Below are 57,671 nucleotides of genomic sequence, written 5' to 3'. Positions count from 1 at the left end.
CGAGCACAACAGCTGATTTTTTTAAAATTTGCATGACATCAACCTCATTATTTATTTGTATTTGTTTAATTAAAAATATTGTATACGCAAATTCAAAATTGAATGTAGCATTTATTTTATGGCTTTAATTTATATAAAAACATTAAGATAAAAAAAGCCACCCTAAGGTGGCTTTTTGTTTGAAATTACTCTTCGTCTTTTTTATCGTCAGCTGGAGGTAAGTCCTTCACAGCTTCAGCAATTAGACCAAACATGTAGTTTCCGTATGCATTAGTTTTATCATAATGGAAACGTAAACGAGGTGTGATACGTGTCTTAATACGACGACTCAGCTCATGGCGCAGAAAACCTGATGCTTTATTTAAAACATCTAGAGTATCTTTATTTGCTGCTTCACTTTGCTCATCACCAAGTTCACGCCCCATGACCGTGACATAAACTTCAGCATAGCCTAAATCTGGGCTCACTTTCACCGCTGAGATGGTCACAAGACCACCTAAGCGTGGATCTTTCAGCTCCTGACGGATGAGTTCAGACAATTCTCGCTGAACCGTGTCCGCCATACGCTTAAGACGTTGACTACCCGCCATTAAAGACTCCGTTTAATTAATTGAACATCATAGACTTCGATTTTATCGAGTACTTTAATGTCTTTATAGCCTTTGACTGCAAGACCACATTCCATACCAGCACGAACTTCTTCAACCACTTCTTTATAACGGCGAAGTGATTCAAGTTCACCTTGGAACACAACCACATCATCACGTAAGACACGAATTGGTTTATTACGGTGTAATAAGCCCTCAAGAACCATACAACCTGCTGCAGCACCAAACTTACTTGAGTGGAATACTTCACGTACTTCAGCCACACCAAGAATTGTTTCACGATGTTCTGGTGCAAGCTTACCACTCATTGCATCTTTCACATCATCAATCAATTGGTAAATGATTGAGTAGTAACGGATGTCGATACCATCTGCGTCAGCTTTTTGGCGCGCTGTATTGTCTGCACGAACGTTAAAACCTAATAAGAATGCTTCTGAAGATTCTGCAAGTGTGACATCAGACTCAGTAATCGCACCAACACCTGAACCAATGACACGCACTTTAACTTCATCAGTTGAAAGTTCAGCCAATGCAACATGAAGCGCTTCCAATGTACCGCGAACATCTGTCTTCAGAACTACATTCACAATCGGCACATCTTTTTTGCCCATTGAAGCCATTAAGTTTTCAAGACGCATTGCAGATTGACGCTCTAAACGTTTTTGACGTTCACGATCCATACGCGCATCAGCCACTTCACGTGCTTTCTTCTCATCATTTACAACAAGAACTTCGTCACCTGCCATTGGCGCTTCTGGAAGACCTAAGATTTCAACTGGAATCGATGGACCTGCAGACTTAATACGTTGACCATTTTCATCAGTCATCGCACGTACACGACCGTAAGATGCACCAGCTAGAACAAGGTCACCTACTTTTAATGTACCATTTTGAACAAGAATCGAAGTAACCGCACCACGGCCTTTATCAACACGTGCTTCGATTACAACACCTTGTGCCGCACCTTCTTCAGAAGCTTTAAGCTCTAGAAGTTCAGATTGAATCAAGATCAAGTCAAGAAGTTCATCAATACCTGCACCGGTGTGCGCAGAAACCATCGCGACAGGGACATCACCACCCCATTGCTCAGGCACGATTTCTTTAGTTGTCAATTCATTCAATACGCGATCTGGATCAGCAGATTCTTTATCCATCTTGTTGATTGCAACAATGATTGGCGTACCTGCTGCACGAGCATGGTCAATCGCTTCCGCTGTTTGTGGCATAACACCATCATCAGCTGCGACCACCAATACAACGATATCAGTTGCTTTCGCACCACGTGAACGCATCGCAGTAAATGCTGCGTGTCCCGGAGTATCCAAGAAAGTGATAATACCTTTATCCGTTGTAACGTGATAAGCACCGATATGCTGTGTAATACCGCCCGCTTCACCTTGCGCTACTTTCGCACGACGAATACGATCAAGAAGCGATGTCTTACCATGGTCAACGTGACCCATGATAGTAACCACTGGTGGACGCGTTGTTTGTGCACCACGTGCTTCTTCAGCCGCTTCAAGCAAGTTATCTTCCGCTTGAGTATCTGATACTAGAACTGGGTTATGACCCATTTCTTCAACCACTAGAACTGCTGTATCTTGGTCGATTGATTGGTTTTGAGTGACAAGCTCACCCATTTTCATGAGTGTTTTAATTACTTCACGAACCTTAATCGCCATTTTTGCAGCAAGGTCAGCAACAACAATAGTTGCACCGATTTCAACATCATAAACTTGCTTTTTAACTGGTTTCTCGAAACCATGTTTATTAGCTTGGCTTGATTTCAAACCACGTTTATGAGAGTTGTCACGGAAAGATTGCTCTTCTTGACCACGACGACCACCTTTCTTAGGAGAACGTGCACCTGGTGTGTTATTACCACGCTTAATGTCACGATCTTCTTTCGCGAATGAATCTTCGTATGCTTGACCAACAAGACCAGCAGCCAATGGAGAATCATCGACCACACGAATCGTTGCAGTTGCATCTTCATTAGAGTACTTAGAAGCCATCTGACGCATTTGTTCAAGCGTACGTTGTTGTGCTTCTTCAGCTGCTTTACGACGTGCTGCTTCTTCAACTGCTTTTAATTTAGCAGCTTCAGCTTCACGTGCTTTTTTCTGTTCTGCAGTTTCAGTTGGTTTAGTTGCTTGTTTAACAATCGGTTTATTTGTTGACTTGCGCTTAACCACAACCGCAGCTTTAGCAACTTCTTGCTTCTCACTCGATTGTTTAGCTGCAGCACGCATTGCATCTAAGTTCGCTTTCGCTTTACTTACTGCAGGTTGCGCCTTCTCTTCAGCTTGAGCTGGTTTAACTTCAACTTTTTGCTGTGCTTTTGCTTCAGTTTCAGCTTTTGCTTTTGCCAATGCTTCAGCTTTAATTTGTTCAGGATCTGGCTTAGTGAACGTATGCTTCTTACGAACTTCTACGTTAATAGTTTTAGCTTTACCTGATGTACTTGCTACTTTTGCAGTACTCGTAGTTTTACGTTTCAACGTGATTTTTCCTGCGCTGCCGCTGTCTTGCCCATGCGCTTTTTTCAAATGAGCGACTAAACGGTCTTGCTGTTCTACTGAGATTGTGTCTTCTGCCTTAGATTGAGGCAACCCAGCATCTCGCACCTGATCTAATAGTTTTTCAACTGGAAGACCTACGCTGACTGCTAACTCTTTAATTGACTTATCCGTCATGTATGACCTCCTCGTTAATTAAACCATGATTCACGTGCTTTCATGATCAATTGACCTGCTTTCTCAGCACCTAAACCTTCGATATCAGAGATATCATCAGTTGCCTGATCTGCTAAATCATCTACTGTGATTACACCGCGAGCCGCTAATGCATAAGCAAGCTCTGAACTCATTCCTTCCATCGCTAGAAGCTCTTCGCTCGGTTCTTGAATATTTTCTTGCTCTTTCAGTGCATCTGCTAATGCAACTTCTTTCGCACGGCTTTGTAAAAGCTCAACCGTTTCTGCATCTAATTCGATTTCATCAAATGTTTCAGCTGGAACGTAAGCAATCTCTTCAAGTGAAGTAAAGCCCATTTCTACCAATGCCATCGCAAGGTCTTCTTCAATATCAAGACGACCTACAAACATATCGAGATATTGCTGTGCTTCATTTTGTTGACGAGCACGGTACTCTTCTTCAAGCATCATATTGAGCTTATAACCAGTTAACTCAGAGGCTAAACGTACGTTTTGACCTTGAGAACCAATTGCACGCGCCAATTGATCGCTTGTAGCAAAAATAATATCTGCTGTACGTTCTTCTTCATCAATCACAATACCAGATACATCTGCTGGCTCTAAAGCACTTGCGATATATTGAGCTGGATCATCTGACCAAACTACAACATCAATACGTTCACCATTCAATTCTTGCTGTACAGCTTGGATACGTGTTCCACGCATACCAATACATGCACCAACTGGATCAATACGATGATCGTTCGTTTTCACTGCAATTTTAGCACGAACACCCGGTTGACGTGCAGCAGCTTTAATTTCGATGATTTCTTCAGAAATTTCTGGAATTTCTTTTTTCATCAATGCCATTAACATTTCTGGCTTAGCACGAGAAAGTTGTAGCTGCGCACCACGACCTTCACGGTTTACGTTAAATAAAATCGCATTTACACGTTGTTTAGGACGTAAAATTTCTTTTGCGATCATTTCTTCACGTGCAAGATATGCTTCCGCATTCTCACCGAGGTCAATGATGAAACCATCTTTAGTTTGTTTCTTTACTTCACCGTAAATTAACTCACCAACTTTAGATTCATATGCATCTGCAATAAGCGCACGTTCAGCTTCACGAATTTTCTGAACAATAACTTGCTTCGCGATTTGAGCTGCAATACGACCAAATTCAATTGATTCTACTTCAAGCTCACGCACATCACCGATTGACCATTTCGCTGGGTCCACATCAGAAATCGCGTCTTGGCATGCAGGCATTTCATGATCTTCATCTGCTACTACAGTCCATTGACGAAAAGTACGGTATTCACCAGTCTTACGATCGATTTCAACGCGCAACTGTGCTTCTTCAGAATTTGTGCCTTCGTAGAATTTTTTCTTCGTTGCAGCAACTAGAGCTTGCTCGAGCGCTTCGAAAATCGCTTCACGACTAACACCTTTTTCATTACTAACCGTCTCAGCAACGGTAAGAATTTCACGGCCCATAAGTCACCTACTATTCAAATTCTTTTAGTTAAGATTAATTTAGTCTTGGTAGATCAAGTTGGCCTTATCGATATTGTGACTATCGATCTCGAGCACTTGTTGCTTTTCAACTTCAACTTGGATCATTTCATTTTCTACATCTACAGCAACCAGTTTCGCTTGGAATTTACGGCGGTTATCCACTGCAGAAATCAAACGTAAAGCAACTTGTTGACCAATATATGCTTGCATCTGTTCAAGTTTAAAGAAAGTGCGATCCCAACCTGGTGATGAAACTTCTAATGCGTATTCACCAGAAATTGGATCATGAACATCGAGGATTGCACCAACTTGTTGGGTAACACGTACACAATCTTGCACACCCACACCACGACCAAGATCAATTTCACCATCTTCCGAAATAACTGGTTCTTTGTTTGGATCTTCAGGCTTGTCAATGTAGATACGTACTAGCGAACGCTTACCCTGAGGTGTAAATTCTAAACCCCATAGTTCAACATCGCACGCCTCAACAGCGGGTGCGATCAGTTCATACAATGCTTGGGTTTTATTTGATAACTTCATTTACTCTCGTCATTTATGTGCGATTCAATCGGCCAACAGACCGACACAGACTAACTATAGTGATAGCATGATTATTTGACCAATTGATGTCCACACTACACGATAGATAACAAAAAAGGGCGCATTCGCCCCCATTATTGCACAGAAAAGCAATGCCCACTGTGCAAAAAGGCCCACCTAGTTGTGAGCCTCTTTAGAAACTTGGTAGCGGGAGCTGGATTTGAACCAACGACCTTCGGGTTATGAGCCCGACGAGCTACCAGACTGCTCCATCCCGCATCAACGTGCAAAATTATATCTAAATTTGAATCATTTTTCAATCAGAAAAACTTTCTAATTAGACTTGATTAAGTTGCACCTTAATCAAAAGTGGTAGCGGGAGCTGGATTTGAACCAACGACCTTCGGGTTATGAGCCCGACGAGCTACCAGACTGCTCCATCCCGCATCAACGTGCAAAAAGTATATCTCAACTCAAACCTTGTTTAAGTTGCCTATCTTAAGTTTGCATCTTAATTATAGGATTGATTGGTAGCGGGAGCTGGATTTGAACCAACGACCTTCGGGTTATGAGCCCGACGAGCTACCAGACTGCTCCATCCCGCATCAACAGATTTTGCTGCAAACACCAACTTAAACTTCTGGATTATAAGTTGGTGCGGAAGGGGGGACTTGAACCCCCACGCCCGAAAGCACTACCACCTCAAGGTAGCGTGTCTACCAATTCCACCACCACCGCAGCTGTGACGCATTCTAGTGGTTTCAATGAAAAATTGAAAGCGAAATATTCAATTATTCAGCTGGTTTTGGTGCAGTTGATGAAGTTTCAGGCGATTTTTGATCAACTTGCTCAGTTGTGTTAATCGTTTTCAAACCATAAGCATCTGTCGTTTGCTGCTTCGCAAAGTAAGCCAAGCTAATACTTGTGATAAAGAATAAAGCAGTAAGTATTCCGGTTAAACGTGTTAAGAAGTTACCAGAACCAGAAGCGCCAAATACAGTCGCTGCACCGCCTCCACCAAAAGACGCACCTGCATCTGCACCTTTACCATGCTGTACTAGAATTAAAATAATCATCAATAACGCTAAAATGATGTGTAGCACCAGTACAAAAGATTGCATGATGAACTCCTAATTATTTTGATTGGGCAAATGCTTGCGCAATTTGAACAAATGATTCTGCATTGAGTGATGCACCGCCTACGAGGGCACCATTGATATCAGGGCATGCTGCCAATTCAACAGCATTCTCAGGTTTTACACTACCACCATAAAGAATTGCTATGTTTTGACCTTCAGGTGTAATTTGACTCAATCCTTCACGAATTTTAGCATGCATTGCTTGTGCATCATCCGGGGAAGCTGTTTTACCAGTTCCAATTGCCCAAATTGGCTCGTAAGCGACGGTAATATGCACCCATTGCTCTGGATTCACAACACCTGCAATGTCACAAATTTGTTGTAACACCACTTGCTCAGCTTGCCCACTTTCACGCTGCTCAAGGCTTTCACCCACACAATAGATGATATGTAAGTTAGCAGCTAAAGCATTTTTTATTTTTTCATTAAGAATCGCAGGCGTGTCATTAAATATTTCACGACGCTCAGAATGCCCAATTAATACATAATCGACCTGGCTATCCTTTAAAAGATCTGCGCTGACTTCACCTGTAAATGCACCAGTACCCGCAATACGCGATACATCTTGAGCGACCACAAACACTTCATGAGCATCTGTTGCAAGTTCATTTTTTACTTGGAGTAAAGCCAATAAAGTTGGCGCAACACCAATTTTACAAACATCATGAGCGATTGAAGCTTGCTCAAGCTGTTGTTTCAAATCAGCTAAAAGCTGTTGCGTGTTAGCCTGCATTGGGTTCATTTTCCAATTGCCTACAACCCACGGAGTAATTGTCGAACCCGACATAGATCTAACCTTCTATCAAAAATGCGCACATTCTACACGGATTTTAAAAAATTAACGTAAAAATTCAATGGATACAGATTCAGCACCTAGAATTCTTTAAAAAAAGACAACATAAGACACAATATCCAACAGAATAAGTGAAAAAATTCAATTTTTTCATAGTTTTCGGATAATATTAATGATTTTAAGTATAGAATTTTCTACTTATAACCGTATAATTTTACTATTCGAATTATAAAATGAATTTAAGGCGTATTGGGGATGACTTTAGATCAAAGTGGGCCAAAATTTTCTGGGTTAAGTCGTCGTTTGGTTGATGAAGGCATTTTGACCTCCCAGCAAATGCAAAATGCTATTATTAATTCAAAAAAATATCATCAAAAATTAGTACCTTACCTCGTTGAACATCTCAAAATACGAGCAAATACGATTGCTGAAATGGTTGCTCAAGAGTTTGGGGAGCCATTGTTCGATTTAGATGCATATAATGTCGAGTTACTACCCAAAGATATCGTTGCAGAAAATCTTGTTACAAAACATGTAATCTTACCTTTATATCAACGAGGTATATCTTTATTTGTAGCGACGAGTGATCCTACAGATATCGAAGCATTGGAAGCAATTCGATTTAATAGTAAATTAAACGTCGTTCCTATTACTGTAGAACATAATAAACTTGAAAAACTGATCGAAAAGCATTTTTCTGAAAATGAGAATTTCAATTTCGGTGATGAAGATCTTGACGTTAACGTCGTCGAGAACGATACACCGCAAAATAATAACGATGATGGTCCTTCAGGTGATGATTCCCCGATTGTTAAGTACATCAACAAGCTTTTGGTTGACGCCATTCGCATTGGTGCATCAGATTTACACTTCGAACCTTATGAAAAAACGTACCGAGTTCGATACCGCGTTGATGGTGTTTTAAGAACTATTGCAAATCCACCATTGCAACTCGCGAATCGATTAGCTTCACGCTTGAAAGTTATGTCTCAAATGGATATTTCAGAAAAGCGTATTCCGCAAGATGGCCGTATTAAGCTTAAATTATCTCGTACTAAAGCGATTGATTTTCGTGTTAACTCATTACCAACCTTATTTGGTGAAAAAATCGTATTACGTATTTTGGATCCTTCTAGTGCAATGCTCGGTATCGATGCATTAGGTTATGAAGAAGATCAGAAAGCTTTATTTCTTGAGGCACTTGAAAAGCCTCAAGGCATGTTACTGATTACGGGCCCAACAGGTTCTGGTAAAACAGTATCGCTTTATACAGGATTGAATATTTTAAATACTGAAAATGCCAACATCTCTACAGCAGAAGATCCCGTAGAAATTAACTTAGAAGGCATTAATCAGGTCAACGTCAATTATAAAGTGGGCTTAAGCTTCTCAGTCGCATTGAAATCATTCCTGCGTCAAGATCCTGATATTATTATGGTCGGGGAGATTCGAGATCTCGAAACAGCTGAAATTGCAATTAAGGCAGCACAAACAGGCCACATGGTGATGTCTACACTTCATACCAATAGTGCTCCTGAAACCTTAACCCGTTTGCGCAATATGGGGGTTCCCTCTTTTAATATTGCAACTTCGGTGAATCTCGTCATTGCTCAACGACTTGCTAGACGACTGTGTGTGCACTGCAAAGTACCTGCTGATATTCCTAAACCAAGTTTGTTAGAAATGGGATTCACAGAACAGGATTTAGCAGATCCAGATTTTAAAATTTATCAACCTGTCGGTTGTCCTGAGTGCCGTGATGGTTATAAAGGACGTGTCGGTATTTATGAAGTCATGAAAGTGACACCTGAAATTTCGAAGATTATTATGGATGATGGCAATGCATTAGAGATTGCAGCTGCATCTGAAAGACTGGGGTTTAAGAATCTTCGACGTTCGGGCTTAATTAAGGTCATGAACGGACTCACTTCTTTACAAGAAGTGAATCGTGTGACCAGTGAATAATTAAAAATAAGGAAATCATTATGGCGGTGAAAAAAGCACAGATGATGCCAACGTTTGTATATGACGGCGTGGATCGCAAGGGAACCAAAGTTAAAGGTGAAATGCCTGCGCGTAATATTCAACTTGCAAAAGTCATGCTCCGCAAACAAGGCATTACGGTGCGTAGTATCCGCGAGAAGCGCAAGAATATTCTTGAAGGCTTAATGAAGAAGAAAGTGTCTACTTTGGACATCACCATCTTTACGCGTCAGCTTGCCACCATGATGAAAGCAGGTGTACCACTTGTTCAAAGCTTTGAAATTGTTGCAGAAGGCTTAGATAATCCTGCAATGCGTGAAGTGGTTTTGGGTATTAAAACTGAGGTCGAAGGTGGTAATACTTTTGCAGGTGCACTACGCAAATATCCTCAGCATTTTGATCAGTTATTCTGCTCATTGGTAGAATCAGGTGAGCAATCAGGTGCGCTTGAAACCATGCTCGATCGAGTTGCGATTTATAAAGAAAAAAGTGAAGTTCTCAAACAAAAAATTAAAAAAGCGATGAAGTATCCAATTGCTGTCATTGTGGTTGCAATTATTGTGACCATTATTTTGATGGTCAAAGTGGTTCCTGTCTTCTCTGAGATGTTTAGCTCATTTGGCGCAGACTTACCTGCGTTCACGCAACTCGTAGTGGCAATGTCTGAGTGGGTGCAAAAATATTGGTTTATTTTAATTATCGGTATCGCGCTGACCATTATCGGCTTTATTGAAGCCAAAAAACGTAGTCAAAAATTTGCGGATGCATTAGATCGCACGGCTTTAAGGCTGCCTATTTTTGGTGATTTGGTTTATAAAGCAATTATCGCACGTTATAGCCGTACACTTTCAACCACATTTGCTGCAGGCGTCCCTTTAATCGATGCACTCCAATCAACAGCTGGTGCAACGAATAACGTGGTATATGAGCAAGCAGTTATGCGTATTCGTGACGACGTTGCGACTGGTCAACAACTTCATTTCGCTATGCGCTCGACCAATTTATTCCCATCTATGGCTGTGCAAATGGTAGCGATTGGTGAAGAATCGGGTTCACTCGATGCTATGCTAGATAAGGTTGCAACCCATTATGAAAGTGAAGTCGACAATGCTGTCGATGGCTTAACCTCCATGATGGAGCCTTTGATTATGGCCATTCTAGGTGTCTTGGTCGGCGGTTTAGTCATCGCAATGTATCTTCCAATCTTCCAAATGGGTTCTGTGGTGTAATGAACGAAATAATTGGGTATTTAATTCAATCGCCTACAGCACTCTATTTAACTGTAGGAATCATCAGCTTATGTGTCGGCAGTTTTTTAAATGTTGTCATTTACCGCACACCTAAAATGATGGAGCAAGAATGGCGTCAAGACTGTCAGATGTTTTTACATCCCGACCAAGCCATAATTGATGAAGATAAGCTCACGCTAAGTAAACCTGCATCGACCTGCCCGAAATGTAAAACACCTATTCGTTGGTATCAAAATATCCCCGTGATAAGTTGGTTATTTTTACGTGGAAAATGTGGTGAATGTGAAAATCCGATTGGCATTCGTTATCCACTGGTAGAAGTTTTGACTGCTGTTTGCTCATTAGTGGTCGTCGCGGTATTTGGTCCAAGCCTACAAATGCTTTTTGGCTTAATTTTAACGTGGACACTGATCGCACTCACATTCATCGACTTCGATACACAACTTTTACCCGATCGATATACTCTCCCCTTGGCTGCACTTGGTTTAGCGGTAAATAGCTATGCACTCTACACCTCACCTACCTCCGCCATTTGGGGTTATTTGATTGGTTTCCTCTGTTTATGGGTGGTGTACTATCTATTTAAAATCGTGACAGGCAAAGAAGGAATGGGATATGGCGACTTCAAATTACTGGCCGCGCTTGGTGCATGGATGGGTCCATTTTTATTACCGCTCATTGTCCTACTTTCATCCTTAGTCGGTGCAATCATCGGCATCATTTTGATGAAAGTCAAAAAAGAAAATCAGCCCTTTGCTTTTGGACCTTATATTGCGATTGCTGGATGGATTGCATTCTTATGGGGTAACGAAATTATGAAGGTTTATTTAGGGGGGTAAGCTAAAATAAGCCCCATTATGATAATTACAAGGTTTTTTACATGCGCTTTATTTTGGGCTTAACAGGTGGTATTGGAAGTGGAAAAACTGCTGCAAGTCAGTGGTTTGAAACACAAGGTATTACTGTTGTTGATGCAGATATCGTAGCACGTGAAGTGGTTGAAATTGGAAAACCTGCACTACAAAAAATTAAAGATCATTTTGGGGATTGGGTGCTATTGGAAGATGGCGCACTCGACCGCAGAGCGTTAAGAGACCATATTTTTAAACATCCTGAAGCTAGAAAGATATTAGAAAATATTACGCATCCTGCAATTCGCCTATCGATTATTGAACAACTACAACGGGCGACCAGTACTTATGCCATTTTAGTTTCCCCACTCTTATTTGAAACCAATCAACACCAACTTACTCAACGTACTTTACTAATCGATGCATCCACAGAATTACAAATCTTGCGTGCTTCGCAACGTGATCATCAAGACATTGAGCAAATTAAAAAAATAATGAGTGCGCAAATGTCTCGTGAAGAAAAATTAAAACGTGCAGACGATGTTGTTATTAATGATGGTGAACTTGATCATCTCTATCAACAACTCGCAGTAAAACACCAATATTATCTTAGTCTTGCACAACAAGCTTAGATTAAAAAAAAGCAGTCTAAGAAGACTGCTTTTTTTGTTGCTCAAGTTTTTGGCTTAGTGCATCTTGGCGACCCAGCCATCGCCATGGTTGTAATGCGCCTATCGCCATACCCAACAACCCAAATAACATCGCAATACTTAAAGGTTCATTTAACAAAGGCACTGCCAAAATTGCAGCTAAAAAAGGTGCTAAATTGGTAATGCTCCCTGCTTTAAAAGCCCCGAGTCTTTTAATCGCTTCCACATAAGTTAAAGTTGCAATAATGACCACAAATATGCCATGAAATATTGTTTGAAACATTAAATGCTGAGGCTCAGGAGTACTAAGATCTTTGGGTAAAAATAACACGTAAATGGGTACATAAATCACGGCTGACCAGATGGCAACCCCACACATCGCCTGCCATGCACTCAGTTGGAATTTACGCAGTAATACGGTAAATATTGCCCAAAAAATGGCGCTCAAGAAGAATAATCCATCACCAGCACCAAAAGGAATGCCAGATTCACGATACATCAGGAGACTCATAATACCGAGCACGGTGATCATAATGATCAAACTTGCCCATGTATGACGATCAAAAGCCTGCTTCATCAATATAAAAGCCACGATGGCAGTACAAATAGGAATACAACCATTGAGAAAAATTGCAGCATGCGCAGTCGGTGCATAGTGAAATGCGCTATAAGCCAACAAACAATAGATCACACCACCAATCATTGCCAAGATAAATGGTTCTTTTTTAAGTAAAAAAGAGGCTTCTCTACGATAAAGTAAAATCGGCATTAAGATCAAAAAAGCCAGTGAAAAACGCAGTGCCACAATGTCCCACGTATTGATATGCCATAGCGCATTTAATCGTGCAGTGAGGGTAAATCCCCCCCAGATGCACATGGTAGTAATAAGAAAAAAATAGCCTTGGGCTCGATCTGAAAGTGCCATCTCAAATTAGGCTTGACGTTGTCTACACGCTTCGTAAAGTGCCATGCCTGTCGCCACACTCACATTCAAACTTTGTAAATTGCCACTCATTGGAATATAAACTTTGTGATCGCATTGCGCCTGAGTAATCGGTCTTAAACCAGTATCTTCAGCACCCATAATCACTGCGACAGGACCAGTCAAATCACATTCGTGAATAGGTAGAGCATGCTCATCTAACATCGTGCCAATCACTCGAACATTAAAATCATCTTTGATTTTAGCTAAAGTACGAGCCAAATTCGTCACTTGGATAAATTTAACTTTCTCTGCACCACCAGCAGCAACCTTACGAGCCGTTGGTGTTAAGCTCGCAGAACGATCACGAGGAACAACAACCGCGTGTACGCCCATGGCTGCCGCAGTTCGAATACACGCACCCAAATTATGCGGGTCCGTCACTTGGTCAAGCGCCAGTAAAAAAACATTGTCTGTACTTTTGATTAATTGCTCAAGATCATTTTCATTCAGCGTTGGATGAGGACGAACTGCAGCAACGACACCTTGATGAAAAGGTTGTCCAGCCAGTTTTTCAAGGCTGTCTCGGCTCGCTTTTTGAATACTAATTCCGAAAGGTTCAGCCAACTCAAAAATACGTTTTAAACGTTGATCTTCACGACCTTTTAGTGCAAATAGAGTCAAAACGCGTTCAGGTTCTAACTCCAACAATGACTCCACAGAATGAACGCCATAATAATATTCGGGTTTAGCCATGAACGACCTCAACTCACTAAGACAATACAATAATATAGAAAAGAAAAATCCCGCAAAGCCAACTTTACAGGATTTTATATAGCGAATAGTTTAACCGATTTGACCATTGAATGTTGGTCAAATTTTTTTTTGGTAATTAACCTTCGAAATGACAAACGTAGTCTAATACGTCATCTGTTTCGATTTTGAAACGGCTCTCACCAGGCACGTAAAACGACTGCCCTGCACGGAAAAGCTCATGTTCTTCATTGTCTGCAATTGTGACACGACATTCACCAGAAATAATTTCCATACGCTCTGGTACATGTGTTTCAAAAGTAAGCGGTTGTTCCGTCGGTAGAATAACCCCAAGTGTTTTTTTCGTACCGTCTTCAAATTGAACAGTGTGGCTAATACACGTCCCGCCAAAATAAACATTTGATTTTTTTACAACAGATACATGATCAAATTGTGATGACATGCGTATTCTCCAAATAATGCGCATTTTATAAATTTTAATTGCCGTAGTTTAATTGCGCTCGAGCAACTAATCAATCAGTGTTTTGCAATGGTTTTTATAAGCAACTTTTGTTCCCTATTGATGAAATTTAAAGATTTTTTTGATTTCTTCTATATATCTTTTGTACACAGGTAAAAGAATATATTCAGTCACTAGTAATCAACCTAATTTCAGTTAAAATGCAAACTAAAAGTTCTCATATTCAAATGTCGTGACTTGAGACTAAAACAAAATTTCTCTATCTTAGAATCCACACTTTCGCAGCTCGGATGCGTTTATGCTGACACACCTTAATCTGATCAACTTTGCTTTAGCCGATAACTTAGCCATTGATATTGATCAAGGTTTCAATGTTCTTACGGGTGAAACTGGTGCAGGTAAATCTTTATTACTCGATGCATTATCAGCGTGTTTAGGCGAGCGTACTGATACGAATTACGTTCGTTATGGTTCAGATAAGGCTGATGTTACAGCCGTATTTAGTTATCAAGATCAAAGTCCTGAAGCTGAATGGTTAAGCACTCATGAGCTGGCAGATGAATCGGGTGAAATTCATCTAAGACGGGTAATCTTTGCTACAGGTCGTAGTAAAGCTTGGATCAATGGACGTCCAAGTAGTCTGTCAGAATTAAAGGAAATAGGCAGACTCTTAGTCCAACTTTACAGCCAGCATAGTCAGCAACAATTGTTAGAACCGCCCTATCCAAAACATTGGTTAGATCGTTACAGCAACTTTGCTCAACATACGCTTGCTGTCAAAGACAGTTATAACGCATGGCAAAAAAATATCCGACAGCATCAAGCTGCGCTTGATGCACAGACCACCCGCCTTCAACGCATTGAGACACTTAATCTTCAATTAGAAGAATTAGAAGAAGTGGTTCGACTTGACTATAAAGAAATTGAACAAGAGTTCGATCGCTTAAGTCATCATGAACACATCATGCAAGATTGTAGTTATGCAATCAACGTTTTAGATGAGTCTGATCAAAATATCACTCAGGAAATTTCAAGTATTATTCGCAAGCTTGAATCTCATGCAGGTCGTAGTGATTTACTCTCTGAAATTTATAACTCATTATTAAATGCGCAAAGTGAAATCGATGATGCCAGTGCGAATTTAAAACAATTCATTGACCGTCAGAGTTTTGATCCTGAACGAATGGAAGAGTTAAACACACAACTGGAAATATTCCATCGTTTAGCGCGCAAATATCGAGTACAGCCCGAAGATTTAAAATCAGAATACGAACATTGGCAGGTAGAGCTAGAACAACTACATCAACTTGAAGATCCAGAGACTTTGGCTGAACAAGTTGAAATTTCACATCAACAGTTTATAGAGAAAGCTCAATATCTAGATGATATTCGTCGTAAAGCAGCAGAGCCCTTAGCTAAACTTTTAACAGAACAAGTCAAACAACTGGCTTTACCAGAAGCTCATTTTGAATTCCGTTTTGATCCTCTGGAGCAGCCTTCATCTGAAGGGTTTAGTTTTATTCAATTGTTGTTCACAGCAAACAAAGGGATCCCACCTCAACCGCTTGCGAAGGTTGCTTCTGGTGGTGAATTGTCACGTATTGCATTGGTCATGCAAGTCATGAATGCAGAGAAAACCGAAGCTGAAGTACTCGTTTTTGACGAAATTGATGTAGGTATCAGTGGTGGAACTGCTGAGATTGTCGGTCGCTTATTGGCTGGATTAGGTCAACATGTTCAAATTCTATGTATTACACATCAAGCCCAAGTTGCAGCGCAATCGGACCAACATTTGTTAGTGAAAAAACTGCAAACAGACCCTGCTAGCAGCACTATCGTTGAGCTTGATGAAGATCAACGGATATTAGAGCTTGCTCGCATGACTGGTGGTGTCGAAATTAGCGAGACCACCCTTCAACATGCAAAACAATTAAGACAATTAAAGTTTCAGACCAGCACATCTTGATTATTTTAAAAGGATTGTTGAAAACCCATAAGTCTAGTATGTTGAAGTAAAGTGATACTCAAACATAGGAGAAGCCATTAGGTGAGTAAACAATTTCTAACGCACCGTTGCCTGATTGCCCCACCTGATTTAGCAGATGATTTCTTCGCAAATAGTGTGGTCTATATCGCTCGTCATGATCATGAAGGTGCGCAGGGAATTATGATCAATCGTCCGGCTGGGATTCAGGTTAAAGAACTCTTAACAGATCTTGATATCGTTGCAGATCATGTTCACCCACATGATGTCTTACAAGGTGGTCCTTTACGACCAGAAGCGGGTTTTGTACTTCATACGGGTCAACCTACTTGGCATGCGTCCATCGCTGTAGGTGAAAATCTCTGTTTAACAACTTCAAAGGATATTCTTGATGCAATCGCACACAATGAAGGTGTTGGTCGCTATCAAATTGCTTTAGGCTATGCAAGTTGGAGTAAAAACCAGTTGGAGCAAGAAATCGCTCGAGGTGACTGGCTCATTTGTGACTCTGATATGGATTTGATTTTTAACTTACCCTATGACGATCGCTGGGACGCTGCCTATAGAAAAATGGGGGTCGATCGTACATGGCTTTCATCTGAGATTGGACATGCCTGATTCAACTACCGCTCAACTCATTATGGCCTTTGACTTTGGCACACAAAAAACAGGAATGGCTGTAGGATCGTCCATTATTGAAAGTGCTACGCCACTTTCACTTTTACCGATGAAAGATGGCATTCCCAATTGGGATGATCTACTCAAAATTGTAAAACAGCATTCTCCAAATCTGTTTTTAGTCGGGCTACCACTGAATATGGATGATAGCGAATCGGAACTATCAACACGAGCACGTAAATTTGCCCGTCGTTTAAGACACCAAACCAATATAGAAACATGGATGGTGGATGAGCGATTAACAACTCGCGAAGCGCGTGATGAACTCGATCATTATCAGGCGCAAGGGCGTGGAAAAAAGTTGTCCGCAGACAGCTTGGCAGCCGCTTTATTTATTGAAAGTTGGTATCGTAATCCTCAAGGTATTCAACCTTAATAGAATATTTGCCACTTCATCTAGGATAAAAATAGCGAAAGGTTAAATTGATTCTAGGCTCTAATACTTTGGTTGATTTCGCTAAAGTGTGTTTCCAAAAACGCTGTGTTTGACCTTTCATCACAATCAACTGTCCTGATTGTAGATACATTTCAGCAGTATGAGTTTTATCACGATGTTTAAATCTAAATTTTCGTGTTGCACCGAGACTCAGTGAGGCAATGACGGTCTCGCCATGTTCAGGATCTCTTAATGCAGCTTCATCATCACTATGCCATCCTACACCTTGAGTTCCATCTTCATACAAATTGGCCAAACAAGAATTAAATTGAACTCCTGTTATAAGTTCAATTTTTTGCTTGAGTACTAATAATTTCAAATCCCAAATCTGTGCTTGTTTATCCATTCCTGAATAGTGATATTGATAGTTTTGGTCACCATACCATACGACTTTACGACCCGTCTTAAAATATTGACCGTATAAAATCACTTCATCCTGTTTCCAAGCCAAAGCTTCTGAAAAATAATCGAAATAATCCTGTGATTCAGCATGAGTAAGTATAAGACCGTAATCTTCTACAATCCCATCACAAGGTAGGAGATTTGAATTGGGTTCGGGTGCAAACAGCTCAAAGTTCATAACCAATTTGCCATGAAAATATAACCGTATATTAGCTGAATATTTCAACTGACAAATTGAAACATTGTGAACGCTTGTGACACTGGACAATCAAGCTTAGACTGGCATAAATCTAGACAATAAAAACAATCGCTTATGAATTTATGGCAACTTTTTCTAAAACTTAAACCTTTCGTTCGACCTTATCGCTTTTTAGTGATTGCCACTCTCTTTCTTACGCTCATCGGCTCATTCACAGCTCAAGTGAATGCACTCACTTTGCAGTATGCGGTTGATGAAATTAATGCGCTGGTTGAGAATGGCTTTGGCTTAGCCGAAGGCTGGAATATCCTGATTACCATTACAGCGATATTATTGGGTAAAGAAGTGATTAATGCTTTTGTCCAATTCGGACAAAAGTTTTATGGTGAAAAACTTAGAATTTTTATTTCACAAGATTTAGCACAAGGCATCATTGAAAAATTTCTGACCTATAGATTAGCTTTTTTCAACGAAGAGAATAATCAGGCGGGAAAATTACAAACACGAATCGATCGTGGTATTGGCTCTCTGACTCGTCTAGTTCAAATATTCTTTATTGACATTTTGCCGTTATTTACCAGTGCGATCGTGGCTTTAGGATTAATGTACTACGCCAACTTTTATGTTGGCTTGGTGGCGACCACTATCGTTCCAATCTACTTCTGGTTAACTTATAAACAAGCACAAAAACTCGGAGGCTGGCGTCGAAATTTACGTGATGGTCGAGAAAAGAAAAGCCAAGGTATCCTCGGAATTATTAATTCAATTACGGTTATCAAATCTTTCAACCGCGAGTCAATAGAATCAACCAAACAACTCAAACTACAAAAAGAACTCACAGATAATCAAATGCAAACCCGTCAAGTCAGCTTTTTATTTGATGGGTTAAAAACCTTTATTGAACAAATAGGTATTGTTTTAATCATCATCCTAACTGCGTATTTTGTGCTTGATGGTCAGATGAGCATCGGTATGATCATGTTTCATGTACTGTTGTTCAATAATGTATCCGCGCCAATTCGCTCCTTACATCGTATATATGATGAAGTGAATGATGCCATGATCTATTCAGAAAGCTTCTTTAAAATTTTAGAAGCAGATGATCAAATTGAACCTACAGGTCAACTCAAACCGCAAATTCAAGGAAAATTTACGCTGAAAAATGTTGAATTCTTTTATCCAAACGGTCATCACGCACTAAAGAATATCAATATGGAGATTCGACCCAATAAAATTACTGCATTAGTTGGCTTATCAGGTGCGGGAAAATCAACCTTAATCAGTCTTTTAGATAAATTTTATGAACCTAATCAGGGGTGTATCGAACTCGATGGAATCGATCTCAATCAAATTGATACACAATATTTGAGAGATCATATTGGATTAGTCCTACAAAAAAATCATATTTTCCAAGGGACTATTTTTGAAAATATTCGCTATGGTAAAACAGATGCTACTGAAGAAGACGTGATCATTGCTGCTAAAAAAGCATCCATTCATGAGCAAATTTTACAACTTCCAGATGGCTATCATTCCGATGCATTGCAACTCTCTGGAGGACAACAACAGCGTATTGCGATTGCTCGTATGTTCTTGAAAAATCCACCGATTATCTTTTTAGATGAACCGACAGCGAGTTTGGATGCCATTGCTTCGGAACAAATTAAACAAAGCCTTGATGAGATTAAACAAGGACGTACTGTCATTATTATCTCGCACAGCCTGTCGCAAATTATTGATGCGGATTACACCTATGTCATGAAAGAAGGCGAAATTGCCGAGCATGGAGAACATGATGCCCTTTACCATCAAGACGGTGTATATAAACAAATTTTTGATGCGATGGCTAAAAGTTTGAATATCGAAAAAATTGCAAAAACTTTTGAAGACGATGGAGATGAGGAAACCCATAGTTAAAGTTTAATCTAGGTAACCTTGGCATTGAAGCAGTTGAATCAACACACAGTCATCTGCTTCATATAGCTGACTTAACTTCGTGTAAGGATCACCATCGAGCGCTAACATCTGTGCAAATGCAGGTTCAGTTTTTATACCTTTTAGCTTAAGGCGAATGATTTCCTGTTTAAATTGGTCATTTCCCAAATCTAATATTCTACGTTCAACATAGAAGTGCTGGAATCCCGCCTGCTGATGAATTGGTGTTGTAGAACAAAATATCTCAATTGACCAAGCACAATATTCAAGTCGGTAAATCTAAGTATCACGTTCAAAATAACTTCGCTCAATGCACCATGCCTTAAATGTTTGAAATAAATTTAGTGTTTCAATCAAATGATTCTCTTGCTCAATCGGATAACTACAAATGAGGTCGGTATCACTTTGTGCTGTTGCAATTCCTAAAGGTGGCGTACCGACCACTGTAACTTGATACCACTTGAGTATTTCCATAAGGTTTAAGTCATCAATGACTTTTTGCAAGTGTATTTTTTTCATTGTTATTTTTAATCTCTAAGATGATTCAAATTTAAAGCGGTTGAATCTCACAATATGAATTACTTTAACCATCACCAGAAAAGCTTAAGCAATTAAGGTTATTTTTGATTTTCGATAACATCTAACGCATAAACAGTTTTAATATAATTTCGATACTGCGTTGAATAAGAGATTTCCAAACAACGCATAAGGTATGCTTTCTCTTTTGAATATTGATAGCTGCCTAACGCTTCTTTGAGCGCTTGATCAATATAATTTTGCACTTGTTTTGCCGCCTCATGGCTATGCTCACCGAGTTGAAAATATCCACCTCTCGCAATATTTGCTTCATTTGCATAAATCTCAGAATGAGATAGACAATACGCGATTCCATCATTATGCAAATACTCTTGTGCCCGTGATAAATCATCCGCATAAATGCTTGAACTCGACAAGATACTCAAAGCAATAGCAAATTTACTTCTCATTTTTTAAATCACGTTCTCAACGAAATAAAAAAAGCGCCTTTTGGCGCTTTAAATACATTAGGGTTGTTTTAGATATGGCCATGCCGCTCTTAAATAAATAAACATGGACCACAGTGTTAAAATTACAGCGGTATATAACAAACCATATGCAACTAATTCAAGTGGTTTCCAATTGAGTAAGAACACGGAAATAGCAATCATCTGAAAAGCTGTTTTATATTTGCCAACCGTAGATACAGCTACATTGGTACGTGCACCGAGCTCAGCCATCCACTCACGTAAAGCAGAAACCGTAATCTCGCGTGAAATAATCACAATCGCAGCAAAAGCCATCGAAATTGTAGGTTGCCATTGCACCAAAACAATCAATGCTGCCGCGACCATTAATTTATCCGCAACAGGATCTAAAAAACGTCCGAATGCAGAAGTCTGATTCAATGTTCTTGCCAAGTAACCATCAAACCAATCTGTGACAGCAGCAATCACAAAAATTGCAGTCAGAATGATATGACGCGTCATACCCCCTTCATGCCCACCCACACCAATCGCAGGAGGCCAATAGGCAATAATTAAAAAAACAGGTATTAACGCAATACGTGCTAGCGTCAAGATATTTGGTATATTCAGGATGCGACCTGTAGACATAGACACCGCCAGTTTGCCCCAATTACAGCTAAAATTTGCAATAAAAACTTGAGCTTTGATTCTTTAATCCGCTTACTTTAAACGATTCACTACCCGCTGTCGACTAGGCAAAAATCGCGACAGTCTGTCTACAAATTGCAACGAGACGGTCATTATGGTCCCAAATATGGGCATATTCAGTAGAATAACCATGCGCAGAATGATCTGTAAATACTTTATATTTAAACCAATCTCGTCGGTCAGCTTGAATATGTTCTAACAGCGTCACATACCAAGAAATTGAACTTCCTGGTGCTGGTTTTTTTAATATAGGAAAAATTCCTGCAGGCCAAATATCTAACATTGCTATAAATTCAGGCATGCTCAGCGGACCTGCTTCAAATTTAGATTCTGCATATCGAAACCACCCACCAAAATCTGGCTTTTCAGCAGCCGTACAAGGGTATTTCCCTTCAGCCCAAATCAGATCATAGTTCTGATAGCATTGCGGCATAAGAGGATGATAAGGCAACTTAACTAAACTTTCAGGTAAATCATACTGTGGTGCTGAGCGAGTTTGATCCATATTCACGACTGATTCACGGTCTGAACCAAAACTTGCCAGCAGAATTCCCTGTACAGCATCAGCCTGCCAAATCCGAGCCTCAATATTAGTCACAGATTTACCTTGCCTTAAAATTTCCACTGTCACTTTGACTGGCTTTTCCTGAACAGGACCCACAAATACCACACTGGTGCTCAATAATCTTTTTTGAGGGTCATGAATCATTTGTGTTGCTTTGTGTAGCATCATCGCCGTGGTTAAACCACCAAAAATGGTACGACCTTGCAACCAACCCTCAGGGATCTCCACCCATTCTTGTTGATCAATTTCTTGAAATACCTGTCCAAATGACATGCGCAACCCTTTTATTTTAAATTTCTTATCGCGCTAGCATGCTGAATTTTCAGATTGAGGTAAATGATCAATGACTCGCAGGTCAATGATCATTTTGGCAAATTGATATGCATGATTACTCATGCAAGATTTTGTACACAGTCCGAGCGAGATTTGCACCAAAACCTGGGACTAAATTCAGATCCTTTTCAGAGGCTTTTAATACCCCTTGAATCCCACCAAAATGTGTTAATAAATCACGGCGGCGTTTTGGTCCTAGCCCTGGAATGGCTTCTAAAACTGACTGCCCACGACGTTTATCGCGCTTGGCACGATGTTTAGTAATGGCAAATCGATGCGCCTCATCACGAACCTGTTGAATTAAATGTAACGCTTTATGGTCTTCAGGCAGTTGAATCTTTGTGCCATCAGTGAAATGTAAGGTTTCCAAACCAGGCTTACGCCCTTCCCCTTTTGAAACCCCCACCATGAATGCATCCAATCCAAGATCTTGCATGACCTGCATTGCCATATGTAATTGCCCTTTACCACCATCGATGAGAAGCAAATCTGGCAGCATCGCCTTCTTATACCGTCGTGTCAAAGCCTGACGCATGGCAGCATAATCATCACCGCCAGTGATATCTTCGATAGCAAACTGACGGTAATCGCGCTTGCGAGCCCCTCCACTATCAAAGACAACACAAGAAGCGATCGTTGCTTCGCCCATCGTATGGGATATATCAAAACATTCGATACGATCAATTGGACGTCCGACCACCTCTTCTAACTGATGAAAACGTTCATTCAATTCATAATGGTTAGCAAGTTGTCCTTTAATGGCATGTTGTACATTCATGTTCGCAAGCTCGAGCCATTCTGCACGGGTTTCTCTAACTTTTGATTTAATCAGAATTTTTTTGCCAAAATTTTGTTGTAGTGCCTCTTCTATGTCTTTTTTGTCTGGCAGCTCCACGTTGACGATTAATTCTGTTGGAATCTCATCGGCAACTTGGAAATAAAAGTTCGCGATAAAATCTGCCAGCATTTGTCCCAAATCATCGCCCAACATATCTGGGAAATAACTTTTTCCTCCCAACATCTTGCCATTACGCACATGCATAATCTGAACGCACGTTACCCCCGCTTGGTATGCGATCGCCAATATATCTGCTTCACCTTTGACTTTATAAATCGCTTGTTGCGTTTGGACATCACGCAATAATGCCATCCGATCACGATAAAAAACGGCTTTTTCAAATTCGAGAGCTTCTGCTGCCGCTTCCATCTTGGCAATTAATTCTTGATTAAGCTCACGTGTGTCCCCTTGTAAAAAACGAATAGAGTTATCGACATCATCTTTATAGTCTTCAGGTGATATCATGCCCACACATGGAGCTGAGCAACGTTTAATTTGATACTGCAAACACGGTCTTTTACGTTGCGCAAAATAACTATTTTCACATTGGCGGACATTGAATAATTTTTGTAAGACCACCAATGTATCACGTGCATTATAGGCACTTGGATAAGGTCCAAAAAATTTACCTGCTTGATGTTTCCCCTTACCACGACCTGCTGCAATACGTGGATAAGGCTTATCACTGGACACAAAAATATAGACGTAAGATTTATCATCTCGCAGCATGATGTTATACGGCGGTCGATGAAGCTTAATTAAGTTTTGTTCAAGAAGTAATGCTTCCGTTTCTGAGCGGACCACCATGGTTTCAATATCATGAATGCGGGCAACTAAAGCCTGTGTTTTGGGATGCTCAATGGTTTTAACAAAATAGCTAGAAACACGATTTTTTAAATTCTTGGCTTTTCCCACATACAACAACTCTCCATCTTTACCTAACATGCGATAGACACCAGGCAAAGTCGTAAGATTGGTTAAGATTTTTTCAATGTGTTCACGTGCGTTTTCGTTCACAAGCAGCCTTTAATGTAGAGTCAGTCATTCATGCAACAGCATGAGCTTATTGTGATGGTAACGCGCTCTATTTCAAGTGCATTTCGGTAGACGATTTTAAAACCTTGTTGATCCAACAGTTCAGGGCAATGATCGCAGATTTTATAATCAGCTGATTGTTAAAAAGTCTGAGTTGTTAAATTCAAGTTTGATATGCTTTTCAACTGATTCATTCATGGATGCGCCAACATGACTGCGACCGATCGTGCTTTTCACGCCATACAACCTGCACTCTCATCCCATAGTCCTTCAGAAAAAGATCGACTCATTGGAAAGTCTCGCTTTCATTTTGAACCAGCCAAAGTGATGCAGTTATTGCGTGATCGTATCATTGGGCAAAATCCAGCCTTAGATGAAATCGAAAAACTGCTTCACGTAGTCAAAGCTGACTTTTCAAGTCCTGAACGCCCTTTGTCCGTCACCTTGATGCTTGGACCAACAGGTGTTGGTAAAACAGAGACTGTTCGTTTGATTGCTGAAGCGATTTATGGTCGTCCTGATGCGTTTTGTCGTATCGATATGAATACACTGGCTCAAGAACATTATGCAGCCGCTTTAACAGGCGCTCCGCCCGGATATGTCGGTTCAAAAGAAGGTCATAGTTTATTCGATGAAACTGCGATTAATGGCTCTCATACCCGTCCTGGCATTATGCTGTTTGATGAACTTGAAAAAGCCTCTCCCGAAGTGATTCGTGGCTTAATGAATGTGTTGGATACAGGTCGCCTAACCCTTACTGCTGGAACAAAAACGATTGATTTTCGTAATTGTATGATTTTTATGACCAGTAATGCAGGAGCACGCGCAGCACAACAATATTTAGATAAATTAAATGTTTTACCGCAAAAACTTCAGAATCTATGTTTAAAACGCCTACCCACGAAAGCCATTATTGAAAAAATACTGCATAGCAGTTTTGATCCCGAATTTCTGAATCGAATTGATCGTGTCCTTCATTATCAACCTGTTCAAGATGATGCACTCCCTAAATTGGTTGATATTGAACTGGAAAAACTCAACATTCGTTTGCAACATCAAAAACGTCAGGTTCATTTATCAGACCTTGCCAAAGCATATTTCTATCAGGGTCATGATATCCGCTTTGGGGCACGTCATTTAGCACGTAAAATGAGAACCGACCTAGAACCCATTATTGCAATCTACTTTCTAAAGCATCCAGATCAACTTCATCTCAAGCTGGATTGCAAAGACGGTCAGCTCTCGATCATCAATCAATAAAAAAGCCCATTATGGGCTTTTTTTAAACAAATCATCTTAATCCAGGAATCGTGATAAAGGATTCTGCTGCCGTTTTATTATAATACGTACACCCTTTTTCAATATTTGCCATTAATAACTGATAACGCTGTCTATTTTCTGCAACATCATCGTTCATTAACAATTTTTCATAGAGCTTATATTCATCATCAGTCGTACGCTTCAAAGTTTGATGATATTCAGCAGGATATAGTTTGCTTTCAAATTCAATGGCTGTTGAATCATCTAAACTAATCTTCATACTGGTGTCAAAAATACTGCTAAAATTCATACCCATCCAACGATCTTTAGCAAGTTGAAATTTAACAATTGGATTTTTGTCATTTAAAAGATCAAGATACAGCAAGTTATCTTCATAAAATTGGTTAAAACTCTCTTCCAATGGTTCACTCGTGTTTGGATAGAGTTGTAAATAATCTACTCGGTTTTGTTCTGCTTTCTTTCTATAACAATAGCTACCTGAAGAAAAATTTTTAAGACCATCTTTGGCAATAAACAATCTCACATTAGGGTTCAAATCATTTCGATCAATGTTGCGATAACCTGGTAAAACTGTATCAAAAACATTTTTACCCGATAGGTTTACACGCTCCATTTCGATATCCGTTTGGATGTCACCAATGATATTCATCGTCCAATGACTAGGACTATTCACACTGAGCGTATTTTGGGCTTGATCATAGGTTTGATAGATACGATTTCGCGTCACAATCACACTATTCAACGGTTTAAAACTATCCGTATAAGTAAATTGTCCATTTTGAAATTCAATATAATTTAAGCCGAATCGATCATTGGAATTATAGTAAATTGAATAGAGTTGATCACCGTTTCGAAATTGTGTACTCGGTGATGATTCATACGAATCTCCCGACCCACCGCCGCCACAGGCACTTAAAAAAAACGGTAAAACACTTAGAGCCAATATTGTTTTTTTGAGATTCATTTGAATTTTCTTTTGTATATTTTACACACAAAAGCATAGCTTTTATTGAACAACTTCTCAATTTTAATTTACATCATTTTAAGTAAAATTAAAAAATGCGCCCTTAGGCGCATTTTGATCTGAATACTCTTAAAACACATAAGGTCGAATAAAAATCAGGAAGAATATCCCTAACATCAAGAACCATTTTAAAAAGTAATATAACTGACGGTTCTTCGCTTTCAGTGCTTTTGCTTTCACACGCAAGCGATAAATATAACCAAATGCTTTGTTCAGACCACCCGTTTGATCCCCTGCTTCATTCGGTGAACTTGCCGCAGTCATTACATTTTTACCAAACCAATGATTAAACCGTTCCATCCAACGTGTCTTTAAAGGACGCTCTACATCAGCAAAGAAAATAATACGATTTTGATCCGTCGTGTTTTCTGCATAATGAATGTAGGTTTCATCAAACACAACGCTTTCACCATCTCTCCATGAATATCGCTGACCATCTACATCAATAAAGCAACGATCATCATTTGGCGTCAACAACCCTAAATGATAGCGTAAAGATCCCGCATAAGGATCACGATGACGAACCAATCGACTATCAGGAGCAAGCTCAGTAAACATCGCCGCTTTAATGGTTGGCAATGTTTTAAGCAATGCTGTCGTTTTAGGGCACAGTTCCGCTGCTGAAGGATGTGCAGAGTCATACCATTTTAAATAAAAACGCTTCCAACCAGTTTTAAAAAATGAATTAAAGCCTAGGTCATCATATTTTTCAGAGGCTTTGATCCCACCCTGCTCATATAAAGCTTTGGCTTCATCACGAATCATTTCCCAATTTTCATCTAACACTTTTAAATCTTTAAAATGCTGTGTGTCGATATAAGGCTGGTTTGGTACCTTAGAGAACATATACATAAAAAAATTAATAGGTGCCAAAATGGTCGAATGATCAAAGAATTGACGATAGAACGAATGTCGTACTTTTCCACGACGTTGAATATACAGTGCCGATATGATGAATATCGCGAGAATAATCCACTTGATCATTGATTGACTCGGTTTATCTTTGGTTAGCGGGTTAAATGAAGAGATGCTGCACCTAAATTGGAAGTGAATTGTTCCAATTTAGGTGTATAGATAATCACGTAAATTGTATAACGACTACCCCAAACAACGAAACATTGTGTTCTACAAATAGACTTTTGATGGCTTTATATTTCAGTTTATTGACTTTTATGACGAAATTTAAAGTGCAAAATAACTTGAAATTACCTACCTACCCCAGATATAAGTTGAAGTGTTTTTAAATAAAATGCCAATTGAAACAATCGCTTTATTGTAAGAAGAACAAACTCTACATTCGCATCTGCTGTTTTATAATGCATGCTGGTGCAATAAATAGATGACCATTGCGTCACGGCTTGATACAACTTGTTATGTTCTTTTTCGATATAGTTATCGTAAGATTAGCGAAGCTTTAATGTGCGCAGGAAATACGCACTTGCTTCACAACATCAACTTAGAAGTCCTCCAAAAAAAAGGAGATCAGGGCATGATCCACGCTGGCAATGCCATTACCGTCCAAATGCTTTCGGACGGAATTGCAGAATTCCGCTTTGACTTACAAGGTGAGTCGGTTAATAAATTCAACCGCGCAACAATTGACGACTTTAAAGCTGCAATTGCTGCTGTTCAATCAAACGCTGAGATTAAAGGTCTTATCGTTACATCTGGTAAATCTACTTTTATCGTTGGTGCAGACATCACTGAGTTTGGTGAAAACTTTGCGCAAGGCGAACAAGTCATTGTAGATTGGGCGATGCCTGTTCATGAAATCTTCAACTCATTCGAAGATTTAAATATTCCTAAAGTTGCTGCAATCAATGGTATGGCATTGGGCGGCGGTTTTGAAATGTGCTTGGTGTGTGACTATCGCGTGATGTCAGAATCAGCACAAGTTGGTCTTCCAGAAATTAAACTTGGGATCATTCCTGGTTTCGGTGGTACTGTTCGTCTAAGCCGTGTAATCGGTATCGATAACGCTGTTGAATGGATGGCAATGGCGAACCCGAAAAAAGCGCCTGCTGCACTTAAAGATGGTGCTGTCGATGCTGTGGTCGCTGCTGATAAATTACAAGATGCTGCGATCTCTATCGTTAAACAAGCAATCGAAGGTCGTTTAGACTGGAAAGCGAAGCGTCAAGAAAAATTAGATCCAATTAAGTTGAATCCATTAGAACAAATGATGGCTTTCAACTCATCTAAAGGTGTGGTACTTGCGAAAGCTAATCCTGCACAATACCCTGCGCCAAAATTATTGCTTGATTCTATGCAAGCAGGCTCGAGCTTAGATCGTGCTGGTGCACTTCGCCAAGAAGCTGAACACTTTGCAAAAGCAGCGGTAACGCCACAAGCAGGGGCGTTGATTGGTCTATTCATCAACGACCAAGTTGTGAAGAAAACTTCGAAAAAATATGAACAAGGCGCTCACCCTGTAAATCAAGCTGCAGTACTTGGTGCAGGTATCATGGGTGGTGGTATTGCTTATCAAGCGGCAAGCAAAGGCACACCAATTATCATGAAAGATATTGGTAACCCACAACTTGCTTTAGGAATGAAAGAAGCAAACGGTCTCCTAACTAAACAAGTTGAACGTAAGAAAATCAAGCCTGCTCAAATGGGTGAAACGCTTGCACGTATCCGTCCGACATTAAGCTATGATGAGTTTAAAGAAGTCGATATCGTAATCGAAGCGGTAACTGAAAACCCGAAAGTGAAAGGCATCGTACTCAAAGAAACTGAATCTAAAGTACGTGAAAACACGATCATTGCATCAAACACTTCTACGATCTCAATCACGCGTTTGGCTGAAAACCTAGAACGTCCTGAGAACTTTGTAGGGATGCACTTCTTTAACCCAGTGCATATGATGCCTTTGGTTGAAGTCATTCGTGGTGAAAAAACTTCACCTGAAGCGATTGCAACGACTGTCGTACTCGCTCAAAAAATGGGTAAAACTCCTATCGTTGTAAACGACTGCCCGGGCTTCCTTGTAAACCGCGTATTGTTCCCTTACTTTGGTGCGTTTGACCTTCTTCTTAAAGACGGCGCCGACTTCCAACAAGTCGACAAAGTAATGGAAAAATTTGGCTGGCCAATGGGTCCTGCATACTTAATGGACGTTGTCGGTATTGATACTGGCGTTCACGGTGCAGAAGTGATGGCTGAAGGTTTCCCTGACCGTATGAAGCCTGATTTCAAAGGTTCAATCCAAACAATGTATGAAGCACAACGTCTTGGTCAAAAGAACGATGTTGGTTTCTACAAATATGAATTGGACAAGAAAGGCAAGAAAGCAAAAACTGTTGATCCAACAGCGTATGACGTAATTGCTTCTGTCGTGACTGGTGAAAAACGTGAATTTGATCCTCAAGAGATCATTGACCGTATGATGATTGCTTTCTGTAACGAAACTGTTCGTTGCTTAGAAGACAACATCGTTGCAACACCAAACGAAGCAGATATGGCAATGATCATGGGTGTAGGCTTCCCTCCATTCCGTGGTGGTCCATGCCGTTACATCGATCAAACTGGTGTAGCTGAGTATGTTGCGCTTTGCGACAAGTATGCGCATTTAGGTAAGGCTTATGAAGCGCCACAAATGTTGCGTGACATGGCTGCTAACAATAAAAAATTCTACGGTTAAGGAGCAACGTGAATGGCTACTTTAAATCCACGTGACGTTGTCATCGTTGATGGCGTACGTTCAGCAATGGGTAAAACCAAAAATGGTATGTTCCGCAATGTACGTGCCGATAACTTATCTGCTGAATTAGTTCGTGCATTGGTTGCTCGTAACCAGTTTGATGTGAACGAAGTTGAAGATGTGATCTGGGGTTGTGTGAACCAGACTCTAGAGCAAGGCATGAACATCGGTCGTAACATCGTGTTATTGGCAGACTTACCAAAAACTGTTGCAGGTCAAACTGTTAACCGTCTTTGTGGTTCTTCAATGCAAGCAATTCATACCGCAGCTGCTCAAATTGCGACTAACCAAGGTGATATCTTCATCATTGGTGGTGTAGAGCACATGGGTCACGTTGGCATGATGCACGGCATCGACTTGAACCCACAAGCATCTAAACATTATGCGAAAGCATCTAACATGATGGGCTTAACGGCTGAAATGTTAGGCCGTATGAATGGCATTAGCCGTGAAGAGCAAGACGCTTTTGGTGTTGAATCTCACCGTCGTGCTTGGGCTGCTACTCAAGAAGGTCGTTTCAAAAACGAAATCATTGGTGTTGAAGGTCATGATGCAAATGGCTTCAAAATCCTATGCGATGTAGATGAAGTGATTCGTCCAGATGCGAACCTTGAAGCATTTAAAGCGTTACGTCCTGTGTTTGACCCTAAAGGCGGTACAGTGACTGCTGCTACATCATCAGCGTTGTCTGATGGTGCATCTGCAATGTTATTGATGTCTGCTGAGCGTGCACAAGCATTAGGTCTCAAGCCACGTGCTGTTATCCGTTCTATGGCGGTTGCAGGTTGTGATGCTGCGATCATGGGTTATGGTCCAGTTCCAGCAACTCAAAAAGCGCTTAAACGTGCTGGCCTGAGCATTGGCGACATTCAAACTGTTGAGTTAAACGAAGCATTTGCTGCTCAAGGTCTTTCAGTATTGAAAGGTCTAGGTTTACATGACAAACAAGACATCGTGAACTTAAACGGTGGTGCGATTGCGCTTGGTCACCCATTGGGCTGTTCTGGTGCACGTATCACAACGACGTTGTTGAACGTGATGGAACAACAAGATACACAAATCGGTCTTGCGACGATGTGTATTGGTTTAGGTCAAGGTATTGCAACGATTATTGAACGTGTTTAATTCTTAAATACGTGAGAGAAGAAAACCCCGCTTATTGCGGGGTTTTTTTTAATATTTTCTTAAAAATATTAGGATTCTTTTCGGTCTTTTTCTTCATAAAATCATCAAATATTTGCTTATTATAATAAGTAGCTGAGATAATATTTTCTTTCAATAAAACAATTTGATAAACACTATTTTCATCATATTCTGTAGTTATTTTTACAGTTAAATCATCTTTATCTCTATAACCACTTCTCAATGGCACAAATTTAATAGCTTCTAACTCTTCCCTACTCTTAATTTCAGTTTTATAAAACTGAACAAAACCGATATAAAACTTACGATCTTTCATATGCAAGATTAAAGATTTTTCATCAATTACACTCTCTAATAAAATTCGATCTAGCTCATCATCCAAAGATTCAAACAATAATAAGGTTTTGAAATTCGCTTTTGTTTTCCCCCATAGCTCCTTAGCTAAATCATAAAGTTTTTCATCGGTTGCATTTTCTACGTCTATTTTTCGCTGTTTTATGGTTTTAGACAACAGGGAAACAAAAATACCTCCAAAAACAACAAGATAAAACCAAATTATTATAACAAATTCTAATATAATCGATACAAACAGAGTGTTAAGGTAAAATAAAAAATATTCTTGCGATTGAATAACTAACAATCCATTTAATACTTTTGAAAAAATAATATAGTAACCAAAAAAAATTAAAATCTTTTGAATAAATACTGATATTAAGAAAAAAATAATCCCATAAAAAAAACTTCTGAAATATAATAATTGACCTTCTGACTGCCTAAATTTATGAAGATGAACTGGACAGTAATAAAGATAAATAAAACCCATCAAAATGATGGGTAATAAATATAATAAAGCCAAAGCTAAATCCTAAAAATTAAATATTATTTGTCTGTTCTCTTAAATTTTTCAAAGAACTACGAACATCTTGCAAATCACGTTTAGCTCCGTTAACTGAGATATTAGCTACTAATTTAATATTTTTATCTAAGCGTGTGAATTTATTGTACTTTCTATAAAAATAAAACACACCTAATAGAACAGTCAAAAAGAATATAAAAATCATTGGAAATAGAACATTCATTGCACTACCCTCCAAATTCAAGATGCCAAATTGTACTAAAAAATTACAACGTATCAAAGTACGTTTTATTTATAAATAGGATATACCAACATTAGCTTCTAAAAACAATATCTATTCAGTAAAAATTGAGCTTAGTTTAGCGATAATCTATTAAATGTTATCCCTTTGTAAAATTATTTGAATATTCAACCATTAAAACCTTATTCATCACCAACTTAAAACTCATAAGCGTGTCATATCGCCTGATACATTCTCCTTTCTCCAACAGGGCGTACAATGAACATGCTTAAAACTATCCTTGCAACTGCAATCGTTGCTACTTCTGCATCTGCTATGGCTGCTAAAATCGTATCTCCTGCTGCTGCCCTTAAAGCTCAAGTAAAAACTATTGCTGCTCAAACAGCTCAACAAACAGCTGAACCTGCTCAAGCAAAAGTTGAAGCTGTAAAAGCTGAAGCTAATGTAAAAGCGACAGAAAAAGCTGAGAAAAAAGGCTTTTTCTCTTGGTTTAAAAAAGCAGCTTAATTTTCCAAAATTCAGCAGGAATGTGTTCGCACATTCCTCTGAAGATATTCACACTTCAACAAGCGAATTAGATACTTTATCCTCTTTTACAAATTTGCGCTTCAGGCAAAGGTCAATATTGTTTATAAAAGAAAAACATCGAAAAGTACGGCGTATGATTACAAATATTAGAAATGCCCTTTTCATCTTGTTTATCTCTCTCAGTGCTATTTGGACAATTTTATTCATTTGGACACATCAGCCTGTTAATGCCATTTCTACTTATGTACTGATCTTGTTTTGGGTTGGGCTTGCCATCATTACAGGCATATTCCATTTCAAGCAACACAGCTATAAGCCCTATTTCACATGGGCGTATTTGGTTATTTTTTTGATTGCCATGATTAGCTTTTTTCCTTAGAACCCCAAAATGACCGTATATGGCAAGATGAAACCGAAAAAGTCATTCAACTCCAATTTAAAGATGGCAAAGTCGAAATCCAAAACATTCGCAACTTCATTTGGCGCAGTGATAATGACTACGACATTCAATGGGAAACACGTCAATATGATTTAGAAAAGTTAGATCGTATAGATTTAGTGGTATCACATTTTATGCAAGGTCCTATTGCGCATGTTTTTATTACATTTGGTTTTGATGATGGTAAACATCTCGCATTTTCTTTAGAAGTTCGTCAGGAAAAAGATGAAGGATTCTCCACCATTGGTGGGTTTTTTCGGCAGTATGAATTGGCACTGGTCGTAGGCGATGAAAATGATTTGATTTATACCCGCTCAAATATTCGTGAAGAAGACGTCTATATTTATCCAATTCAAATGAATCAAACCGAAATTCAGATGTTGTTTTTTAGAGTTCCTGAACAAAGCCAATCGGCTAAATCATACCCCAGTTTGGTATAACACCTATATCAGTAATTGTACGACCATCTTGTTTGATTTATTAGAACATGCAGTAGGACAAATTCCACGAGATTATCGCGTGACATTGCCAAGTTTAATTCCAAACTATTTATATGACAAAAAAGTACTCGATAATGGTATCACCTTAGATCAATGGAAAGAAAAAGCGCATATTAATCCTAAAATTGAGCATGTTCATGATGTACATTTACTTTCAAGTAAAGCCTTTTCTGCCTTACTCCGTGAGTAAAGCAGGCATCCTTTTTTTATAACCACGCTGAAAGAAACAGCCAAGAAAGAGTGTTTATTTCGTTTCTTGCTGAACAGCAGGCTCTGAACTTGGACTTTGATTCACTGTTTGTGCTTCAATCACCTCGGCATTTTGATTTTTTAACTGATCAATTTCTCGTTGTAATTGATTTAATTCACGATATAACTCGTTAAAACGATTCACACTGAGATCACTTTTAAATAGGATCATTTCATTACGGCGTTGCCAGTCATGATTCTTCAAAAACTCAAACATCTCTTCAGCTTTTTTTGTGATCTTAAGTTCTAAAGCAAACAAAGCTTGATCATTATTATGCTGTCGGCTGAATTTTAACTTTTCTTTCATTGGCTCACGCAAGTCTGCTTTCATCTCCAAAGCATCAAGCGCTTGTAAAGCTGTCGCATAAATTTGTTGGTCACGCGTTTGATATTCAGATTGAATTTTTTTCACTTGGACAAACATCTTTTCGGTGTCTTGATATTTATTCTTTTTATCTAATTCTAGGCGACGAACGTTCAGAAACTCATCCCACTTGGCTTGATCTAACTCACGTAAATACATATTTCGTGATTCAATATTGTCTACCCAGTACTTCAAAATAAATTCAGAAAGTACTTTATAGTCACCATCCAAACGCTCATCTTCAACTTTAAAATTCAGAGGGGTCTTCCAATCCTTCGCTTGAACATAAAGCTGCTCAATTTTTTCTGTCATCACCAAATCAAATTGTTGACGTTGCACTTCATCATTTTTTTCATTTTGCGCGTAGGCACAATAACCAAATAATAAGGTCACCATGACGATAACCACCGCTAAAATTCCGCGCATCTCAAACTCCTATCCTTTTTTTGTTTGAGTAATGAATCACTTGCGAACAATGACAAGCACATGATGTGTATTGTATAGCATATTTTTTAAGCAGAATTAGGAATGAATTTAGTGGATATTGCTGTGATTTTGTCGATTTATTCGTGATTCTGTGATCAAGTTTCAATAATTTATTACGCAAAATTCATATTTTCGACAGAAATATATCGGATTGAAACTCTGCGTTTCAGATTTAGACCTTTAATTTTGTTGTCATTGCCCACACTATAGATTCATAAATGATGATTAGAGATTTTTTATGCGTGTAGATGTGTGGTCAGATGTAGTATGCCCTTTTTGCTATATCGGAAAAAAACGTTTAGAAGCAGCAGCTGCTGCAACTGGTGTAGAACTTGAAGTCCATTGGCACAGTTTCCAGTTAGATCCTGATGCACCACCACGTCAAGAAGTCTCAAATAGCGAACGTTTGGCATTGAAATATGGGCGTACTGTCGCTGAAGTTGAAGAAATGCAACGCAATATTGCGGAAATGGCAAAAGCAGAAGGCATCGAGTTCAATTGGGAAAATGCCAACTCAGGGAATACATTTAACGCCCATCGAATTATTCATCATGCACAAAGCTTAGGATTGGGTTCGGAAGCAAAAGAAGCCTTTTTCTATAGCTATATGACCCAAGGTTTAGCCATTGGCGAGCGTGAAACCCTCGAAGATGTTGCTTCGCGCATTGGTTTAAATCCAGTTGAAGTGGATGATATTTTGGATTCTGATCAATATGCCGATTTTGTCCAATTTGATGAAGAACTTGCACGTGATCAATTGAAAGTGACTGGCGTACCATTCTTTGTATTCGATCAGCGTGTGGCTTTAGCTGGTGCTCAACCGACTCAAGTCTTCCAAGATGTGATCAACAAAGTATTAACAACTACCAATGAACAAACAGATCAACCCACTGTTGAAGATGCAGAAACTTGTACTGATGAGCATTGTGAAGTACCACCAAGCAAATCATAAAACACCTTCGACAACCTAAATACGGGCTTAAGCTTGCATGACTTAAGCCATATTTAGACTGTTATAAAAATAGAATTCAGCGTTGCATAAACAAGCCTATTCAAGTGAATCGGAACTGAATATACTTCATGTATAGATTCACTGCATGACTCTATACATGGTAAATTTTTATAGACCTCTTTCCCCAAGGAGGTCTTTTTTTATCTATAAAACAATTATTTAATAAAATTATTTGAGTTTTAAGTCTTCTCATTATCTGTTCTAATTTTAAATGACTATAAATTCATTGTTGTTTATTGTGAATTTTGTTGAACAATTCATTAGAATAGATCAAACATTGATTTTTAATAATATCACGATGCTTAAGCCCATTTTTAATTTTATAAATAAATTCAGTGGCTTAACAATGAAAATGACTTAGAGCGAATATGAAAAGAATCATGCAGCAATTCAAACCGTCAACCTTAAGTCTTGTCTTAAGTTGTAGCTTTTTAAGTACTTTCGTGTATAGCCAAGATCAGATAGATCACTTGACTGATCCTTATCAAACAGATGAAATTAGTGTCAGTAGCGAATTCCCTACTTTAGACTATCCTTTAGAATTTCAACAAAAAGACTGGCCAACATCGGATGAAAATAGCTTAGGTTGGATTAACTACGTTCCTCGCATGGTTGATGCAACGCCGACACTATTCCCAGAACAATCCAATAAAAAAATATACGCTCCGACCCAAATGACTGAAGATTTATCATGGATTGACCGACGTCAAAAATCGATTCGCCAATGGGCAGACCGAACTGCACAGCGAATCGATGGTTGGTTTGGTGAAGGTTATGAAGATGAAACCGCCAAAGCAACGCTACGTGTAATCTTTGATAATAAATGGAATAAGTATGATGATTACGAATTCAAGCCACGTATACGCGGTAAAATCGACTTACCAACCTTAGAGCGTAAATTAAGTTTAGTCTTTGGTGATGATTCACTGGATAATGAAATTGACAACAATATTGCCATTACCAATGAAAATCCCGCTGGTGATCCCGACAAAAATGTCGACACTAAGCGAATCCGTGAAGATAACAGTTCTATCGCCTTACGTTGGTCACAACTGTCTGATAAATTACCTTTCGATTTAGATGCTGATGTAGGTATCCGATCTGGAGATGACATTTATGCCCGCTTAAAGGCAAAAAAAGATTGGACTCTCGGGAATGATTTTTCCTTTCATGCTGAACAAATCTATCGTTATGGTATAGATAGTGAAAATTATCTAAGAACCAATTTGGAACTCACCCAAGCACGTCCAAATGAAGCATTTATTTCAAATCAGCTTTATCTAACTTATGCGGATGAGCAGGATGATGATTGGACTTGGGATAATCGTACCTATCGCCAACATCAGTTTTTCCATGATAACCGCTTTAACTACGGTATGTATGTAGGCGGTTATTACAACGAAGATGATTTACGTATGAACAGTTGGGGACCTTTTGTTTCTTGGCGCCAACCCTTATTCCGCGAATGGTTCTTTGTTCAAGGTGATCTTAACTATTTTAATGACAAGCGTGAAGATCGATCACACTATCCTCGTGCTTTAGTTCGTCTTGAAGCTAGATTTTAGCGCTCGATAATAGTCATAAAAAAGCCCATCATTGATGGGCTTTTTTTGGATCTTAGATTCTCAAATGACAGGCTTTTGAATCACGATACGATCATTACGTGTAATACGTGTTTTTTTAGGAGATGCTTCAGCTTCAGTTTTAGGTAAAACATAACCGACGCGATCTGTGCGTGTGATACGTTTACTATCCACAAAAGGATTAATATCAAATTGTGGAATTTGGTGCTTCACTACGGTTACACGATCATTTCGAACAATTTTCTTCACATCTTGTTCTGCATAAGTGACATTGGTTAAGCTCAAACAAAACATGCTAAATGCGAGCATCATTGAAGTTTTCATAGAATATTCCCAATATTTAATGATCGTTATTATAGATTAATTATTATTTTTTGATATGTTTTACAAATCGAAACTTGGACGTATTTTTTTATCATCAACATCGAAAAAATTTATCTAGTTTAACCCAAAGCTTAAATAGCTCCTTTTGCATCCTACGACGGCGCTGCATTAAAAAAGCCTATCCGAAGATAGGCTTTCGATCACAATTTAAAATATGCGCTTATTTCAATAATAAGCTGTTAATGCGTTTTAAATATGCAGCTGGATCTTCTGGTAAACCACCTTCCGCAATCATCGCTTGATCAAAAATCACATTTGCAAGATCGTCAAATTGTGCTGAACCTTCCAATTTTTTCACTAATGGATGCTCAGGGTTAATCTCTAAAATTGGCTTGCTTTCTGGGACTGCTTGACCTGCTTGTTTTAACATGCGAATCAACTGTGGAGACAATTCGCCTTCACCAGTCACCAGACACGCTGGAGAATCAACCAAACGAGTGGTTACGCGCACTTCTTTGGTTTTGTCTTTTAATGACTCAGACAGCTTTTCAACCACTGGTTTAAACTGCTCAGCTGCCGCTTCTAATGCTTTTTTCTCTTCAGCATCCTGTAAATCACCTAAGTCTACAGCACCTTTTGCGACATTCTGCATTGGTGTCCCGTCAAACTCATGAACAAATTCCATTGCCCATTCATCTACACGTTCAGTCATTAGCAGAACATCGATGCCTTTTTTCTTGAATAACTCAAGTTGTGGCGAGTTTTTAGCAGCGGCTAAGCTTTCCGCCGTTACATAATAAATCGCCTTTTGACCTTCTTTCATTGCTGCTTTGTAGTCAGCCAATGAAGTAGTGACCTCATCATTGTTTGAAGTTGCAAAGCGTAGAAGCTTCAAAATTCGGTCACGATTGGTGAAATCTTCACCCAAACCTTCTTTTAAGACAGACCCAAACTCAGCATAAAACTTCTTAAATTTCTCTTGATCTGCTTCATCTTCAGATTTAGCTAAAGTATCTAAAGTTGTTAAGATTCGACGTGTGTTGCCTTCACGGATGGTTTTAACATCTCGACTTTCTTGAAGTAATTCACGACTCACATTTAACGGTAAGTCTGCGCTATCCACAACACCTTGTACGAAACGTAAATAGTTCGGGATGAGATTATCTGCATCATCCATGATGAAGACACGTTTCACATAGAGCTTGATACCTGCTTTCGCTTCCCGTGAGAAAATGTTGTGCGGTGCTTTACTTGGGATATACAGTAATTGCGTATATTCAGTGCTCCCTTCTACACGGTTATGCGCCCAAGTAATCGGTGCTTCAAAGTCGTGACTTAAGTTTTTATAAAACTCAATATACTGTTCTTCAGTAATGTCATTCTTACTACGTGTCCACAATGCGCTGGCAGAATTAATCGCCTCCCATTCACCCGTTTTGACATACTGGCCTGGTTTGGCTTCTTCTCCCTCAGCTGCTTCTTCTTGTTGCCATACCTCTTTTTCCATTTGAATTGGTAAACTGATATGGTCTGAATATTTATTGATAATTTGCTTTACTTTATAACTTTGCAAATAATCTAATGCGTCTTCGCGCAAGTATAGAATAATATCTGTACCGCGACCTTCTTTTGTAATTTGCTCAACTTCAAATTCGCCTGTACCACCACTGATCCAACGTACACCTTCTGAAGCTTCAGCCCCTGCACGACGTGATTCAACTGTGATTTTATCAGCGACAATAAAGCCAGAATAAAAACCGACACCAAACTGACCAATTAACTGTGCATCTGACTTTTGATCACCAGTTAATTTAGACATAAAGTCTTTAGTACCAGATTTAGCAATCGTACCCAAATTATCAATAGCTTCTTGTTGGCTTAAACCAATACCGTTGTCTGAAATGGTGATGGTTTTATTATCTTTATCCAATTGTACGCGTACACGTAAATCTGGATCATTTTCATAGTATTCAGGATGATTAATCCCTTCAAAACGTAATTTATCACAAGCGTCTGAAGCGTTTGAAATTAGCTCACGAAGGAAAATTTCTGGATTTGAATAAAGTGAATGCGTCACTAAATGTAAAAGCTGAGCAACTTCCGCTTGGAAACTATGTTTTTGTGTATTCTGCTCGCTCATAAACTACTCCTTAAACACATCAAAACAATTTTTTTGAATGCTTAATGAATGGTGTAGCTTCTAATTTTTTCAATGGTCAAAATTAATTTTTTTTAAAAAGGACCTTGTTTGTAAATTCGATCAAGATGTATTTCTAGTTTTTGCTGACGCATTTGATAGACATGATTTAAGCATTGCAAATTTGCTTGGCATTGATCACGTAATTCCAGCCATTTGACTTGTTCATTCTGAATGATTGATCGCATTCCCATCGGTAGTAAACGACGAAGAATTTGATAAGTGGCAGCCATTTTAACATCTGCATCATTCAGGATACGATGTTCACAAACAGCTTTCTCAGTTTCGGACTGCGCTTTTTTGCAATCAAAACTCGCTGCAAATACTGGAACACTTCCACATGCAGCCAGCACAATGATGAGTTTTATGAATTGGTTCTTCATGCATACTACTCTGTTATGAGCTTTCTAGATTATTGAAAAAAATTGTTTTTTTATATGGTATTTTCTACCTGTTATAGTACAACACATAAAAAAAGCCCTATTGAATAATAGGGCTAGGCGCAACTTTATTTTTAGAATTTGTAGCTGTAACCAATGCTATAGATGACTGGATCTATATCTAGCTTGAACTTTGTTGTTCCATCTACAGTCACTTCAGGGTTCAAATCTGCATAACGTACGTCAGCAAATACACCCCAGTTTTTTGCATCAGCTGGTTGGAAATTGAAACCTAACTGCGCTGCATAACCAAAATCTTCTTTTACACTTTGAACGCCTTGCTCATCCCAAGCAATAAATGCTGTTGCACCAAGACCAACATAAGGTGTAAATCGCGAGGTATTTTTAAAATGATATTTCGCAGTCAGTGTTGGTGGTAAATGTTTAATCGTCACTGCATCAGCGCCATTAATCAAAACATCATGGCGAACTGGAGTCGCTAATAATAATTCAGCAGAAATTTGATCATTAAAGAAATATTCCACCGAAGGGGTAAAAGCAAATTCATCATCGGCTTCCACTTTAGCTCCTCCTAGAGCAGCCACAGTGGTATCTTGCGTTGGAGAAATTGCAGATGCACCTACCTTAAGTTGCCATTCTCCTGCCAGTGCATTTGCTGACATCCCAACTAAAACAATCAGTGAAATTTTATTTAACATTATTATAACCTCTGAAAGAAATATCTAAATAAATCACTATTTAAATATAATAAACATGCCAAAAATTAATATGCAACTCTCAAAAACTAAATAAAATATATTTTATTTATAAACAACTGATTATAATAATAATTTATTTTAAATCATACCAATTTAGTCAATTATAAAACCATCAATTATTTTAAATAACCTATTAATCATATTATTTTACTCGGAATTTTTATTTAATCCTACTATTTTAATCTGATTTAAAATAAAAAAGGCGATTATATTAATCGCCTTTTATTCAATCATTTTTTAAATGTAGTTATAGCACCATTGCCGCGATCCAACCAAAAATCATCAATGGAATATTGAAATGAATAAATGTCGGAATCACACTGTCTTTCATATGATCATGTTGACCATCCATATTCAAGCCTGATGTTGGTCCTAAAGTCGAGTCTGAAGCTGGAGAGCCTGCATCACCTAGAGCTGCAGCAGTACCTATGAGCGCAATTGTTGCTGCTGGACTAAAACCAAACTGAATACATAATGGGACATAAATGATTGCAAGAATTGGCACTGTGGAGAATGATGATCCTATACCTAGTGTAATTAACAATCCGATGAGTAACATCCAGAATGCTGCCCAACCTTGACTATCACCAATCCATGCGACTGAAGCCTCAACTAGCGTTGGAACCTGACCAGTAGCGCCGATCACTGCTGCAAAACCTTGTGCTGCGATCATAATAAAACCCACGAGTGCCATCATACGCATACCAGTAATGATGACATCGTCAGCTTCTTTCCACTTGAAAATACCTGCACAGCTTAGGATCGCCACACCGACTAAACCAGCTAAAATCATCGAATCAGAATACAATTGCACTGCAAGCGTTGCTAAAACAGCCCCCCCCGCCATATAAATCGTAAATTTAGAAACCTCCGGTCTCGCAGAACCTTCTTGAACACCCATTTCACCCGAAATGCTTTGTGGTTGTTCTTCGACATGAATGTCACGATATTCTCGTGGTTTACGATAGCTATAAAACACTGCGATTAATAAACCTACGAACATCCCAAACACAGGAATCGCCATCGCAGAAGGGATTTGATCATAATCAATTTGGAAGCCAAGTGGTTCACCAAAAGTATTGATGTTTTGACCTAAAATATCATTTAGGAAAATTGCACCAAAGCCGACTGGGATCAACATATAAGTTGCACATAAACCAAATGTGAGTAGACATGCAACCAATCGTCGATCAAGCTTTAAATGGTTGAATACCATCAATAATGGTGGAATCAATACAGGAATAAAAGCAATATGCACGGGAATTACGTTTTGAGAACAAACAGCCGCTATTGCAACCGTTGCAAAGATGGCATATTTGACACGATTTTGTATTTTAAGATTAGCCTCACCTTTAAGTGAATTAATCATTTTATATGCTAGAAGATCTGGCAAACCTGAACGAGCCAAAGTTAAGGCAAATGCACCAAGTACACCATAAGCTAAAGCAATCTGGGCACCCTTGCCCAAACCACCATTAAACGCTTCCATAGTGCCTTGTAAACCAAGACCAGCCAATAGGCCTCCTGTTACAGCACCAATGATCAGTGCAAATACCACAGGCACACGAGCCAAAGAGAGGCCAAACATGACCCCAATGGCAGCAAGAATTGCAAACATAAGAAATAGGAATCAGACAAAAAAACTATTTTATCAGAATTTGTTTGTAATAAATCTGCTCATCAGGGGTTGATACCTTCACTCGTCAGATTCTATTCGCCTTGCGCATTTTTTTTTGCAAATTGTTTAATATACGATGCGATCTCTTGGGCACGACTTAAAACAGCCCAATGATTCGCATCTAGCTCAACACGTTCAAAACCTGTCGCCCATTTTGGAATTTCGTCAATCAACTCTGGACTTACATATTTATCGCGTTTTAAGACTACCGCTTGAACGGGGCAAATCGCATGACGTTGACGAGGCATCATTAGACGTGGAATAAAGTTTGCCCGATACAGTGCCACACCATACTCACCATCCTTAGAGATATTTTGGTTTACAGGTAAGCCTTTTGTATCTTCAAGAATTTCAAATATTTTGCCCCAGCGATCTGGATTGAGAAAATTCCACATCGTCGGTGCAACTACGGGTAGCTGAAATAGTACGATGTACCAAGACTTAATCAATTGCTTAAAGAACTTTGGTTTTTGATGTTTGAATTGTTCACGCATCCAATAAGCAGCATGGTCCAAGCATGGTCCAGATATAGTGGTATATGAAAGAATACGACCTTTAAATTTAGATTCTGTTACGGATTCCCATGTTTGAATTGAGCCCCAATCGTGTGCTGCCACATGAAAGTTTCGATTTGGCAACAGATGATTTACCACACTCTCCAAATCCAAAGACAGTTGAGCTAATGCATAAGCGCGAATCTTTTTCGGTACGCTCGATTGACCAGCGCCACGCACATCATAAGTCACAACAAAATAATCTTCGATTAAATTCGAAATGATTGGTTCCCATACTTCTTGATTGTCTGGATAACCATGCACAAGCACCAATGCCGGCTTATTCCGATCTCCCCATGTTTTAGCATAGAGTTTTTGTTGATCTGTCGTGTTAATCCAATGCGATTCAAATTGCATAATATGCTCAACCTTTTTTGTTATTGATTGACCGTTTTCTTGGTCTACGATGATTTTCGATCAATGCCAGAATATTTTTTGTACTTTAGTATGCTAACTAATGAAATAAAAATAATTGACCTAAATGAGTATTTTGAAAAAGCTAACGACAATTCCGTTAATCTCCAAGTATATGTTTAATAGCTTTGCACCCTTTCAAGGCGCAGGCATTACTATCGATAAAATCGACTTAAAAAATCATCATATTCGTGTAAAAATGCCACTTACACGAAAAAATAAAAATATTGTGGGTGTCCACTTTGGCGGTAGCCTTTATTCTATGGTTGACCCATTCTATATGACATTACTCATGTATCACTTAGGTGATAAATATATTGTTTGGGATAAGGCTGCAAGCATCGATTTTTTAACTCCTGGTCGTAGCACTGTTTATGCAGATATCCGCATTGATTCCAGTGAAATACAACTCATCAAAGAGCTCGCTAGCAATCATGCTCCTGTTTACCGTAACTATACTGTGAATATTATGGATGAATCAGGCTTACGGATCGCAGAAGTTCACAAAACTGTGTATATCCGTCGCAAGAAGGCAAAAGCCACACGTTTCCGTTAATAAAAAAAGCGCTCTATGAGCGCTTTTTTTTATCACTTTAGCAAATTAACGATTATTTTGTTCTATTGCTTTTGCTCTATCGCTGCTCCTGCACCGCCGCCAATTGCACCACCAATTGCAGCGCCAGAGTTACCACCAAAAATACTTTTACCTACTGCAGACCCGATTGCACCGCCTACACCACTATAAGTGGCATTACGATCTGAGCCCCCTTGAGCTTTACTACCTACAGCGGCACCTGCACCACCACCAAGCGTTGCACCAACACCACCACCAACATTATTACCAACACCACCACCAAGTGCACCGCCTGCAGCAGCTGCACCAATACGCTGTTGATTCGGCGTCATGCTTTCACAACCTGCAAGGAGCATTGTAGATACGGTTGCCATCGCCATGACAGCTGTTAACTTTTTCATCTTGATGTCCCTCTTTGTCTATTTATATAAGCATATCGCGATCTAGAGAATAAAATTTTCAATTTCTGTTACAAGACAACGCGAAAATGATGCTATTTGTAAAGATTTTTTTTCAAAATAGATATTTAGCCTCAAATTCACATTATCAAACTCAATAAAAAAAGGCACCCGTAGGTGCCTTCTTAATTCAGTTTAGATTAAAACTGATCTTCATTTAATGCTTGTGAGAACGCTTGGTCAACTTCAGAGAAGTCATTAACCAATTCGTGTTCAGCAGCTTCTGCTTCTTGACGACGACGCTCTAAGTGGTAAGCCAAACCTGTACCCGCTGGGATCAAGCGACCAACAACCACGTTTTCTTTTAGACCGCGTAAATCATCTTCTTTACCTGTTACAGCAGCTTCAGTTAACACACGTGTTGTTTCCTGGAACGATGCAGCAGAAATGAACGAGTCAGTAGAAAGTGAAGCTTTCGTGATACCCATCAATTGACGTTCAAACTTCGCAGGGAACTTGTTCTGAGCAAGTACTGCTTGGTTTTCTTGGACAACACGGATGTAATCCACTTGCTCGCCTTTGATGAAGCTTGTATCACCACCATCGATGATCTCAACTTTACGCAACATTTGACGTACGATGACTTCAATGTGCTTATCGTTGATTTTTACACCTTGGAGACGATATACGTCTTGAACTTCATTCACGATGTAGTTTGTCAACGCCACTTCACCTTTCAAACGTAAGATGTCATGTGGATTTTGCGGACCATCAGAAATCGTTTCACCACGGTTAACATGCTCACCTTCAAACACGTTAATCGTACGCCACTTAGGAATTAACTCTTCGTAAATCTCTGAGCCATCATCCGGTGTGATCACAAGACGATTCTTACCTTTAGTTTCTTTACCAAAGCTTACAACACCTGAAACTTCTGCAAGGATCGCATGTTCTTTCGGCTTACGCGCTTCAAACAAGTCAGCTACGCGTGGAAGACCACCGGTAATATCACGAGTACGTGAAGTTTCTTGAGGTACACGACCAATTACATCACCCACACCAATTGTTTCGCCATCACGGACAGTCACAATTGTATTTTGTGGTAAGAAGTAGAACTGTTCACCACCATCAACTGTATCTAATACAATCGCTGGACGTAAGTCTTTACCAGAAGCTGGACGAGACGTTACAGGTAAAATTTCAACTGTCGTCATACCAGTTGCATCATCTGTTTTCGATGTTGCAGTCACGCCATCAGCGATTTGGCTGAAACGTGCTTTACCAGCAACTTCTGTTACCAATGGATGCGTATGCGGATCCCAAGTCGCTACAATACCGCCAGCTTCTACCGCACCACCATCTTTAATCAAGATTGAGGCACCGTAAGGAAGTTTATAGCGCTCACGCTCACGACCGATGTCATCAGTGATACCAATCTCACCAGAACGAGATACAGACACTAAGTGACCTTTAGCGTGTTGCACTGTCTTCACATTATGGAAACGGACAAAGCCTGCATTACGTACTTGAACACTGTTCGCAGCAGAAGTTCGGCTCGCAGCACCACCCACGTGGAATGTACGCATCGTTAACTGTGTACCTGGCTCACCAATGGATTGAGCAGCCATTACACCCACTGATTCACCTGGATTCACCAAGTGACCACGTGCAAGGTCACGACCATAACATTTCGCACATACACCAAAAGTAGATGCACAGTTTACTACTGAACGCACTTTAACTTCATCGACACCTTGCTCTTCTAGGTAGTTTGCAAGTTTCTCATCGATGAGTGTATTACGTGGCAGTACCACTTCATCAGAACCTGGTCGCTTCGCATCTTCAGCCAGTACACGACCGAGCACACGAGTACCTAAGTTCTCGATAACATCACCACCTTGAATGAATGGCGTCATTACGAGACCGTCAAAAGTACCGCAATCTGGCTCAGTAATCACTAAGTCTTGCGCTACGTCTACAAGACGACGTGTCAAGTAACCCGAGTTCGCTGTCTTCAATGCTGTATCGGCCAAACCTTTACGCGCACCGTGTGTTGAAATGAAGTACTGAAGTACTGTCAAACCTTCACGGAAGTTCGCTTTAATTGGTGTCTCAATAATCGAGCCATCCGGTTTTGCCATCAAACCACGCATACCTGCAAGCTGACGAATCTGTGCTGCACTACCACGGGCACCAGAGTCAGACATCATGTAGATGGAGTTGAATGATTTTTGTTTCTCATCTTCGCCCTGTTTGTTCTTAACAGTCGTGTAAGACAAGTTATCCATCATCGCTTTCGCTACTTGGTCGTTTGTACGTGCCCAAATATCGACAACTTTGTTATAACGTTCACCGGCAGTTACGAAACCTTGTTCGAACTGTTGCTCAATTTCACGAACTTCAACTTCAGCTTTCTCGATGATTGAATACTTCGCAGGTGGAATCACCATGTCTTCCATACCAACAGACACGCCTGAACGTGTTGCTTGACGGAAACCGAGGTACATCAATTGGTCAGCAAAAATAACAGTATCTTTCAAACCAAGCTTACGGTAGCAAGAGTTGATCAATTTAGAGATGTTCTTTTTGGTCATCTCAACGTTGATTTGCTCGAAGCTTAAACCTTCTGGCACAACTTCCCAAAGTAAACAACGGCCTGGCGTTGTATCAACGATAATGGTTTGTTGCTCACGCTCACCATTTTCATTGATCACAGTTTGATGTACACGAGCTTTAACGCGAGCATGTAAATCAACTTGACCTGTTGCAAGCGCACGGTTTACTTCGTGAGTATCCGCGAACACCATGCCTTCACCTTTGGCATTGATTGCATCACGCGTGATGTAATACAAGCCTAAGACAACGTCTTGCGATGGAACGATGATTGGTTCACCGTTTGCTGGAGACAAGATGTTGTTCGTTGACATCATTAACGCACGAGCTTCTAATTGAGCTTCAAGTGTTAATGGAACGTGTACCGCCATTTGGTCACCATCGAAGTCGGCGTTGAACGCAGCACATACGAGTGGGTGTAGACGGATTGCTTTACCTTCAATCAGTACAGGCTCAAATGCTTGAAGACCTAAACGGTGAAGTGTTGGCGCACGGTTCAACATCACTGGATGTTGACGAATCACAGATGCTAGAACGTCCCAAACTTCTGGAGTCTCACGCTCAACCATTTTCTTCGCAGCTTTAATGGTAGTTGCTTGACCAGACGCTTGTAATTTCGCGAAAATAAACGGCTTGAATAACTCAAGTGCCATTTTCTTAGGAAGACCACATTGGTGAAGACGTAAAGTAGGACCTACAGTAATTACCGAACGACCAGAATAGTCAACACGCTTACCAAGTAAGTTTTGACGGAAACGACCTTGTTTACCTTTGATCATGTCTGCCAAAGATTTAAGAGGACGTTTGTTCGAACCCGTAATCGCACGACCACGACGACCGTTGTCTAACAATGCATCTACAGACTCTTGTAACATACGTTTTTCGTTACGTACGATGATGTCTGGAGCAGCTAGGTCAAGAAGACGCTTTAAACGGTTGTTACGGTTAATCACACGACGATAAAGATCGTTCAAATCAGATGTCGCGAAACGACCACCTTCAAGTGGTACAAGCGGACGAAGATCTGGTGGAAGTACTGGAAGTACAGTCAACACCATCCATTCTGGTTTGTTATTCGACTCTTTGAACGCTTCCATTAACTTCAAACGCTTAGATGCTTTCTTAAGCTTCGTTTCAGAAGTTGTATTCGGAATTTCTTCACGTAAACGAGAAATCTCAGCTTCAAGATCAATGTCTTTCAACAAATCTTGAACTGCTTCAGCACCCATTTTCGCAGTGAATTCATCACCGTGCTCTTCTAATGCTGTGAAGTATTCTTCATCATTCAGAAGTTGGTATTTTTCGAAAGGAGTCATACCAGGATCTGTTACAACGTAAGATTCGAAATACAATACACGTTCGATATCACGTAGCGTCATGTCTAAAAGAAGACCGATACGGCTAGGCAGTGATTTTAAGAACCAAATGTGTGCAACTGGTGAAGCAAGCTCAATGTGACCCATACGTTCACGACGAACTTTCGCAGTTGTTACTTCAACGCCACATTTTTCACAAATGACGCCTTTGTATTTCATACGCTTGTATTTACCACACAAGCATTCGTAATCTTTTACTGGACCAAAAATTTTGGCACAGAATAAACCATCACGTTCAGGTTTGAACGTACGATAGTTAATTGTCTCTGGCTTTTTAACTTCACCATGAGACCATGACTTAATCATTTCTGGTGACGCAAGACCAATACGGATGCGATCAAACTCTACAGGAGCATGACCGTCTGAATCCGTCTTTTTGCGCATGATATCGAGCAAGTCTTTCAATTTTTTTCTCCGTGTGTTGTGGAGATTTTCACTTCACAACTGGGTCACAAATATTGTTTTTTAACTGAATTGGTAATCTCCCCTAACCCCTCTTTTTTAAAGAGGGGAAAGTCTCCCCCTTATCAAAGGGGGCTTTAGGGGGATTTAGTCACCATTTTTCAGTTCAATGTTGATACCTAAAGAACGGATCTCTTTGGTCAATACGTTGAACGATTCAGGCATACCTGGGTCCATATAATGGTTACCATCTACAATGTTCTTATAGATACGGGTACGACCCTCAACGTCATCCGACTTCACAGTCAGCATTTCTTGAAGCGTATAAGCTGCGCCATATGCTTCGAGTGCCCAGACCTCCATCTCACCGAAACGCTGACCACCGAATTGTGCTTTACCACCAAGCGGCTGTTGCGTTACAAGCGAGTAAGAACCTGTAGAACGCGCATGCATCTTGTCATCAACCAAGTGGTTCAATTTCAACATGTACATGTAACCTACAGTTACAGGACGGTCAAAACGTTCACCAGTACGGCCATCATACAGTACTGTCTGACCAGTACGTGAAAGACCAGATAGTTCTAATAACTCTTTGATTTGACCTTCTTCGGCACCGTCAAATACTGGTGTTGCAAGTGGAACACCTTTACGGAGGTTGCCTGAAAGTGCCAAGATTTCATCATCAGTTAAGCTATCAAGATCTTCTTGCTCGCCACCAACTTTGTTGTAAATCTTGTCTAAGAATTCACGAAGTTCAAGTACAGTACGTTGTTCTTTCAACATTTGATCGATCTTGTCACCAAGACCTTTCGCAGCCATACCCAAGTGAGTTTCAAGAATCTGACCCACGTTCATACGTGAAGGTACACCTAGTGGGTTCAATACGATATCTACTGGAACACCATTCGCATCATGTGGCATGTCTTCAACTGGCAAGATGTTTGATACAACACCTTTGTTACCATGACGACCCGCCATCTTATCACCAGGCTGAATACGACGTTTTACTGCTAGGTAAACTTTAACAACTTTCAATACGCCAGTTGTTAACTCATCACCTGTAGAAAGCTTACGTTTTTTCTCAGCGAATTTCTCATCGATTTCAAGACTCTTTTCTTTCAAGAATACTTGAATTTGAGTTAAACGCTCCGCGATGCCTTCATCTACTGGTTGGATATCAAGTAGATCAACAAGTTCTAGATTTGAAAGAACTTCATCAGTTAACTTATCGCCACGTTTTGTTGTACCGCCGCCATTAGACTCTTGACCATTCAACAAACGTACAACGCGCTCACGTGCAGCTTCTTCGAAGATTTTGTATTCTTCTTTCAAATCTTTACGGTATGCATCAAGTTGAGCTTTTTCAATCGCTTGAGCACGTTCGTCTTTCTCGATACCATCACGAGTAAACACTTGAACGTCGATGACTGTACCCTTCGTACCAGATGGAACACGAAGTGAAGAGTCTTTCACATCAGCTGCTTTTTCACCAAAGATTGCACGAAGCAATTTTTCTTCAGGAGTCAACTGCGTTTCGCCCTTAGGTGTTACTTTACCAACTAAAATGTCACCAGCAGTTACTTCAGCACCGATATAGACAATACCTGATTCATCAAGCTTAGAAAGTGCAGCCTCGCCTACGTTCGGAATATCAGCAGTAATTTCTTCAGAACCAAGTTTAGTATCACGCGCAACACAAGAGAGTTCTTGAATGTGAATAGACGTCAAACGATCTTCTTGAAGAACACGCTCAGATAATAAGATCGAGTCTTCGTAGTTATAACCGTTCCAAGTCATGAACGCGACACGCATGTTTTGACCAAGAGCCAATTCACCGCCATCAGTTGATGGACCATCAGCAAGTACATCACCACGACCAACTTTGTCGCCTAGGTTCACAAGTACTTTTTGGTTAATACATGTGTTTTGGTTTGAACGTGTGTATTTAATCAAGTTGTAGATATCTACACCTGCTTCACCCGCAACCATTTCATCTTCATTCACACGAATAACGACACGAGATGCATCTACGTATTCAATACGCCCGCCACGTTTCGCGATCACACACACGCCTGAGTCATGCGCCACGTTCGCTTCCATACCTGTACCAACAAGAGGCTTGTCAGCAATCAGCGTAGGAACAGCCTGACGTTGCATGTTTGAACCCATCAATGCACGGTTCGCATCATCGTGTTCAAGGAATGGAATCAGTGACGCAGCCACAGAAACAACCTGCTGAGCAGATACGTCCATGTGCGTTACTTTTTCTGGCGGCATACGTACGAAGTCACCTTGGTGACGAACAGATACGAATTCTTCTGTTAAGTTGCCATCTTTATCCAATTGAGAATCGGCCTGTGCAATCACAGTACCTACTTCTTCAATTGCTGATAAATATTCAACTTCATCCGTTACACGACCATCAACAACTTTACGATATGGAGTTTCTAAGAAACCAAAGCTATTCGCTTTCGCATATACAGATAATGAGTTGATCAAACCAATGTTTGGACCTTCAGGCGTTTCAATTGGACAAACACGACCGTAGTGAGTTTGATGTACGTCACGTACTTCGAAGCCCGCACGTTCACGTGTTAAACCACCTGGACCTAATGCTGATACACGACGTTTGTGTGTAATTTCAGACAATGGGTTGTTTTGATCCATGAACTGAGATAACTGGCTTGAACCAAAGAATTCTTTGATTGCAGCCGCTACTGGTTTAGCATTAATCAAGTCTTGTGGAGACAAGTTATCTGTCTCTGCTTGTGATAAACGCTCTTTCACAGCACGTTCAACACGAACTAGACCAACACGGAATTGGTTTTCTGTCATTTCTCCAACAGAACGCACGCGACGGTTACCTAGGTGGTCGATATCATCGACTTCACCTTTACCGTTACGGATTTCAACCAGTGTTTTTAATACGTCAATAATGTCATCGTTTGAAAGAATACCTTCAACTTCACGCGACTTCTGATCTGTACCCACTTCGTAAGGACGACCCAAACGACGGTTGAACTTCATACGACCGACTGGTGATAAATCATAACGTTCAGAAGAGAAGAACAAGTTATTGAACAAGTTTTCTGCAGCTTCTTTCGTTGGTGGCTCACCTGGACGCATTACCTTGTAAATTTCTACAAGCGCTTCTTCACGACCAGAAGTCGTATCAGCACGTAATGAATCAGCTACGAATGAACCGCGATCGATGTCATTGGTATAAAGTAGGTTAAATTGCTTAACGCCGCCTTCAGCAATTTTAACCATCACTTCATGGCTAAGAACCGTGTTTGCAGCAATCACATCACCATTGTGTAATGTAATGTCTTCAGCAGTAATACGCTCATACAAATATTCATCAGGTACTGGAAGTTTAGTTAAGCCTGCAGCTTCCATTTGACGAACATGACGCGCATTAATACGTTTACCTTGCTCAACGATTGTCTTACCGTCATTATCTGTGATATCAAATTGTGCCATTTCGCCACGCAGACGCTCTGGAACCAAGTCAATTTGATAGCTGCCCATGTCTAGATATACAGGAACTTTTTCATAGAACATGTCTAGAATTTGTTCGTTTGTATAGTTCAAGGCACGAAGAATCACAGTCGCAAGTAACTTACGACGACGGTCAATACGTACGTATACTAAGTCTTTAGCATCAAATTCAAAGTCTAACCATGAGCCACGGTAAGGAATGATACGTGCAGAATAAAGCACCTTACCACTTGAATGCGTCTTACCTTTGTCATGATCAAAGAACACACCAGGTGAACGATGTAATTGAGATACGATTACACGCTCAGTACCATTGATCACGAACGTACCGTTCTGTGTCATAAGTGGCATTTCACCCATGTACACTTCTTGTTCACGTACGTCTTTAATTGATTTCGTTTCGCGATCTTTAATGATCAAACGAATTTTTACGCGCATTGGTGCCGCATAAGTTGAGCCACGAAGAATACATTCGCGAACGTCAAACTCTGGTTTACCAAGGCTATACTCAACGAATTCTAAAGCAGCATTCCCAGAATAACTTTCAATTGGAAAAACTGAACGAAATGCGGCTTGGAGACCGATATCTTCGCGGTTTTTTGGTGTTTTGCCATCTTGAAGGAACGTTCTGTACGAGTCGACTTGAATCGCGAGCAGGTACGGAGCATCCATCACTTGGGGCAATTTACCAAAATTCTTACGGATCCGTTTCTTTTCGGTATATGAGTATGCCATCTGGAGTCCTCGGAAAGTAAACTAAACCCGCCTGCAGAACGGGTCTAGAAGGAATTACGCAGGTCGATATGACCACCACTTTGTTCAAATGCTGCAATGTTCAGTGGTATTAAAACGCTTAACAATATTTTTAAACATGGAAAAATATTGGTAAGCGTTTGATTTTATTCAATTATAGTTGGTATTGATGATTTTTACATCAAGTTAACAAAAATCGAGCCGATAATTGTAACGCAAAAAGGCTGATGACCCAAGAGCCATCAGCCAATTTTTGGGGTCAAATTAATATTGGCCCCATGGCGAAATTACTTAACAGTAACTTGAGCACCAGCTTCTTCAAGTTTCTTCTTAAGTTCTTCAGCTTCTTCTTTAGAAACACCTTCTTTAAGAAGAGCTGGAGCGCCTTCAACTAAATCTTTAGCTTCTTTAAGACCAAGACCAGTAGCTTCACGAACTGCTTTAATTACAGCAACTTTGTTAGCACCGAAAGAAGTCAACTCTACGTTGAATTCAGTTTGTTCTTCAGCAGCAGCAGCGCCAGCACCTGGAGCAGCAGCTACAGCTACAGCAGCAGCAGATACATTGAATTTCTCTTCAAAAGCAGAGATAAGTTCAACAAGTTCAAGAACAGTTTTTTCAGCAACTGCGTTTAAGATTTCTTCGTTAGTTAAAGCCATGAGAATAACTCCAAATGGATATTGAATGGTGTGGAAATTGATTTATTAAGCTTAAGCAGCTTCTGACTCGTTTTTCTCTTTGAGCGCAGTAATAAGGCGACCCAATTTCGAAATAGGAGCTTGAAGAACGTTTGCAAGCATAGTAAGCGCTTTTTCTTGGTTCGGAAGGTTCGCGATTACGCTAACTTCAGCACCTTGATAAACCTTGCCATCGAATGCAGCAGCTTTAAGTTCAAATGCTTTATTAGTTTTAGCAAATTCTTCAAACAAACGAGCAGCTGCGCCCATGTCGTCTTCAGAAGTCGAGAAAGCTAAAATTGTTGGGCCAACAAGGTTGTCGCTCAAGATATCGAACTGAGTATCTTGAAGAGCACGTTTAGCTAAAGTATTACGCACGATACGTGTAGTAACACCTAGTTTACGAGCTTCAACACGAAGAGCAGTTAATTGCTCAACAGTTAAACCTTGGTAGTCAGCAACAACAGCAGTGAAAGCAGTAGAAGCAACAGCGTTAACTTCAGCTACGATCTGTTTTTTGTCTTCGATAAGAAGAGCCATTGTAAAACCTCCTAACGGTGATTTATGTACTCACGCGAAGTACACTCCCAGTTCGTTAACTCATCACTGAGTCAACACGCGGAGGATGAACTAAATCACACCACCGCGTCTACGCAGGCTGGAATATTAAGAGCGAAGCATAAAACTCCCCTCGCCTGAGGTCTTTGACGCTGATAAATTCTCATTTACCAATTCAAAGTTTGCCTAAGTTCGCAAGAAATCCAAAACCGGTATCTTGCGTAAGATTTGAAGCAACGCTTCAAATCTTACTCAGGGCTTTAAAATTCTGTCTAAGTTAAACTTAGTTAGAAACGTTAGTTACATCAATAGTAAGACCAGGACCCATAGTTGAGCTTAAAGTGATCTTTTTGATATAAACACCTTTAGAAGTTGCAGGTTTTGCTTTCTTAAGGTCAGCTACAAGAGCTTCAACGTTTTGACGAACAGCTTCAGCAGTGAAACCTACTTGACCGATCGCAGCATGGATGATACCCGCTTTGTCTACACGGTAACGTGCTTGACCAGCTTTTGCATTTTTAACTGCAGTCGCTACGTCAGGAGTTACAGTACCCACTTTAGGGTTTGGCATTAAGCCACGTGGACCAAGGATTGTACCCAACTTACCTACAACGCGCATTGCATCTGGAGCAGCAATCACTACGTCAAAGTCAAGGTTACCCGCTTGAATGCTTTCAGCAAGGTCATCAAAACCAACTACGTCCGCGCCTTCAGCTTTAGCAGCTTCAGCAGCAGCACCTTGAGCAAACACAGCTACACGTACAGTTTTACCAGTACCTGCAGGAAGTGTAGTCGCGCCACGAACAACTTGGTCAGATTTACGAGGATCAACACCTAGATTTACAGCTACATCCAAAGATTCTTTGAATTTAGCAGCTGGAAGGCTAGAAAGTACTGCTACAGCTTCTTCCAAAGTATAAACTTTGTTCGCTTCTACAGCAGCTGCAATCGCTTTTTGACGTTTAGTTAATTTAGCCATGTCTTAAAGCTCCACTTCCAAGCCCATAGAACGTGCAGAACCAGCAATGGTACGTACACGCGCGTCTAAGTCAGCACCAGTTAAATCTGGTTCTTTAGTAGTCGCGATCTCTTCTAATTGAGCACGAGTCAACTTACCAACTTTAGTTTTGTTAGGTACAGCTGAACCCTTTTGGATACCAGCAGCTTTCTTAAGCAGAATAGCAGCAGGCGGAGTTTTCATGATAAATGTGAACGACTTGTCGTTGTACACAGTGATCACTACAGGAATCGGAAGACCAGCTTCAAGTTTTTGTGTAGCAGCATTGAATTCTTTACAGAATGCCATGATGTTTACACCACGTTGACCTAGTGCAGGACCGATTGGTGGAGATGGATTCGCTTTACCAGCTGGAACTTGCAGCTTGATATAGCCGTCAATCTTCTTAGCCATTTCAATTACCTCTGGGTACAAACGCCGGTTAAGGCTCCCCAATATTTACAAGTAACGATACCGTTACAACAACAATGCCCGATTAATAAAATCGGGCGTTTTCAACCAATTCAGATTAAATTGTTTTTTCGACTTGGCGAAATTCCAATTCAACTTGAGTTGGTCGATTGAATACATTAATCGTCAACGTTAAGCGTGACTTTTCGTACTGAACTTCTTCCACCACACCTTTAAAGTCTGTGAATGGACCATCAGTAACCAATAATTCTTCGCCTGGCTCGAACATTGTCTTAGGACGAGGTGCTTCGCCAGTATTGCGTACACGTGCAAGAATCGCGTCAGCTTCTTTTTGCGTAATTGGAGCAGGCTTTTCTGCCGTACCACCAATAAATCCGAGTACTTTTGGACATTCTTTAACAATGTGCCAAGTATCGTCATTCATTTCCATTTCAACTAACACATAGCCAGGAAAGAATTTACGCTCTGACTTACGTTTCTTACCATCCTTCATCTCTACCACTTCTTCGGTAGGAACAAGGACTTCACCAAAGCTATCGGCAACAGCGCTACGCTGGATTCGATCATTAAGCGAACGCATCACTTGTTTTTCATAACCTGAATAGGCATGAATAATGTACCAACGTTTCATAGCTCTTTTACCCGATAATAAACTTCATCAACCAACTAATAATGTAATCAAAACACCATAAACCAATAGCGGTGATTACAACAACAAGTAACACTTGCCATGATGCAGTTACTGTTTCTTGCTTTGTTGGCCAAATCACTCGACGCAGTTCAATGCGTGAGTCTTTCAACAAACGAACAAAGCCTTTGCCTTGATGGGTGGCGTATAATAAACCTAAAGCCACAACGATACAAGCCAAAATCACCCCAACACGCACCCAAATATTGTTTGCGGGAACCCAATATGCTGGAAGATGTTGATTTACCATAAGTGCACCAGCAAGTAATGCCAATGCAATAATCCATAAAATCACGTCAACTGGTGAACCAGATTTAACGACTTCAGCGGAATTGTTTCTTTGAGGAATTGGCGCGTCGCTTAATGCGTCACGCGATTTATCATTCGACATTTTTGTACTCGTCGTTGAATTCGCGACTTATTATATGACCAGTTTAGCCAGCATCAAGCTTTTTATCAAAAATAATTTGGCAGGCCAGGAGGGACTCGAACCCCCAACATTCGGTTTTGGAGACCGACGCTCTACCAATTGAACTACTGACCTATAACAAAACCGAGAATCGAAACTCTCGGTTTTCGTTTGTACTTCTATTATGCAGTTACTTTCGCAACAACACCAGCACCAACTGTACGACCACCTTCACGGATCGCAAAACGTAGACCTGGGTCCATTGCGATTGGG

General features: G+C 40.0%; 53 protein-coding genes, 5 tRNA genes and 1 pseudogene (1 of these 59 running past the window's edge). 17 read left to right on the top strand and 42 right to left on the bottom strand.

Translation table 11 applies throughout. The features are described 5' to 3' along the window. The 11 genes from AC1M9I_RS07810 to tpiA all read right to left on the bottom strand — a co-directional run. A protein-coding gene (locus AC1M9I_RS07810; protein ID WP_481610881.1) for a LemA family protein crosses the window boundary here: on the bottom strand, positions 1 to 34 show its beginning. It extends 557 nt beyond the left edge of the window; 34 of the gene's 591 nt are visible here — the first part of the coding sequence; the start codon lies at positions 32 to 34; its stop codon lies beyond the left edge, outside the window. 151 nt (positions 35 to 185) lie between these two features. Beyond that, positions 186 to 590, bottom strand: a complete 405-nt coding sequence (locus AC1M9I_RS07805) for a ribosome-binding factor A (RefSeq protein WP_035266025.1) — start codon at positions 588 to 590, stop codon at positions 186 to 188. Beyond that, on the bottom strand, positions 590 to 3,304 hold the full coding sequence (infB, locus tag AC1M9I_RS07800) for a translation initiation factor IF-2 (RefSeq protein WP_035266024.1): 2,715 nt from the start codon (positions 3,302 to 3,304) through the stop codon (positions 590 to 592). The genes AC1M9I_RS07805 and infB overlap by 1 nt, the downstream gene beginning before the upstream one ends. A gap of 14 nt (positions 3,305 to 3,318) precedes the next feature. Beyond that, the gene (gene nusA / locus AC1M9I_RS07795; RefSeq protein WP_035266021.1) at positions 3,319 to 4,803 is read right to left on the bottom strand and encodes a transcription termination factor NusA; all 1,485 of its coding nucleotides are present in this window, start codon (positions 4,801 to 4,803) and stop codon (positions 3,319 to 3,321) included. A 39-nt stretch (positions 4,804 to 4,842) separates the two neighbouring features. Further along, positions 4,843 to 5,367: a ribosome maturation factor RimP gene (gene rimP / locus AC1M9I_RS07790; RefSeq protein WP_035266019.1), complete on the bottom strand. Its 525-nt coding sequence runs from the start codon at positions 5,365 to 5,367 to the stop codon at positions 4,843 to 4,845. A 202-nt stretch (positions 5,368 to 5,569) separates the two neighbouring features. Then, positions 5,570 to 5,646, bottom strand: a tRNA-Met gene (locus tag AC1M9I_RS07785). A 91-nt stretch (positions 5,647 to 5,737) separates the two neighbouring features. Then, positions 5,738 to 5,814, bottom strand: a tRNA-Met gene (locus AC1M9I_RS07780). Between the two features lie 81 nt (positions 5,815 to 5,895). Then, a tRNA-Met gene (locus AC1M9I_RS07775) sits at positions 5,896 to 5,972 on the bottom strand. A gap of 48 nt (positions 5,973 to 6,020) precedes the next feature. Further along, positions 6,021 to 6,105, bottom strand: a tRNA-Leu gene (locus AC1M9I_RS07770). Between the two features lie 53 nt (positions 6,106 to 6,158). Then, positions 6,159 to 6,488, bottom strand: coding sequence for a preprotein translocase subunit SecG (secG, locus tag AC1M9I_RS07765; protein ID WP_035266018.1), 330 nt, complete (start codon positions 6,486 to 6,488; stop codon positions 6,159 to 6,161). A gap of 13 nt (positions 6,489 to 6,501) precedes the next feature. Then, positions 6,502 to 7,293: a triose-phosphate isomerase gene (tpiA, locus tag AC1M9I_RS07760; protein ID WP_035266016.1), complete on the bottom strand. Its 792-nt coding sequence runs from the start codon at positions 7,291 to 7,293 to the stop codon at positions 6,502 to 6,504. A 261-nt stretch (positions 7,294 to 7,554) separates the two neighbouring features. Between tpiA and pilB the strand changes: the two genes are divergently transcribed. The 4 genes from pilB to coaE are packed head-to-tail and all read left to right on the top strand — an operon-like array spanning position 7,555 to position 12,015. Next, positions 7,555 to 9,264, top strand: a complete 1,710-nt coding sequence (gene pilB, locus AC1M9I_RS07755; protein ID WP_481594809.1) for a type IV-A pilus assembly ATPase PilB — start codon at positions 7,555 to 7,557, stop codon at positions 9,262 to 9,264. A gap of 20 nt (positions 9,265 to 9,284) precedes the next feature. After that, complete coding sequence (locus tag AC1M9I_RS07750; RefSeq protein ID WP_035266014.1) at positions 9,285 to 10,511, top strand: type II secretion system F family protein; 1,227 nt, start codon at positions 9,285 to 9,287, stop codon at positions 10,509 to 10,511. Continuing rightward, entirely contained in the window at positions 10,511 to 11,371 is an 861-nt protein-coding gene (locus AC1M9I_RS07745) for a prepilin peptidase (protein WP_481594808.1), read from the top strand. Before AC1M9I_RS07750 ends, AC1M9I_RS07745 begins: the two co-directional genes overlap by 1 nt. 41 nt (positions 11,372 to 11,412) lie before the next feature. Continuing rightward, positions 11,413 to 12,015, top strand: a complete 603-nt coding sequence (gene coaE / locus AC1M9I_RS07740; protein WP_481594807.1) for a dephospho-CoA kinase — start codon at positions 11,413 to 11,415, stop codon at positions 12,013 to 12,015. Between the two features lie 16 nt (positions 12,016 to 12,031). Here the strand turns inward: coaE and AC1M9I_RS07735 are convergent, their stop codons facing one another. The 3 genes from AC1M9I_RS07735 to ppnP all read right to left on the bottom strand — a co-directional run bounded on the left by AC1M9I_RS07735 (position 12,032) and on the right by ppnP (position 14,171). Beyond that, positions 12,032 to 12,958, bottom strand: a complete 927-nt coding sequence (locus tag AC1M9I_RS07735) for a DMT family transporter (protein ID WP_180028662.1) — start codon at positions 12,956 to 12,958, stop codon at positions 12,032 to 12,034. Positions 12,959 to 12,964: 6 nt separating this feature from the next. Beyond that, a complete protein-coding gene (gene rlmB, locus AC1M9I_RS07730) occupies positions 12,965 to 13,711 on the bottom strand; it encodes a 23S rRNA (guanosine(2251)-2'-O)-methyltransferase RlmB (protein WP_035266007.1) in 747 nt (248 codons plus the stop codon). Positions 13,712 to 13,847: 136 nt separating this feature from the next. After that, complete coding sequence (gene ppnP / locus AC1M9I_RS07725; RefSeq protein ID WP_092766653.1) at positions 13,848 to 14,171, bottom strand: pyrimidine/purine nucleoside phosphorylase; 324 nt, start codon at positions 14,169 to 14,171, stop codon at positions 13,848 to 13,850. A 316-nt stretch (positions 14,172 to 14,487) separates the two neighbouring features. On the opposite strand from ppnP, the gene recN reads away from it, so the two are divergent. From recN to ruvX, 3 genes are all read left to right on the top strand, one after another. Then, a complete protein-coding gene (gene recN, locus AC1M9I_RS07720) occupies positions 14,488 to 16,155 on the top strand; it encodes a DNA repair protein RecN (protein WP_481594806.1) in 1,668 nt (555 codons plus the stop codon). Positions 16,156 to 16,236: 81 nt separating this feature from the next. After that, positions 16,237 to 16,791 (top strand): YqgE/AlgH family protein, encoded by a 555-nt coding sequence (locus AC1M9I_RS07715; RefSeq protein ID WP_035266003.1) that lies wholly within the window; start codon positions 16,237 to 16,239, stop codon positions 16,789 to 16,791. Next, complete coding sequence (ruvX, locus tag AC1M9I_RS07710) at positions 16,784 to 17,227, top strand: Holliday junction resolvase RuvX (protein WP_035266001.1); 444 nt, start codon at positions 16,784 to 16,786, stop codon at positions 17,225 to 17,227. The genes AC1M9I_RS07715 and ruvX overlap by 8 nt, the downstream gene beginning before the upstream one ends. Positions 17,228 to 17,243: 16 nt before the next feature. Here ruvX and AC1M9I_RS07705 read toward each other — a convergent pair whose 3' ends face one another. After that, positions 17,244 to 17,867, bottom strand: a complete 624-nt coding sequence (locus AC1M9I_RS07705) for an alpha-ketoglutarate-dependent dioxygenase AlkB family protein (RefSeq protein ID WP_481594805.1) — start codon at positions 17,865 to 17,867, stop codon at positions 17,244 to 17,246. 135 nt (positions 17,868 to 18,002) lie between these two features. Between AC1M9I_RS07705 and AC1M9I_RS07700 the strand changes: the two genes are divergently transcribed. After that, on the top strand, positions 18,003 to 19,805 hold the full coding sequence (locus AC1M9I_RS07700; protein WP_179998801.1) for an ABC transporter ATP-binding protein: 1,803 nt from the start codon (positions 18,003 to 18,005) through the stop codon (positions 19,803 to 19,805). 3 nt (positions 19,806 to 19,808) lie between these two features. On the opposite strand, the pseudogene AC1M9I_RS07695 reads toward AC1M9I_RS07700, so the two are convergent. The 5 genes and pseudogenes from AC1M9I_RS07695 to uvrC all read right to left on the bottom strand — a co-directional run bounded on the left by AC1M9I_RS07695 (position 19,809) and on the right by uvrC (position 24,267). Further along, positions 19,809 to 20,342: pseudogene (locus tag AC1M9I_RS07695) on the bottom strand (DUF4269 domain-containing protein). Between the two features lie 98 nt (positions 20,343 to 20,440). Continuing rightward, a complete protein-coding gene (locus tag AC1M9I_RS07690) occupies positions 20,441 to 20,809 on the bottom strand; it encodes a hypothetical protein (RefSeq protein ID WP_481594804.1) in 369 nt (122 codons plus the stop codon). A gap of 57 nt (positions 20,810 to 20,866) precedes the next feature. Beyond that, a complete protein-coding gene (gene pgsA, locus AC1M9I_RS07685) occupies positions 20,867 to 21,454 on the bottom strand; it encodes a CDP-diacylglycerol--glycerol-3-phosphate 3-phosphatidyltransferase (protein WP_035265993.1) in 588 nt (195 codons plus the stop codon). 103 nt (positions 21,455 to 21,557) lie between these two features. Further along, positions 21,558 to 22,352, bottom strand: a complete 795-nt coding sequence (locus AC1M9I_RS07680) for a thioesterase family protein (RefSeq protein ID WP_481593357.1) — start codon at positions 22,350 to 22,352, stop codon at positions 21,558 to 21,560. 115 nt (positions 22,353 to 22,467) lie between these two features. Continuing rightward, a complete protein-coding gene (gene uvrC / locus AC1M9I_RS07675) occupies positions 22,468 to 24,267 on the bottom strand; it encodes an excinuclease ABC subunit UvrC (protein WP_481610880.1) in 1,800 nt (599 codons plus the stop codon). 228 nt (positions 24,268 to 24,495) lie between these two features. On the opposite strand from uvrC, the gene AC1M9I_RS07670 reads away from it, so the two are divergent. Beyond that, positions 24,496 to 25,545, top strand: coding sequence for an AAA family ATPase (locus tag AC1M9I_RS07670; RefSeq protein WP_481594802.1), 1,050 nt, complete (start codon positions 24,496 to 24,498; stop codon positions 25,543 to 25,545). Positions 25,546 to 25,576: 31 nt separating this feature from the next. On the opposite strand, the gene AC1M9I_RS07665 is transcribed toward AC1M9I_RS07670, so the two are convergent. Together AC1M9I_RS07665 and lpxO are read right to left on the bottom strand one after the other, a co-directional pair. After that, complete coding sequence (locus tag AC1M9I_RS07665; protein WP_481594801.1) at positions 25,577 to 26,530, bottom strand: hypothetical protein; 954 nt, start codon at positions 26,528 to 26,530, stop codon at positions 25,577 to 25,579. A 129-nt stretch (positions 26,531 to 26,659) separates the two neighbouring features. Further along, positions 26,660 to 27,574 carry a lipid A hydroxylase LpxO gene (gene lpxO, locus AC1M9I_RS07660; protein WP_481594800.1) on the bottom strand — a complete coding sequence of 305 codons (915 nt, stop codon included), beginning with the start codon at positions 27,572 to 27,574 and terminating at the stop codon, positions 26,660 to 26,662. Positions 27,575 to 28,079: 505 nt separating this feature from the next. Here lpxO and fadB point away from each other — a divergent pair. Both fadB and fadA read left to right on the top strand, forming a co-directional pair. After that, positions 28,080 to 30,233 carry a fatty acid oxidation complex subunit alpha FadB gene (gene fadB / locus AC1M9I_RS07655; RefSeq protein WP_481588585.1) on the top strand — a complete coding sequence of 718 codons (2,154 nt, stop codon included), beginning with the start codon at positions 28,080 to 28,082 and terminating at the stop codon, positions 30,231 to 30,233. A 12-nt stretch (positions 30,234 to 30,245) separates the two neighbouring features. Beyond that, on the top strand, positions 30,246 to 31,418 hold the full coding sequence (gene fadA, locus AC1M9I_RS07650; protein WP_481592352.1) for an acetyl-CoA C-acyltransferase FadA: 1,173 nt from the start codon (positions 30,246 to 30,248) through the stop codon (positions 31,416 to 31,418). A gap of 31 nt (positions 31,419 to 31,449) precedes the next feature. Here fadA and AC1M9I_RS07645 read toward each other — a convergent pair whose 3' ends face one another. Further along, positions 31,450 to 32,292, bottom strand: a complete 843-nt coding sequence (locus AC1M9I_RS07645) for a hypothetical protein (RefSeq protein WP_481594799.1) — start codon at positions 32,290 to 32,292, stop codon at positions 31,450 to 31,452. A gap of 16 nt (positions 32,293 to 32,308) precedes the next feature. Beyond that, entirely contained in the window at positions 32,309 to 32,515 is a 207-nt protein-coding gene (locus AC1M9I_RS07640; RefSeq protein WP_481594798.1) for a hypothetical protein, read from the bottom strand. A gap of 276 nt (positions 32,516 to 32,791) precedes the next feature. Between AC1M9I_RS07640 and AC1M9I_RS07635 the strand changes: the two genes are divergently transcribed. The 3 genes from AC1M9I_RS07635 (at position 32,792) to AC1M9I_RS07625 (ending at position 34,190) form a co-directional block, all read left to right on the top strand. Then, complete coding sequence (locus AC1M9I_RS07635; protein ID WP_481594797.1) at positions 32,792 to 33,040, top strand: hypothetical protein; 249 nt, start codon at positions 32,792 to 32,794, stop codon at positions 33,038 to 33,040. Between the two features lie 417 nt (positions 33,041 to 33,457). Further along, positions 33,458 to 33,940, top strand: a complete 483-nt coding sequence (locus AC1M9I_RS07630) for a lipoprotein N-acyltransferase Lnb domain-containing protein (RefSeq protein ID WP_481610911.1) — start codon at positions 33,458 to 33,460, stop codon at positions 33,938 to 33,940. Continuing rightward, positions 33,861 to 34,190 carry a lipoprotein N-acyltransferase Lnb domain-containing protein gene (locus AC1M9I_RS07625; RefSeq protein WP_481610910.1) on the top strand — a complete coding sequence of 110 codons (330 nt, stop codon included), beginning with the start codon at positions 33,861 to 33,863 and terminating at the stop codon, positions 34,188 to 34,190. Before AC1M9I_RS07630 ends, AC1M9I_RS07625 begins: the two co-directional genes overlap by 80 nt. 54 nt (positions 34,191 to 34,244) lie before the next feature. Here the strand turns inward: AC1M9I_RS07625 and AC1M9I_RS07620 are convergent, their stop codons facing one another. Continuing rightward, positions 34,245 to 35,039: a hypothetical protein gene (locus AC1M9I_RS07620; RefSeq protein ID WP_481610879.1), complete on the bottom strand. Its 795-nt coding sequence runs from the start codon at positions 35,037 to 35,039 to the stop codon at positions 34,245 to 34,247. A gap of 298 nt (positions 35,040 to 35,337) precedes the next feature. Between AC1M9I_RS07620 and AC1M9I_RS07615 the strand changes: the two genes are divergently transcribed. Together AC1M9I_RS07615 and AC1M9I_RS07610 are read left to right on the top strand one after the other, a co-directional pair. Then, positions 35,338 to 36,051: a DsbA family oxidoreductase gene (locus tag AC1M9I_RS07615; protein WP_481610878.1), complete on the top strand. Its 714-nt coding sequence runs from the start codon at positions 35,338 to 35,340 to the stop codon at positions 36,049 to 36,051. A gap of 428 nt (positions 36,052 to 36,479) precedes the next feature. Further along, positions 36,480 to 37,676, top strand: a complete 1,197-nt coding sequence (locus tag AC1M9I_RS07610) for a hypothetical protein (protein ID WP_481610877.1) — start codon at positions 36,480 to 36,482, stop codon at positions 37,674 to 37,676. Positions 37,677 to 37,736: 60 nt separating this feature from the next. Here the strand turns inward: AC1M9I_RS07610 and AC1M9I_RS07605 are convergent, their stop codons facing one another. The 6 genes from AC1M9I_RS07605 to AC1M9I_RS07580 all read right to left on the bottom strand — a co-directional run bounded on the left by AC1M9I_RS07605 (position 37,737) and on the right by AC1M9I_RS07580 (position 43,963). Beyond that, positions 37,737 to 38,018, bottom strand: coding sequence for a hypothetical protein (locus AC1M9I_RS07605; protein ID WP_481588578.1), 282 nt, complete (start codon positions 38,016 to 38,018; stop codon positions 37,737 to 37,739). 220 nt (positions 38,019 to 38,238) lie between these two features. Beyond that, positions 38,239 to 40,158, bottom strand: a complete 1,920-nt coding sequence (gene htpG / locus AC1M9I_RS07600) for a molecular chaperone HtpG (protein WP_481610876.1) — start codon at positions 40,156 to 40,158, stop codon at positions 38,239 to 38,241. Between the two features lie 92 nt (positions 40,159 to 40,250). Further along, positions 40,251 to 40,598 carry a lysozyme inhibitor LprI family protein gene (locus tag AC1M9I_RS07595; protein WP_481610875.1) on the bottom strand — a complete coding sequence of 116 codons (348 nt, stop codon included), beginning with the start codon at positions 40,596 to 40,598 and terminating at the stop codon, positions 40,251 to 40,253. A gap of 131 nt (positions 40,599 to 40,729) precedes the next feature. Further along, positions 40,730 to 41,314: an OmpW/AlkL family protein gene (locus AC1M9I_RS07590; protein ID WP_481610874.1), complete on the bottom strand. Its 585-nt coding sequence runs from the start codon at positions 41,312 to 41,314 to the stop codon at positions 40,730 to 40,732. Between the two features lie 307 nt (positions 41,315 to 41,621). After that, the gene (locus AC1M9I_RS07585; RefSeq protein ID WP_092766629.1) at positions 41,622 to 42,992 is read right to left on the bottom strand and encodes a Na+/H+ antiporter family protein; all 1,371 of its coding nucleotides are present in this window, start codon (positions 42,990 to 42,992) and stop codon (positions 41,622 to 41,624) included. A 92-nt stretch (positions 42,993 to 43,084) separates the two neighbouring features. Next, entirely contained in the window at positions 43,085 to 43,963 is an 879-nt protein-coding gene (locus tag AC1M9I_RS07580) for an alpha/beta fold hydrolase (protein WP_180028978.1), read from the bottom strand. Between the two features lie 124 nt (positions 43,964 to 44,087). On the opposite strand from AC1M9I_RS07580, the gene AC1M9I_RS07575 reads away from it, so the two are divergent. Next, complete coding sequence (locus AC1M9I_RS07575; RefSeq protein WP_035265952.1) at positions 44,088 to 44,576, top strand: DUF4442 domain-containing protein; 489 nt, start codon at positions 44,088 to 44,090, stop codon at positions 44,574 to 44,576. A 62-nt stretch (positions 44,577 to 44,638) separates the two neighbouring features. Here AC1M9I_RS07575 and AC1M9I_RS07570 read toward each other — a convergent pair whose 3' ends face one another. The 11 genes from AC1M9I_RS07570 to AC1M9I_RS07520 all read right to left on the bottom strand — a co-directional run. Beyond that, positions 44,639 to 44,995, bottom strand: coding sequence for a DNA transfer protein p32 (locus tag AC1M9I_RS07570; protein WP_481594792.1), 357 nt, complete (start codon positions 44,993 to 44,995; stop codon positions 44,639 to 44,641). Between the two features lie 197 nt (positions 44,996 to 45,192). Then, the gene (gene rpoC, locus AC1M9I_RS07565) at positions 45,193 to 49,386 is read right to left on the bottom strand and encodes a DNA-directed RNA polymerase subunit beta' (protein WP_035265945.1); all 4,194 of its coding nucleotides are present in this window, start codon (positions 49,384 to 49,386) and stop codon (positions 45,193 to 45,195) included. Between the two features lie 144 nt (positions 49,387 to 49,530). Continuing rightward, positions 49,531 to 53,619 (bottom strand): DNA-directed RNA polymerase subunit beta, encoded by a 4,089-nt coding sequence (gene rpoB / locus AC1M9I_RS07560; protein WP_092766627.1) that lies wholly within the window; start codon positions 53,617 to 53,619, stop codon positions 49,531 to 49,533. A gap of 305 nt (positions 53,620 to 53,924) precedes the next feature. Next, entirely contained in the window at positions 53,925 to 54,296 is a 372-nt protein-coding gene (rplL, locus tag AC1M9I_RS07555) for a 50S ribosomal protein L7/L12 (protein ID WP_035265942.1), read from the bottom strand. Between the two features lie 51 nt (positions 54,297 to 54,347). After that, positions 54,348 to 54,854, bottom strand: coding sequence for a 50S ribosomal protein L10 (gene rplJ, locus AC1M9I_RS07550; protein ID WP_481610873.1), 507 nt, complete (start codon positions 54,852 to 54,854; stop codon positions 54,348 to 54,350). Between the two features lie 301 nt (positions 54,855 to 55,155). After that, the gene (gene rplA / locus AC1M9I_RS07545; RefSeq protein ID WP_035265940.1) at positions 55,156 to 55,851 is read right to left on the bottom strand and encodes a 50S ribosomal protein L1; all 696 of its coding nucleotides are present in this window, start codon (positions 55,849 to 55,851) and stop codon (positions 55,156 to 55,158) included. 3 nt (positions 55,852 to 55,854) lie between these two features. Then, positions 55,855 to 56,283, bottom strand: coding sequence for a 50S ribosomal protein L11 (rplK, locus tag AC1M9I_RS07540; RefSeq protein ID WP_004813566.1), 429 nt, complete (start codon positions 56,281 to 56,283; stop codon positions 55,855 to 55,857). A gap of 115 nt (positions 56,284 to 56,398) precedes the next feature. Continuing rightward, positions 56,399 to 56,932 (bottom strand): transcription termination/antitermination protein NusG, encoded by a 534-nt coding sequence (gene nusG / locus AC1M9I_RS07535; protein ID WP_035265938.1) that lies wholly within the window; start codon positions 56,930 to 56,932, stop codon positions 56,399 to 56,401. Between the two features lie 7 nt (positions 56,933 to 56,939). Further along, complete coding sequence (gene secE, locus AC1M9I_RS07530; RefSeq protein WP_035265936.1) at positions 56,940 to 57,380, bottom strand: preprotein translocase subunit SecE; 441 nt, start codon at positions 57,378 to 57,380, stop codon at positions 56,940 to 56,942. Positions 57,381 to 57,457: 77 nt separating this feature from the next. Further along, positions 57,458 to 57,533, bottom strand: a tRNA-Trp gene (locus AC1M9I_RS07525). A 47-nt stretch (positions 57,534 to 57,580) separates the two neighbouring features. Beyond that, positions 57,581 to 57,671, bottom strand: a 91-nt coding sequence (locus AC1M9I_RS07520) for an EF-Tu C-terminal domain-related protein (RefSeq protein WP_019509660.1), incomplete at its 5' end; no start/stop codon positions are given.

The sequence above is a fragment of the Acinetobacter sp. ANC_7553 genome (assembly GCF_056779895.1).
This window is presented reverse-complemented; position numbering and strand designations above follow the sequence as displayed.

Excerpts from the sequence above, each read along its gene's own strand:
- rpoB (WP_092766627.1), bottom strand. The coding sequence starts at position 53,619 with ATGGCATACTCATATACCGAAAAGAAACGGATCCGTAAGAATTTTGGT.
- coaE (WP_481594807.1), top strand. The coding sequence starts at position 11,413 with ATGCGCTTTATTTTGGGCTTAACAGGTGGTATTGGAAGTGGAAAAACT.
- AC1M9I_RS07595 (WP_481610875.1), bottom strand. The coding sequence starts at position 40,598 with ATGAAGAACCAATTCATAAAACTCATCATTGTGCTGGCTGCATGTGGA.
- AC1M9I_RS07580 (WP_180028978.1), bottom strand. The coding sequence starts at position 43,963 with ATGCAATTTGAATCGCATTGGATTAACACGACAGATCAACAAAAACTC.
- AC1M9I_RS07590 (WP_481610874.1), bottom strand. The coding sequence starts at position 41,314 with ATGTTAAATAAAATTTCACTGATTGTTTTAGTTGGGATGTCAGCAAAT.
- recN (WP_481594806.1), top strand. The coding sequence starts at position 14,488 with ATGCTGACACACCTTAATCTGATCAACTTTGCTTTAGCCGATAACTTA.
- rplJ (WP_481610873.1), bottom strand. The coding sequence starts at position 54,854 with ATGGCTCTTCTTATCGAAGACAAAAAACAGATCGTAGCTGAAGTTAAC.
- fadB (WP_481588585.1), top strand. The coding sequence starts at position 28,080 with ATGATCCACGCTGGCAATGCCATTACCGTCCAAATGCTTTCGGACGGA.
- AC1M9I_RS07750 (WP_035266014.1), top strand. The coding sequence starts at position 9,285 with ATGGCGGTGAAAAAAGCACAGATGATGCCAACGTTTGTATATGACGGC.
- AC1M9I_RS07700 (WP_179998801.1), top strand. The coding sequence starts at position 18,003 with ATGAATTTATGGCAACTTTTTCTAAAACTTAAACCTTTCGTTCGACCT.
- rlmB (WP_035266007.1), bottom strand. The coding sequence starts at position 13,711 with ATGGCTAAACCCGAATATTATTATGGCGTTCATTCTGTGGAGTCATTG.
- AC1M9I_RS07640 (WP_481594798.1), bottom strand. The coding sequence starts at position 32,515 with ATGAATGTTCTATTTCCAATGATTTTTATATTCTTTTTGACTGTTCTA.
- pilB (WP_481594809.1), top strand. The coding sequence starts at position 7,555 with ATGACTTTAGATCAAAGTGGGCCAAAATTTTCTGGGTTAAGTCGTCGT.
- AC1M9I_RS07620 (WP_481610879.1), bottom strand. The coding sequence starts at position 35,039 with ATGCGCGGAATTTTAGCGGTGGTTATCGTCATGGTGACCTTATTATTT.
- AC1M9I_RS07805 (WP_035266025.1), bottom strand. The coding sequence starts at position 590 with ATGGCGGGTAGTCAACGTCTTAAGCGTATGGCGGACACGGTTCAGCGA.
- rimP (WP_035266019.1), bottom strand. The coding sequence starts at position 5,367 with ATGAAGTTATCAAATAAAACCCAAGCATTGTATGAACTGATCGCACCC.
- AC1M9I_RS07635 (WP_481594797.1), top strand. The coding sequence starts at position 32,792 with ATGAACATGCTTAAAACTATCCTTGCAACTGCAATCGTTGCTACTTCT.
- AC1M9I_RS07745 (WP_481594808.1), top strand. The coding sequence starts at position 10,511 with ATGAACGAAATAATTGGGTATTTAATTCAATCGCCTACAGCACTCTAT.
- nusA (WP_035266021.1), bottom strand. The coding sequence starts at position 4,803 with ATGGGCCGTGAAATTCTTACCGTTGCTGAGACGGTTAGTAATGAAAAA.
- AC1M9I_RS07690 (WP_481594804.1), bottom strand. The coding sequence starts at position 20,809 with ATGAGAAGTAAATTTGCTATTGCTTTGAGTATCTTGTCGAGTTCAAGC.
- AC1M9I_RS07705 (WP_481594805.1), bottom strand. The coding sequence starts at position 17,867 with ATGAACTTTGAGCTGTTTGCACCCGAACCCAATTCAAATCTCCTACCT.
- AC1M9I_RS07680 (WP_481593357.1), bottom strand. The coding sequence starts at position 22,352 with ATGTCATTTGGACAGGTATTTCAAGAAATTGATCAACAAGAATGGGTG.
- AC1M9I_RS07585 (WP_092766629.1), bottom strand. The coding sequence starts at position 42,992 with ATGTTTGCAATTCTTGCTGCCATTGGGGTCATGTTTGGCCTCTCTTTG.
- rplA (WP_035265940.1), bottom strand. The coding sequence starts at position 55,851 with ATGGCTAAATTAACTAAACGTCAAAAAGCGATTGCAGCTGCTGTAGAA.
- AC1M9I_RS07665 (WP_481594801.1), bottom strand. The coding sequence starts at position 26,530 with ATGAATCTCAAAAAAACAATATTGGCTCTAAGTGTTTTACCGTTTTTT.
- AC1M9I_RS07575 (WP_035265952.1), top strand. The coding sequence starts at position 44,088 with ATGAGTATTTTGAAAAAGCTAACGACAATTCCGTTAATCTCCAAGTAT.
- AC1M9I_RS07615 (WP_481610878.1), top strand. The coding sequence starts at position 35,338 with ATGCGTGTAGATGTGTGGTCAGATGTAGTATGCCCTTTTTGCTATATC.
- infB (WP_035266024.1), bottom strand. The coding sequence starts at position 3,304 with ATGACGGATAAGTCAATTAAAGAGTTAGCAGTCAGCGTAGGTCTTCCA.
- rplK (WP_004813566.1), bottom strand. The coding sequence starts at position 56,283 with ATGGCTAAGAAGATTGACGGCTATATCAAGCTGCAAGTTCCAGCTGGT.
- ppnP (WP_092766653.1), bottom strand. The coding sequence starts at position 14,171 with ATGTCATCACAATTTGATCATGTATCTGTTGTAAAAAAATCAAATGTT.
- secG (WP_035266018.1), bottom strand. The coding sequence starts at position 6,488 with ATGCAATCTTTTGTACTGGTGCTACACATCATTTTAGCGTTATTGATG.
- AC1M9I_RS07570 (WP_481594792.1), bottom strand. The coding sequence starts at position 44,995 with ATGAAAAAGTTAACAGCTGTCATGGCGATGGCAACCGTATCTACAATG.
- AC1M9I_RS07605 (WP_481588578.1), bottom strand. The coding sequence starts at position 38,018 with ATGAAAACTTCAATGATGCTCGCATTTAGCATGTTTTGTTTGAGCTTA.
- htpG (WP_481610876.1), bottom strand. The coding sequence starts at position 40,158 with ATGAGCGAGCAGAATACACAAAAACATAGTTTCCAAGCGGAAGTTGCT.
- AC1M9I_RS07735 (WP_180028662.1), bottom strand. The coding sequence starts at position 12,958 with ATGGCACTTTCAGATCGAGCCCAAGGCTATTTTTTTCTTATTACTACC.
- fadA (WP_481592352.1), top strand. The coding sequence starts at position 30,246 with ATGGCTACTTTAAATCCACGTGACGTTGTCATCGTTGATGGCGTACGT.
- pgsA (WP_035265993.1), bottom strand. The coding sequence starts at position 21,454 with ATGTCTACAGGTCGCATCCTGAATATACCAAATATCTTGACGCTAGCA.
- rplL (WP_035265942.1), bottom strand. The coding sequence starts at position 54,296 with ATGGCTTTAACTAACGAAGAAATCTTAAACGCAGTTGCTGAAAAAACT.
- lpxO (WP_481594800.1), bottom strand. The coding sequence starts at position 27,574 with ATGATCAAGTGGATTATTCTCGCGATATTCATCATATCGGCACTGTAT.
- nusG (WP_035265938.1), bottom strand. The coding sequence starts at position 56,932 with ATGAAACGTTGGTACATTATTCATGCCTATTCAGGTTATGAAAAACAA.
- AC1M9I_RS07670 (WP_481594802.1), top strand. The coding sequence starts at position 24,496 with ATGACTGCGACCGATCGTGCTTTTCACGCCATACAACCTGCACTCTCA.
- tpiA (WP_035266016.1), bottom strand. The coding sequence starts at position 7,293 with ATGTCGGGTTCGACAATTACTCCGTGGGTTGTAGGCAATTGGAAAATG.
- ruvX (WP_035266001.1), top strand. The coding sequence starts at position 16,784 with ATGCCTGATTCAACTACCGCTCAACTCATTATGGCCTTTGACTTTGGC.
- secE (WP_035265936.1), bottom strand. The coding sequence starts at position 57,380 with ATGTCGAATGATAAATCGCGTGACGCATTAAGCGACGCGCCAATTCCT.
- AC1M9I_RS07610 (WP_481610877.1), top strand. The coding sequence starts at position 36,480 with ATGAAAAGAATCATGCAGCAATTCAAACCGTCAACCTTAAGTCTTGTC.